This window comes from Bradyrhizobium sp. KZN70725 (assembly GCF_055264925.1).
In genome coordinates, this window is sequence record NZ_JBUYWT010000063.1 from 1 (window position 1) to 41,417 (window position 41,417).

The 41,417-nt window shown below is 57.2% G+C and carries 34 protein-coding genes and 2 pseudogenes; 28 read left to right on the forward strand and 8 right to left on the reverse strand.

What is annotated here, in order from left to right:
* Positions 1 to 360: 360 nt before the first annotated feature.
* Both ACZBJS_RS35790 and ACZBJS_RS35795 read right to left on the reverse strand, forming a co-directional pair.
* A complete protein-coding gene (locus tag ACZBJS_RS35790) occupies positions 361 to 999 on the reverse strand; it encodes a hypothetical protein (RefSeq protein WP_463439856.1) in 639 nt (212 codons plus the stop codon).
* A gap of 547 nt (positions 1,000 to 1,546) precedes the next feature.
* Positions 1,547 to 1,822 carry a DNA -binding domain-containing protein gene (locus tag ACZBJS_RS35795; protein ID WP_463439857.1) on the reverse strand — a complete coding sequence of 92 codons (276 nt, stop codon included), beginning with the start codon at positions 1,820 to 1,822 and terminating at the stop codon, positions 1,547 to 1,549.
* Between the two features lie 753 nt (positions 1,823 to 2,575).
* On the opposite strand from ACZBJS_RS35795, the gene ACZBJS_RS35800 reads away from it, so the two are divergent.
* Both ACZBJS_RS35800 and ACZBJS_RS35805 read left to right on the forward strand, forming a co-directional pair.
* Positions 2,576 to 3,193, forward strand: a complete 618-nt coding sequence (locus ACZBJS_RS35800; protein ID WP_463439858.1) for a hypothetical protein — start codon at positions 2,576 to 2,578, stop codon at positions 3,191 to 3,193.
* The gene (locus tag ACZBJS_RS35805) at positions 3,190 to 3,489 is read left to right on the forward strand and encodes a hypothetical protein (RefSeq protein WP_463439859.1); all 300 of its coding nucleotides are present in this window, start codon (positions 3,190 to 3,192) and stop codon (positions 3,487 to 3,489) included. Before ACZBJS_RS35800 ends, ACZBJS_RS35805 begins: the two co-directional genes overlap by 4 nt.
* A gap of 395 nt (positions 3,490 to 3,884) precedes the next feature.
* On the opposite strand, the gene ACZBJS_RS35810 is transcribed toward ACZBJS_RS35805, so the two are convergent.
* Positions 3,885 to 4,127: a ParB/Srx family N-terminal domain-containing protein gene (locus ACZBJS_RS35810; protein WP_463439860.1), complete on the reverse strand. Its 243-nt coding sequence runs from the start codon at positions 4,125 to 4,127 to the stop codon at positions 3,885 to 3,887.
* A 640-nt stretch (positions 4,128 to 4,767) separates the two neighbouring features.
* Positions 4,768 to 5,565, reverse strand: coding sequence for an IclR family transcriptional regulator (locus ACZBJS_RS35815; protein ID WP_463439861.1), 798 nt, complete (start codon positions 5,563 to 5,565; stop codon positions 4,768 to 4,770).
* A gap of 207 nt (positions 5,566 to 5,772) precedes the next feature.
* Here ACZBJS_RS35815 and ACZBJS_RS35820 point away from each other — a divergent pair, with 207 nt between their 5' ends.
* From ACZBJS_RS35820 to ACZBJS_RS35850, 7 genes are all read left to right on the forward strand, one after another.
* A complete protein-coding gene (locus ACZBJS_RS35820; RefSeq protein WP_463439862.1) occupies positions 5,773 to 6,933 on the forward strand; it encodes an aminotransferase class V-fold PLP-dependent enzyme in 1,161 nt (386 codons plus the stop codon).
* A gap of 210 nt (positions 6,934 to 7,143) precedes the next feature.
* Positions 7,144 to 7,935: an amino acid ABC transporter permease gene (locus tag ACZBJS_RS35825; protein ID WP_229158568.1), complete on the forward strand. Its 792-nt coding sequence runs from the start codon at positions 7,144 to 7,146 to the stop codon at positions 7,933 to 7,935.
* Positions 7,932 to 8,627, forward strand: a complete 696-nt coding sequence (locus ACZBJS_RS35830; protein ID WP_463439863.1) for an amino acid ABC transporter permease — start codon at positions 7,932 to 7,934, stop codon at positions 8,625 to 8,627. Before ACZBJS_RS35825 ends, ACZBJS_RS35830 begins: the two co-directional genes overlap by 4 nt.
* 54 nt (positions 8,628 to 8,681) lie before the next feature.
* Positions 8,682 to 9,449: an amino acid ABC transporter ATP-binding protein gene (locus tag ACZBJS_RS35835; RefSeq protein ID WP_463439864.1), complete on the forward strand. Its 768-nt coding sequence runs from the start codon at positions 8,682 to 8,684 to the stop codon at positions 9,447 to 9,449.
* A 214-nt stretch (positions 9,450 to 9,663) separates the two neighbouring features.
* A complete protein-coding gene (locus tag ACZBJS_RS35840) occupies positions 9,664 to 9,936 on the forward strand; it encodes a lyase family protein (protein WP_463439886.1) in 273 nt (90 codons plus the stop codon).
* A 493-nt stretch (positions 9,937 to 10,429) separates the two neighbouring features.
* Positions 10,430 to 11,323 (forward strand): amino acid ABC transporter substrate-binding protein, encoded by an 894-nt coding sequence (locus tag ACZBJS_RS35845; protein ID WP_463439865.1) that lies wholly within the window; start codon positions 10,430 to 10,432, stop codon positions 11,321 to 11,323.
* Positions 11,324 to 11,453: 130 nt separating this feature from the next.
* The gene (locus ACZBJS_RS35850; protein ID WP_463439866.1) at positions 11,454 to 12,848 is read left to right on the forward strand and encodes an amidohydrolase family protein; all 1,395 of its coding nucleotides are present in this window, start codon (positions 11,454 to 11,456) and stop codon (positions 12,846 to 12,848) included.
* Between the two features lie 276 nt (positions 12,849 to 13,124).
* Here ACZBJS_RS35850 and ACZBJS_RS35855 read toward each other — a convergent pair.
* Positions 13,125 to 14,104, reverse strand: a pseudogene (locus ACZBJS_RS35855) (IS1 family transposase).
* A 454-nt stretch (positions 14,105 to 14,558) separates the two neighbouring features.
* Between ACZBJS_RS35855 and ACZBJS_RS35860 the strand changes: the two are divergent.
* From ACZBJS_RS35860 to ACZBJS_RS35885, 6 genes and pseudogenes are all read left to right on the forward strand, one after another.
* Positions 14,559 to 14,807, forward strand: a complete 249-nt coding sequence (locus ACZBJS_RS35860; RefSeq protein WP_463439867.1) for a hypothetical protein — start codon at positions 14,559 to 14,561, stop codon at positions 14,805 to 14,807.
* A 16-nt stretch (positions 14,808 to 14,823) separates the two neighbouring features.
* Positions 14,824 to 15,765, forward strand: coding sequence for a ribokinase (locus tag ACZBJS_RS35865; RefSeq protein ID WP_463439868.1), 942 nt, complete (start codon positions 14,824 to 14,826; stop codon positions 15,763 to 15,765).
* On the forward strand, positions 15,762 to 16,532 hold the full coding sequence (locus ACZBJS_RS35870) for an SDR family NAD(P)-dependent oxidoreductase (RefSeq protein WP_463439869.1): 771 nt from the start codon (positions 15,762 to 15,764) through the stop codon (positions 16,530 to 16,532). Before ACZBJS_RS35865 ends, ACZBJS_RS35870 begins: the two co-directional genes overlap by 4 nt.
* Positions 16,525 to 17,352 carry an HAD-IIA family hydrolase gene (locus ACZBJS_RS35875; protein WP_463439870.1) on the forward strand — a complete coding sequence of 276 codons (828 nt, stop codon included), beginning with the start codon at positions 16,525 to 16,527 and terminating at the stop codon, positions 17,350 to 17,352. The genes ACZBJS_RS35870 and ACZBJS_RS35875 overlap by 8 nt, the downstream gene beginning before the upstream one ends.
* Before the next feature lie 44 nt (positions 17,353 to 17,396).
* Positions 17,397 to 18,455: pseudogene (locus tag ACZBJS_RS35880) on the forward strand (ABC transporter ATP-binding protein).
* 55 nt (positions 18,456 to 18,510) lie between these two features.
* The gene (locus tag ACZBJS_RS35885; RefSeq protein ID WP_463439871.1) at positions 18,511 to 20,265 is read left to right on the forward strand and encodes a phosphoenolpyruvate hydrolase family protein; all 1,755 of its coding nucleotides are present in this window, start codon (positions 18,511 to 18,513) and stop codon (positions 20,263 to 20,265) included.
* 120 nt (positions 20,266 to 20,385) lie between these two features.
* Here the strand turns inward: ACZBJS_RS35885 and nodU are convergent, their stop codons facing one another.
* Positions 20,386 to 22,164 (reverse strand): nodulation protein NodU, encoded by a 1,779-nt coding sequence (gene nodU, locus ACZBJS_RS35890; RefSeq protein WP_463439872.1) that lies wholly within the window; start codon positions 22,162 to 22,164, stop codon positions 20,386 to 20,388.
* 1,491 nt (positions 22,165 to 23,655) lie between these two features.
* Here nodU and ACZBJS_RS35895 point away from each other — a divergent pair.
* The 6 genes from ACZBJS_RS35895 to ACZBJS_RS35920 all read left to right on the forward strand — a co-directional run bounded on the left by ACZBJS_RS35895 (position 23,656) and on the right by ACZBJS_RS35920 (position 31,113).
* Entirely contained in the window at positions 23,656 to 24,033 is a 378-nt protein-coding gene (locus tag ACZBJS_RS35895) for a nuclear transport factor 2 family protein (protein ID WP_463439873.1), read from the forward strand.
* A 600-nt stretch (positions 24,034 to 24,633) separates the two neighbouring features.
* On the forward strand, positions 24,634 to 26,148 hold the full coding sequence (locus tag ACZBJS_RS35900) for an amidase (protein ID WP_463439874.1): 1,515 nt from the start codon (positions 24,634 to 24,636) through the stop codon (positions 26,146 to 26,148).
* A gap of 213 nt (positions 26,149 to 26,361) precedes the next feature.
* Complete coding sequence (locus ACZBJS_RS35905; protein WP_463439875.1) at positions 26,362 to 27,537, forward strand: sugar ABC transporter substrate-binding protein; 1,176 nt, start codon at positions 26,362 to 26,364, stop codon at positions 27,535 to 27,537.
* 66 nt (positions 27,538 to 27,603) lie between these two features.
* A complete protein-coding gene (locus tag ACZBJS_RS35910; protein WP_463439876.1) occupies positions 27,604 to 28,566 on the forward strand; it encodes an ABC transporter permease in 963 nt (320 codons plus the stop codon).
* Positions 28,563 to 30,104: a sugar ABC transporter ATP-binding protein gene (locus ACZBJS_RS35915; protein ID WP_463439877.1), complete on the forward strand. Its 1,542-nt coding sequence runs from the start codon at positions 28,563 to 28,565 to the stop codon at positions 30,102 to 30,104. The genes ACZBJS_RS35910 and ACZBJS_RS35915 overlap by 4 nt, the downstream gene beginning before the upstream one ends.
* 40 nt (positions 30,105 to 30,144) lie before the next feature.
* On the forward strand, positions 30,145 to 31,113 hold the full coding sequence (locus tag ACZBJS_RS35920; protein ID WP_463439878.1) for an ABC transporter permease: 969 nt from the start codon (positions 30,145 to 30,147) through the stop codon (positions 31,111 to 31,113).
* 1,416 nt (positions 31,114 to 32,529) lie between these two features.
* Here ACZBJS_RS35920 and ACZBJS_RS35925 read toward each other — a convergent pair.
* Positions 32,530 to 33,084 (reverse strand): hypothetical protein, encoded by a 555-nt coding sequence (locus tag ACZBJS_RS35925; protein ID WP_463439879.1) that lies wholly within the window; start codon positions 33,082 to 33,084, stop codon positions 32,530 to 32,532.
* Positions 33,085 to 33,250: 166 nt separating this feature from the next.
* Between ACZBJS_RS35925 and ACZBJS_RS35930 the strand changes: the two genes are divergently transcribed.
* The 5 genes from ACZBJS_RS35930 (at position 33,251) to pyk (ending at position 39,477) form a co-directional block, all read left to right on the forward strand.
* Positions 33,251 to 34,501, forward strand: a complete 1,251-nt coding sequence (locus ACZBJS_RS35930) for a Tm-1-like ATP-binding domain-containing protein (RefSeq protein ID WP_463439880.1) — start codon at positions 33,251 to 33,253, stop codon at positions 34,499 to 34,501.
* Positions 34,488 to 35,318, forward strand: a complete 831-nt coding sequence (locus ACZBJS_RS35935; RefSeq protein WP_463439881.1) for a phosphoenolpyruvate hydrolase family protein — start codon at positions 34,488 to 34,490, stop codon at positions 35,316 to 35,318. Before ACZBJS_RS35930 ends, ACZBJS_RS35935 begins: the two co-directional genes overlap by 14 nt.
* A gap of 30 nt (positions 35,319 to 35,348) precedes the next feature.
* A complete protein-coding gene (locus ACZBJS_RS35940; RefSeq protein WP_463439882.1) occupies positions 35,349 to 37,127 on the forward strand; it encodes an FAD-dependent oxidoreductase in 1,779 nt (592 codons plus the stop codon).
* A 351-nt stretch (positions 37,128 to 37,478) separates the two neighbouring features.
* Positions 37,479 to 37,955, forward strand: coding sequence for an Lrp/AsnC family transcriptional regulator (locus ACZBJS_RS35945; RefSeq protein ID WP_229169873.1), 477 nt, complete (start codon positions 37,479 to 37,481; stop codon positions 37,953 to 37,955).
* A gap of 109 nt (positions 37,956 to 38,064) precedes the next feature.
* The gene (gene pyk, locus ACZBJS_RS35950) at positions 38,065 to 39,477 is read left to right on the forward strand and encodes a pyruvate kinase (protein WP_463439887.1); all 1,413 of its coding nucleotides are present in this window, start codon (positions 38,065 to 38,067) and stop codon (positions 39,475 to 39,477) included.
* Positions 39,478 to 39,739: 262 nt separating this feature from the next.
* On the opposite strand, the gene ACZBJS_RS35955 is transcribed toward pyk, so the two are convergent.
* A complete protein-coding gene (locus ACZBJS_RS35955) occupies positions 39,740 to 40,441 on the reverse strand; it encodes a hypothetical protein (RefSeq protein ID WP_463439883.1) in 702 nt (233 codons plus the stop codon).
* A 23-nt stretch (positions 40,442 to 40,464) separates the two neighbouring features.
* Between ACZBJS_RS35955 and ACZBJS_RS35960 the strand changes: the two genes are divergently transcribed.
* A complete protein-coding gene (locus ACZBJS_RS35960; RefSeq protein WP_463439884.1) occupies positions 40,465 to 40,920 on the forward strand; it encodes a hypothetical protein in 456 nt (151 codons plus the stop codon).
* 49 nt (positions 40,921 to 40,969) lie between these two features.
* On the forward strand, positions 40,970 to 41,317 hold the full coding sequence (locus ACZBJS_RS35965; protein ID WP_463439885.1) for a hypothetical protein: 348 nt from the start codon (positions 40,970 to 40,972) through the stop codon (positions 41,315 to 41,317).
* Positions 41,318 to 41,417 lie beyond the last annotated feature (100 nt).

A 41,417-nucleotide genomic window follows, 5' to 3' on the forward strand; every position in this document is an offset into this window, starting at 1 on the left:
CGTCGCGCAATGCATAGCGTCGCATCGGCCGGCCCCTCCAAAAGCCGACCACCCATGAATCACTTATCCCCTGATTTGGGAATCCCTCAACTGAAGACAGGCTCTAGCGCATGATCGAATACGGTAAGATATCTCTTCAGCTTTTCCATTCTGGATACGAAGTGGTGACCCGCTAAAGCCTTGAGGTCGGTCTGAGAGAACCGAAACGGTGGCAAAGCCGTCCCAACAGCCAAAATTCTGGACATCAGTGCCTCTTATCGCTCGACATGGATTCACACCAAACAAGGACGCCCGCGACATCCTGCCGTTAGTGCACGCGGACCAAGCCGACGTTGATGTTCTGCCCAACGCGGGCAGTTCCTACTGAGCCGCTCGTTGGAAAGCCTGCGATTCCGGTTGTGCAAAAGCCAACGATCGGAGGGCCCATGAGCACGCAGTCGTACTCAGCGCTGACGGCCAAGTGGGCAGAAAAGAAGACTTTATGTCCACGCCTGCTGCACCGCCCTGTTGGCCGTCGCTGCCGTTGACGGGCGGCAGCGGAGCCGCAAGGTCGCAGGTCTGATATTTATTGATGACGACCGCAGTGGCGCCTTTTGCGTCCAGGAGGACATCATTCCAGGCGTCACCGAGCGGATCCTTAACGGGGCTGCGGGTAACAATTTTGCATTCATCCTGAAGGCCCGGCAGAATGAGTTTAGCGTTAGAGCCCTTGGGACTGGCGCAGTTGCCGTTCATCGCGATTCCAAACAACGAGTTGGCGATCTGCCAGCGGAAGCCGATTTCGCCGCCGAGCGGACTTCCTGTTGCACCAGGACACGTCAGGGCAGGAGGTTGCGCACGGACCACATCTCTGGCGTTGACAAATTCCCAGCATCGACAGCCATCGCCGCGATTGCGACCGACATCAGAACCGCTTCGCTCGCAGAGCCGCGCGGCCAGACCGGCGACAGCTGCGACCAGCAAGACGATGGCTATCGTGCCCAGGAGCAGCCGTTTCATTCTTCTCGACCCAATCCGAGGTCAACGTTCTAGAGAGGTTCACAGACGCGGATGCATGCCATGTGGCTGTCTTCTTGATCAATTGATAAGGTTGGTAGGTGACTGGAAATAATGTGTCCGCCTCTGCGAATGAATGGCTCGTCTTCTTATGTGCGGACTCATATGAGTTCGTCGCGGCAAGCCGTGTTGCCATCGTCGATAGGCCTGGCAGGCGTCGGATACAGTGACGGGATTTCGCGTAGCTGACATGTCGGACGAAATCGGCTCGGGTCGTCGCCAAGTATTTTGGCGATGCCAGCACGAGCCGTGAGCCTGTCAGGAACCAGTTATCCGCAACGCCGCCGAAACAGGTGCCTGGTGCAGGCCGCAAGGGTTCACAGTGCCGCAAGGGCTCACAGTAAAGGCATTCCTATCCGTGTGAGGGCGCACCCAGGGACGGTGATTGCTGTTCTTATTGGAGCTCAATTGATTGAGTTCGGCTCTTTAAAGGCCGACATTGCGGTTCAGCCGGCTTGACGCGTCATGGGTTGCTAGGTGATCCACTCGTCTAGTCGCGAGCGTCACTGCGAAGCAGCCGATAACCGTCATCTGCTATCCACTTTGCCCGAGCGAGATGGCTGTCAAAAGCGCGACGCGCCCGATCCCAGTCGTGAGCAGGGTCAACGTGAAGAACAACGCGCGCTACCTCGCGCCAATCTGCACCCTCAGCTTCAGCGTCAAGCAGCCGCCAGTATGTGGCCAAATGCTCCTCGTCATAGACGGTCAGGCTCGCACCCGATGGTGCAATGTCATCGACGGTCAAATCGAGCAGCGGTTCCTGCACTGAAAGGTCTCCCGGGCAGCTTTAGGGGCAACGAAGGGGATCGTCGCGAGCTTGGTGCGAAGTCGCAGTATCCTCCGATTGTGGAATAGTTTTGGTGATGCATAAGGCACATCAGGTGATGCGCTTTACGCAACGACATCTGAAACGCTTCACTGTTACACCCCTATTGTCACTGCACTGAATGGCCGGCTTGGCATGTCATCGATCATGAGCTTGTGGATACATGTGATGGTTCTCGAGGCTGGGGAAAACAACGAAAAGCGGAGTGAAACTCGCGGGCTAGGTATGGCGCCGTGTCGGCGCCGACCTGGCAGAAATGATCGTCGCAGCATTGCCGAGAACGGCATGCGGTCAATTTGGCTCAAGTTGATGGAAGTACTGGTGGGCGATCGCAAGGCCAACCCGATACTTGCGGGCAGTGCCGAGAGGTTCGCGAGCGCGTGAGCTATCAAATTCGTCGCTTACAAGCCGGAGGAAGATCAGCACGCTTGTACGCTGCGAGCGGGATTACGGTGACGAGACGGCCACCGGGCAGTGAAGAGGGGTATCTCCGGTCCACCGCTTGTAAGGGTTACGATGAGGACCTTGCCATCCGACGGCGCTCAGGGTTGAGCCGCAGGTTTTCAGGCAGAACCATCGTAGGGGCTTGAATCGTGCGTCGCGTCATATTGTACAGTCCCAGCTCGTTGTTTGCGGCCGGACTTGGAATGGCTCCATGCGACAAGAACGCTGCGGATAGGAGCACGACTTACCATGCATAACCGGACTATCAGTTCGTCGAATATCGAATCGCTGGCGCGTGCGGGGGAGATTGATGAAATCGAGCACTCAGTAAACAGCGCCGCGCAACCTGATACGGATACCCCGAGGTTTGTGAACATGCTTGCAGCCATTCAGTCGACGCCGAATCTGAACGCTAGTTCGTCTGCGGCGGCAGCACCGTCGTACTTCCTCGCTCACCGACCTCCTGTCATCGAGATCACAAGGTCTCAATTCAAGCAAAAAATAAAGGATTTTCATAGCGATGAAATCAAGCATATCGCCGCGAACTCACAAGAGTACTCGCCTTTCGTATCCTCAAAAGCTGCGCGCACAGCAAGTCTGGCTGAGGGTTCCGGTACGGCGAGAAGACATACCCACGACGCCAAATATTTCAGCTATGAGTTAGGCAACGGAAGCGTTGGGCTTCTAAGAACAGAAGCCGGATTTCGCATGAATGAGGTATTCGAAGGCGAAAGGTGGCGGGAACTGTTTCCTGGACGAACTGAATCACATCCACCACAGCTCTTCGGCTTAGTCATCCGCTTGTCGAGAACGCGGGGGATATTCTGCTGGAATATCAACTTCGGCTCGATGGCGAGCGACCATTGATCAATTCCACTCCGGTCAGTCTGGAAGCGCAATCCCGCCTCGCGGCGATGGGTTTTGTTGAGGTGGATGAAGCCAACATGGTGCTTGATCCTGCCCAGCGTCCCGATAAGTGGACTAGGAATGCTGACGGTAAATGGCAGCGTGCAAATAAACCTGAACTGTACCTTTCTAAAGCACGGGACACCAAGGATGGCGATGACGAGAGTGTTGCAAGTATCTCGACCGAGTCGTGCGACGATGACGTCGAAGTGGATGAACTCACTCGCGCGCTCGACAGAATCCTTGCCCAACAATAACAGTTCGCCCGATGTTCCGGCAGCAACCATTCTGCCTTTCTAGGTGGCATGTCATAGACCCGTGCCTGAGGGTAATTGGCTTCTTGCGATCTTTGAGGAAAGAAAGCCGGCCAAGCCTATGGGCGCGGCCGTTAATGTCCTCACGCGCAGGCCCAACTCGCGATCGGACGGTTCCTATGAACTGCTCAACGGCGCGGTCTGGCGGCACTGGAGCTTCCGCAACGGCAGTCCGCCCGCAGTCGCCATCGGCGCCGGATCCTCGCGAGGGACGCGTGTTGATCGGGCAGGCCGCCTCGTGTTCTATTCACGCGACGCATCGCGCCAAGCCTTTTCGCGCGGAGGCTGACGCGATGATGAAGTAAAGCGTGCGTTCATCAGGCTGGCAGCGAACTGCGTCAGTCTTTGCGCTTGGCTCGGAGCAACACCGCCTGCCTGCGCCTTTCACCGATGTTTACGGGATAACAGCCGGTCGGTTTGCTCCCGTCGATCTCCGGCCCCACCACAAGGTTCTGCAGCAGGCCGTGGGCGGCGATGCTGGCCGCGAGCGTCTCAATATCGGCCTCGGTGTGCGGCATCTTCCGCACGTTCTTCGGCGATTTCTTGAGCTTATTGAGCAGGCACCAGCAATTCAGCGCCAATCTTCGGCATATCGAAGCGGGAGCGCGCTCGACGTTGGTGAGTAGCCGGGGCGGAGCAAAGGCGACTCAACGAAAAACGAGATTGGCGTTGGAGCCTCTAAGAAGATCAGATCCGCGGCGTTGACCATGTCCCAGCATCGATGCGCTGAGCCGCCGGCGCCATTTGATGCCGACGTAGAAGCCGGTCCAATCAAGGAACGGAACGAAAACCACGCCGATCGCAGTCGATAGTTACCTAGCGACAACATCGATATTGACGCGGCTATGGACAGGCCTGAGTGCAGGGATCGGGACCTGACCATGTCGGAAAATCGCCAAAGCTAACACAAAAACACAGCGAACCCCCGACTATCGGCTGGCACGAAGAATGCAGGTTCTTGGGCGTGCCTGGAGGACCTCCCTCTCTCAGGCATGGCTACCATCGCAAGTTGAGGCTGTGGCTGGCCACTGAGGTTAGCGGCGCGTGACATGAGGAAAGGACGGCGTCTGCTCTGCCGATACCGACGGGCGCGTCGTCACGTCGCCGCTAACTTTCAGTGCTGAGGACAGCGTAGTCGCGGTCCCCTTAGGATCGAGCCCGCCAGAGAGAACAGGTAGATCCGGGCCGACCAGAAGCGGCGAAGCCGAGGGATCCTTTAACTCAAGTATCCACAAGCGTTTCATCCTCGCTGTCGGTTTGAAGAATGGTTTGCGATAGGAGCACGGCCGCTCTTTGGAGTGGGGGAATGAACCGGTCAAGCTCGGCGAAGCTGACTCGCGCCGCGGGCACCGAGACGCCAAGACAGGCTATCAGCTCCCGGTCCGGAGAAACGATAGGGACCGCACAGCCGACCACGCCTTTCACGTATTCCTCATTGGTCTTGGCCCATCCATGATGGCGCGTCTCCTCGAGAATCTTCAGAAGCGTCTCGCAATCCACGATGGTGTTATCAGTGTACTGGGTCAGAGCGAGTGAGCGACATAACTTTTCGCGCGGCCTCTTGGGCAGTCGGCTCATGTAGATCTTTCCCGTCGAGGTGCAGTGAAGTGGAGCCGCCTCGCCGGGATTGAATTGAAGCCCCTGTGGTTGGGACACGCGTACGCTGTCAACGTAAGTGACGAGATTGTCGCGCACGACGCCGATCTCGCACTGTTCGCCGATCTCGCCAGCAACCGCGCGCAGCACCGCATGGCGCCGCGCCGTGCGAAAAGCCGCGCCGATGACTCTGGCGGACAGCATCACCAACTGATTGCCTACCACGTAGCGCTTCGATCCAAGCGCTTTCTGAAGAAGGCCGCGTTCTTCCAGATTTCCGACAAGTCGATGCGCCGTCGGAACGGGTAACGAAAGGGCGCTCGCGATCTCAACGACCGAGACGGCCTTTGTCTGGTGAGCGACATGGCCAACAATCGCGAATGCTCGGTCGAGGGGCCCGGCAGTATTTTTTTGGTCGGCCATCGCAATCTCCCTAGTCGAAGAAAATTATCATTTTTCGGAACTATTGCTACTGAAATATGAAAAACGACCTGGATCAGGCTCCGGTTCGCTCATATCGTTAGCGCCGTCGGCCGTTGATCGGTTTTTGTGCACTGCACAGGCTCGGTATGGCGATCAAGCCCAGCAAATTTGGCAATACGGGCCGAAGCGTTTTGAAGGGGAGTGGGAATGTCTGGCCACTACGACGTGGAAGCTGTGCGCAAGGAGTTCCCTGCAGCCGAAAGGATGGTCTACCTCGACTCCGGTTTTCAGGCGCCGCTCGCGCGTCCCGTAATGGCCGCCATCGAAACCTTTCTTCGTGAAGGCTTGGAGAGCGCCGGGCCGAAAGGCGTGTGGCTCGACCGGGTTGAGCAAACGCGTGCCAAAGTAGCCCGTTTCCTTGGGGTGTCAGCCGACGAAATTGCCTTCACCAAGAACACATCGGAAAGCATGAACATCGCGGCGAACGCGTTGCCTCTGCGAGCCGGCGATAGCGTTTTGATGATCCATGGCGATCATCCAAACAACACCTATGCTTTCCTCAATTTGAAGAAGAAGGGGGTCCGGATCGACTTCCTTCCCATGACGAATGTCGTAAACGCCGAGGCTTTTCTTCCCTACATCGACGATACGACCCGCGCGATTTCGCTGTCGCACGTGACCTTCCACGCAGGACATCGCTTCGATATCGAGAGTATCGGCGCTCTTTGCGCGGATAAGAAGCTCTACTTCGTTGTCGACGTCATGCAGGCAATCGGGGTCGTTCCGATCGATGTGAAGGCCATCCAGGCAACCTTCGTGGGCTGTGGAAGTCACAAGGGATTGCTCGTCCCTCAAGGTCTCGGATTGCTCTATTGGGACCAAACTCTGAAGGAGCTGGAGCCCCCCTATCTTGCCGCTGCCAGTTTGGCGGAAATTCCTGACGACCTTATCGCTCGTCCCGATCGTTTGGCGTCGTCTCCCACCGCGCGACGCTTCGAGTTAGGCAACTTCAACCTTCCTGCAATTCATGCGCTCGGAGCCTCGCTCGACATGATCGAGCAGATCGGGGTGAAGAACATTCAGAATCATTGCTTCGATTTAGGTGATCATCTGCTCGCCCAGCTGGACGATCTCGGCGTCAGTCTCATCGGTCCGCGTCAGCGGCAACATCGATCGCCTCACATCTACGTCATCGGTCTTCCTGCGACAGAATGGCTCAGCTACTTCGAAGAGAATGGCGTGCGTGTTTCCCCAGAGCGTGACGGCATCCGTATATCGTTCGGCATGTTCAACACGATCGACGATGTGGATCGCTTAGTGCATCTTATCCGCGGACGGCTGTCAAAAAAGTCATTCAAGGCTGCGTAGGATTAGGCATGGGGGCAGTTCGAGAAAAAGCGCTCGAGGCGGACGGCCTGATCGAGCCAAAGCGAAGATCATGGCTTTGCGCTTGCCGACACGCTGAAGGAGAAGATCGTGCATTCAGCTGACGCGGTCGATTAGTACCGGCACAACGTGCACGATGAGCGACCATGCCGAGCGTGGTCGCCGTGCGCACCCGCAATCGTGAGGTTTGCGATGTTCACAGTTCTCCTTGAAAAGACCGTGGATGGCCAGCGTTACATCGACTGGCTCGTTTCGGGTCTCGGTTGGACGTTGGCGCTTGCCTTCTTCGGCTGGTGGATTGCATTCGCAATCGGAGTCGTCGTCGGCATAGGTCGAACTGTGCAGAATCCCTTCTTCCGGGCCCTAGCTCGATTGTACGTTGAGATCTTCCGAAACATCCCCGTTCTCGTGCAGATGTTTCTCTGGTACTTCGTCCTGCCCGAGCTTCTTCCAACGACCATGGGCGACTGGATAAAGCAAATACCTCCGCCTTGGGGAACTTTCTTTCCGGCCCTGTGGTGCCTGGGCCTCTACACCGCCGCGCGCATCGCAGAACAGGTTCGCGCAGGCATCGAAGCCTTGCCCAGGGGACAGGACGAAGCCGCTGCCGCACTCGGCCTGAGCGGTTATCTAACTTATCGCCATATCATCTTGCCGCAGGCACTTCGCCTGATCGTGCCAAGCCTGACAAGCGAGGTGATGGGCATCTACAAGAATACATCCGTCGCTCTAACCATCGGTGTGATGGAGCTGACCGCGCAGGCGCGCCAAATCAGCGATGCGACGTTCCAAACCTTCGCGGCATTCGGTGCAGCCACGCTCATCTATCTCGCTTTGGCTTTGATCGCCTACCAGACGATGATGCTTATCGACAAAGCCGTGCGCATACCCGGTACCGCACCCGGTAGGGAGGCCGGCGGGTCAGATTTTGACGCTGTGAAGCTGGAAAGCCCCGTCCCTAACGGTATGGAGGTCGTGAAATGAACAGTCTCGATTTCTCGATTGTCGTACAGGCGTGGCCCTATCTGTGGTCAGGATTGCTGTTCTCGCTTTCCTTGACGGCAGCCGCCTTCTTGGTTGGAATGTTTCTTGGAACGCTCTTCGCCCTCGTGCAGCACTTTGAGCTCCGCATTCTGAGCCAGCTCGTCCGTAGCTATGTCGCCCTGATGCGATCGATTCCGCTCATTCTGGTCCTGTTTTGGTTCTTCTTCTTGGTGCCCATCGTTCTGGGGCACCTGTCAGGCAACGGTCGCCCGGTTCCAGTCGGTGCCACCTACACAGCGTTCATCACCTTCGGCCTGTTTGAAGCTGCCTACTATTCGGAGATCATCCGTGTCGGATTGCGCGCCGTGAACAAAGGACAATTCGAGGCGTGCCAGGCTCTCGCCCTGTCGACGTTCGATATGTATCGTCATGTCGTCCTTCCGCAGGTGTTTCGGGTCGCAAGCCCCATCATACTGAGCCAGACCATTATCCTGTTTCAGGATACGTCCCTTGTTTACGTTCTATCGCTCACTGATCTCCTTGGTGCGGCTTCCAAGCTTGCACAGCTCAATGGTCGTCTGGTCGAGATGTATCTCGCAGTGGCTGTTGTTTATCTCATCATAGGCTGCGCCGCGTCCCAATTCGTCGCCTCGCTCCGCAGGAAGTACGCGATCGCGGGCGCCCGCCGATAATCAGGCATAATCCGATGGCCCGTCATTCCCTGGGGTTACAACCTGGAGATCAGCATGCAGCAAGAATGCACAGTTAGCCCAGCTGACCCGTTCCCGATGGTTGTCGTCGAGCACCTCGTCAAGCGGTTCGGCAGCTTCAATGCCCTGAGCGACGTCAACCTCAAAGTCGCAAAAGGAGAAAAGATTGTACTCTGCGGACCATCGGGTTCCGGGAAATCGACTCTCATCCGCTGCATCAATCATATCGAAAAGCACGATTCCGGACGTATAGTCGTCGATGGGATCGAACTGACAGACCGGATTTGCGACATCAACAACGTTCGCTCTGAAGTCGGCATGGTCTTTCAGAGCTTTAACCTGTTTCCGCATCTGTCGGTGCTCGAAAATTGCATGCTGGCTCCGATGAAGGTCAGGGGCCTTGCTGAGTCCGAGGCGCATCAGCGGTCGATGGCGCTGTTGAGGAAAGTCCGGATCCATGACCAGGCCAACAAATATCCCGCTCAATTGTCGGGCGGGCAGCAGCAACGTGTCGCGATAGCCCGTGCCCTGTGCATGCAGCCCAAGATCATGCTCTTCGACGAGCCGACCTCTGCCCTCGATCCGGAAATGGTCAAGGAGGTGCTCGAAACCATAGTTGAACTCGCGCAGGATGGGATGACGATGGTCTGCGTCACGCACGAAATGGGTTTTGCGCGCGAAGTTGCGGATCGAGTGGTCTTCATGGATCGCGGCTCAATCGTGGAAGAGGGCGATCCAAGCACATTCTTTCGCGCGCCGAATACGGAACGCGCGAAGGCGTTCCTCAATCAGATCATTCACTGAGATCGCGGCCCACGCGGGTTTCCCTGAAATGCCATGACAGACATGAGAGTTTGATATGACCAACGCATCGCCAGCAGAGCGTATCGAAAGCGATTCGCTTGGCCCGGCGACGATCCCGCTGAAAGCCTACTATGGTCCGCAGACCGCGCGCGGGATCGCAAATTTCTCGATCTGAGGTATTCCGATTAGTCACTTTCCCATCTTCATAAAGGCGCTGGCATTCGTAAAGATGGCCGCAGCCAGGGCAAATGCGCGCCTCGGGGATATTGAGAAGGATAAGGCCGATGTAATCTGCGCGGTTTGCGGCGAAATTGCGCGAGGAGTGTTGCGGAGAGAATTTCCGCTGGACGTCTTCCAGAGAGGGGCGAGAACGTCGACCAACATGAACATGAACGAGGTGAGTGCAAATCGCGCCGCCTCGGACCGGTATCCCATTCGGCTCGGCCTCGACCGTCCCCTAGCCTTGGGTCGGCGCCCCTTGCTCTAAAAAACCACAAGCTTTGTGCTGCGGAAAGACGCTCTGATGCCCGGCGATGGAGTAGATTGCGAACCATGAAAAACTTCGGGCAACCAAAATATAGAAAATGCGTATGCCCGATTTCGTGTTTTCCGATCGAGCTTGATTGCCGATGGACGGGAGCGCCTCACACTAGCGGGAAAGGTGCCTCTCATCGGGTTCATGCCGTTGCTTTCGATAAATTCTCATATTTCGAAATCCAAATACTCGTAAACTGACATTTTTGTGGTGCCAAATGGCTCCTGAAGCCTATCATTTAGCCATGGCTGAACGCTGCCCGGTTCATGTGCGGTGCGGAATGAGCGGATCGTACGCTGCCCAGCTTCGGGAACTAGGCCTCTTCCGCGCGTCGGAAGCGGTCATCTTAGCGACGCCAGATCGCGCACGGATCGCCTGGGAGCGCCCGCGCTGCCCAAGATCAAAAGCGCAAAAAGCGCGCTTCATCTGAATCAGAGGAATTCCTATGGCTAAAATGTTTGCACTGCTTTCAGCGATCGCGATCACCGCAACTGCGATTTCCACGGCGCACGCGGGTCCAACGCTTGACAACATTAGATCGAAAAAGGTGATCACCATTGGTTATCGCGAGGCCTCGATTCCCTTTTCCTATCTCGGCGCTGATCAGAAGCCCGTTGGTTTTTCCCTCGACCTGTGTGCGCACGTTGTCGATCGTCTGAAACTTGATCTCGGCGCTCCGGACATTCAGACAAAGCTTACGCCCGTCAACTCGTCCAACCGGATTCCACTTATCCAGAATGGCACGATCGACATCGAGTGCGGCGGCACTGCCAGCAGTAAGCAGCGTCTAGAACAGGTCTCATTCAGTGTTGCAACCTTCGCCAGTCAAACGGCTTGGCTCGCAAAGGCGTCGAGCGGGCTCAAGACGCCGAAAGACCTGAAAGGGAAGACCGTTGTCGTAACGCAAGGTTCCGATGCTCTCGGCATTGCCAAGGGAATTTCGCAGCAGGACGATCTCAACCTGACAATCGCGCAAGCCAAAGACCATGCGGAATCATTGCTGCTACTCACGACCGGTCGTGTGGCGGCGTGGGTGGAAGCTGACATTCTCTTGGCCGGCATGAAGGCGGATTATGCGAAACCGGCCGACCTCATCTTTCTAAATGCTAACTATGGTACCATTTATTATTATGGCCTGATGTTCTCGAAGGATGATCACGACTTCAAAAAGTTAGTCGACGACGTTCTCTCCAAACTCATGGCTTCCGGCGAGTTCACCAAAATCTACGACAAATGGTTCGTGGCTGCGATTCCGCCGAAAAACATCAATCTGAACTTCCCAATGACCGATGCGCTCAAGGAGCGCGTCGCTCACCCCAGTGATGTGGTCAATTACTGAGCTTGACCGCGGCGAGCCGAAGCCGCCGCGGCGACAGGACATCAACGCCAGACCTATCAGCATGGTCCAATGCTGGCCGTGCTTGCGAATGCAGACGCAAGCAAGTGTCGTCACCTAAAGGGAGCGCGAAATGACAAGCGGAGCAGTGGACTGGAAGTCGATGACAGACGTAGATCGACAAATCGCGCAATGGGTCGAGCAGACGCCATTTGTGGACACCCATGAACACCTGATCGAGGAAAGCCAGCGCCTTTCCGGAGCAATCCATCCACGGACATTGCCATGCAACGACTGGGCCTATCTATTCAGATCCTATGCTGCCGAGGACCTGGTGGTTGCGGGCCTGCCAGCGACCGACCTACAGGCGTTTCTCGGGCCGGACCTTACGAGCCAGGACAAATATCGGCTGATCGCGCCTTATTGGGAACGCATCCGCCACACCGGCTACGCCCAGGCTCTGCGCCATACGTTTCGTGGTGTTTACGGTGAAGAGGACCTGACTGCCGAAAGCCTGCCCCGCATCGCCGAAAAATACCATCAAACCGTACAGCCGGGTTTTTACGCACGGATTCTGCAGCTGGCAAACATCAAAGGCTGTCACGTCAATTCGCTTCAGCGCATCTTTATGGAAACCGAGCAGCCAGGGTTGCTCGACCACGACATAAGCATCCTTCAATTGTGCCGGTGTAGTGCAGCTGACTTTGCGTGGGTGGAGGTCGAGACGGGAAGATGCCCGACCACTCTCGATGAATGGCTCGGGGTCATAGACTTTTATTTCGCGACTTACGGAGCCAAGGCCGTGGCTGTAAAATCGCAAATCGCCTATTCTCGCGCTCTCGATTTTGAGCCGGTCACCAAGGCGCATGCCGCAAGACTATTCCCGCACCATGCCGACAGGGTAGGCGCATTGCACGCCCTCGGTCCTGAGGATCTTAAGGCGCTGCAAGACTATCTATTCCGCTATTGCGTCGGCAAGGCTGGCGAGTACGGCTTGCCGGTCAAACTGCACACCGGCGTTTTGGCGGGCCACGGCGTGATGCAACTCGCGCGTACTCGCAGCAATGCAGCAGATGTGTGCCGTCTGCTGCAGGATTTTCCCGAAACCCGATTCGTCCTCATGCATATTGGCTACCCATACGAGCACGAGTTTATTGCGTTGGCCAAACATTATCCTAACGCAGCGATCGACATGTGCTGGGCATGGATCATCAATCCGGTGGCGGGCGTTCGCTTCTTGAAGGAGTTTTTGATGGCGGTTCCGTCCAACAAGATATTCACCTTCGGCGGCGACTATGTCTCTGTCGAGCCAATTTATGGTCATGCGTGCGTAGCGCGCCGTGGAATCGCACAAGCTCTCTCGCAATTGGTGGCCGAAGGCTGGATCGCGCTCGAGGGCACCCGTGACTTGATCGACCGGATCATGCGCGGCAACGCGCTTCAGTTCTTTCAGAAAGCGCATCGGGTGGATACGACGCCAGCCGGAGTGTCGAGCAGTCCCTCGATGAGTAGTCAGCTCCAAAGCTGACCCGAAAGAGTTCCATTGGTTAATCATGGCCAGAGTTGGCAGCCGATCGCAACGAGACGTTGCGGTGGCACAGATTGCACATGCCATCGAGTTCGATTGGGCGTAAGGTCTCGTACTAACGCCGGAGTTGTCTCATGGGAAGCGAACTCCTTAAAAGTGTCTGTATCGTCCTATTCGGACTGAGCCCCTTCCTCATCATCGGCATAGCGATGTTCGCGCCGTAAACGATTCAACAAATAGGCCGTCTCAGTTGGCGGCCCTGTTTGATCCTACTCTCTAGACTAGCAACCAGCCTTGCGACTTCTTCCGCACGCATTCCAGAGCCTCGTGCTCGCTCTGGAATCCGAAGATGCTATCGACCACGCGCGACGTCACAGGACGCTGACAGAATGCCCTTGCCGATGGCGGACTGACGGACCACTGATATTCCGGCTTGAAGTTCGCTAGCTCCCACCGCTCTAGCATCACAACTAAGTCTTCCATCTCCCAGAGCTTGTCGGTCACGCCAGTGGCCATCGCGGGCGTAACCTTGACCGTCTGATGGCTGCGCACGAAGTTGTCGTACATCGTGTGCAGCGCAATCGCGGCGGCATGGTTCTCGACCTTTTCAGAAGGCGTCCGTCGATCGCGTGAACCGGCGCATGGCGTGGTTGCTGCGCTCGGCGTAAGATGTGCTGAAATGCTTCGGATCAGGGTTGCCAATCTTCGTCTTATCCGCGCCAAGGCACTCGGCCGGCCTGTAGCGGACTTCCGCCTGCGGATCAGAGCCGCAAATCTTGATAAGCATCGCATGGTCAACCTGGTCCGCGAATGCCGCCTCAACGGCATACAAGTACGGCCTGTAAGCATCGCTGGTAAGCTGGACGCGATTGGCTAGGCCCCTCCAGATCGTGGACGAACGTCAGAGCGGCGTCCGGATCACGAGCGCCAAGCAACCAGCTCACAATCAGCTTGGTTTCGGCGCAGATCGCCGTTCATGTCCACTTGTCGCCAACGGCCCGGGGAGCGGCAACAGCCTTCTTGGTGCGCGGCCTTGGCTAAACGAAGTTCCAGATTTCATCCATCTGGACGGGCTTTCACGGCATGTTCCCGAGGGTCTTGTCCTGATAAGCCGCGCAGGCGTGGCCTCTATCTACCAACAACATTGCAACCGCGTTCTTGCTATCCACCCGTCAAATGTGTGATAGCGCGAATGATTATCCTTTGCACAGTAGACGAAGAATTCGGGCACTGGCCTGTCTGGTTAGCCTGTTCATACTGACCATTATGCGTAGCAAAAAGACATTGTTATGCGTCCCAGCAAGCTGCCTGACGATGCGGACCGCCTTTACGTACACGACGTGGCCGTGTGCCCTCGCCCGCGGGTGGTTTAGTGGCCGCCTTATCTCGCGACGCTCAAGCGACTCGCGCGCTCGGGGGCTGTTCTCGCGTTGGTCGCCGCGAAATATCATACCGAGGTCGAATGGTCTCACCATGTCTCGACGGCCAGATTCGGCAAGCGACGTGTTTCACGGAATGCGACCGTGATGCCGGTCGTCTAGTTGGGGCGATCGTCACTGGGCGTGAACTTGGATCTTACCCAATGTTACCCAACGCTCGTTTGAAAAGCCGCTCAGGGCGAAAAAATGACGGATTAGCATCCCTGTGCCCCGGCCTTGGACGAGGAGGGGCGCGTGGGTTTGTGGGCCAACGAGCCCAGAGGAGGGGATGATGACAAGGAAGCTCGCCGCCTTTCGCGGTTATTACATGGGGCTTGCCCGTAACGTTCTCATCTGCGTCGCGCCTTTGGCTGGAACGGTCATAGGATTCGCCCAAGTCAAGGCGGACGAGATCAACTGGCGTCAGTTTGAAGGCGCGTCGATTGTCTGGGCCTATGACATTCATCCGTATGCCGACGCGGTGGCAGCCCAGTTGCCGGAATTCGAGAAGCTGACGGGCTTCACCTCGAACGCGGCCTAACCTTCGGTGCGGTAAAATGAATGCCAGGCCATTGATGTTCTTTGGAACGACGAATCTCGATCTGTGCTTCAATGTCGAGCGGCTTCCAACGCCGGGTGAAAGCCTGATGGGTGCGTTGACCCGTCATGCCGGAGGAAAGGGCGCCAACCAAGCCGTCGCGGCCGCCCGGCTCGGCCTAAAACCACACTTCTACACGCATCTCGGTGATGATGATGCCGGTCAGTCGCTTTTAAAATCGCTTATGGAAGCCGGCGTTCGCACGGAGGCAATTACGGTCTGTGCAGGCGAAGTCTCGGGCTTGGCCGTGGTTATGGTCGCTGACGACGGCTCCAATATGATCGTCATAGACCCAGGCGCCAATTCGAAGGTGGGGCCTGACATGATCGAGAGCGCAACCAAATTCATAGAGCGCGATGCAATCGTCGTCGCAGAAATGGGTATGCCGATCGCCGCACTCAACCGACTGTTCGAGATGAAGCGTGAGAAAGGCTTCGAGCTTATTTTCAATCCGGCCCCGGTGAGGCCAGGTCTTCCATCGACTGCATGGAGAAACGTTGATTTCGTCACGCCGAACCAGACGGAAGCCTTCGAGTTGACCGGCATTGAGGTGTGCGACTTCGAGAGTGCTGCACGCGCGGCGCAAAAGCTGCTTGATCTCGGTCCGGGCGCCGCGCTGATCACCCTCGGAGCACAGGGAGCTTACTATGCCGACGGTACAGGCTCCTTTTCTCTGCGAGCCTTTCCGGTCAAGGTGGTCGATACCACGGCCGCGGGAGATGCCTTCAACGGAGCATTCGCAGCATCGCTCGCTCAACGGCTGCCTCTTAAGGAAGCAGTCAGAAAGGCGCTAGCCGTTGCAGCCTTGTGCGTAACACGGCGCGGCGCTCAAAGCTCAATGCCGACGGCTCAGGCAGTTGATGAGTTTCTTCAGTCTCAAACGATCTTGGAGTTGGAATGACCGAACAGTTCTCAGTTTCTGACCGAACGGTGCTCGTCACCGGCGCAGGCGGCGGTATTGGCTCCGCCATTGCCAATGCGTTTCGCCAGGGAGGCGCGAACGTCGTTGCCACCGATGCTAATTTAGAGAACCTCAGAGACACTCTGCCAAGGCTGCCCTATGGTAACGGCATACTTCCCATGGCTATGGACGTCGCGCGCGAGGAAGACATCGGGCGGGTCCTGGAAGACATTGCCAAACACTTTGGTCGGCTGGACGTGCTGGTCAATAATGCAGGCATTAAATCCGCTCAGGCGCTGCTCGGTGGAAACTCCGAGAAAATTGAACGTACGATCCAGATCAACTCGGTCGCCGTCCTGCGCTGTTCAAAGCTGGTCATTGAGCGCTTCATGAGAAGCAGGGGCGGCCGCATTGTCAATGTCGGCTCCTCGTTGTCCTCGCAAGGTGCAGTGTTCAACTACCAGGCTGGCGGAAGCGACTATTGTCTTTCGAAGGCAATCGTTCACGACGTGACCAAACTGCTTGCCTACGAATGTGCGCCCCTTAGCATCAATGTGAACGCGATCGCGCCCGGCATTATTGATACTCCCATGCACGGTCGCCCGCGGGAGGAGACCGAAGCGCGCCACAGCGGCCGCATTCCGTTGGGACGTGTTGGAGTGCCCGACGATATCGCAGGGCTTGCGGTGTTCCTTGCCAGTCCTGCAGCTTCCTACATGACAGGGCAGATCGTTCATGTGAACGGCGGGATGCTGATGAATGGTTAGCCCAAGCTCTCACCTCAATTGGCCGCCTATCGCAGGGGTCATTTCGGACCTCGATGGCGTCCTCTATCGTGGAGATGCCGCAATCGTCGATGCCATAGAAGCGTTTGGGCGATGGCAAGCGGCCGGACTGCCGTTCTGCTTCGTGACAAACAACTCGACCCACACGCCGGAGGACGTCGTCCACAAGCTGGAAGCGTTTGGGCTTGCGATAGGACCGAACGAAGTGGTTACCAGCGCGATTGCGGCTGCAGAGCTCGCGCGGACGAATTACCCGGACGCGAAACGGGTATATGTTATCGGCGCGGCCTCGCTCTCGAACGCGGTCGCCGCGGTCGGGCTGGACGTTACTGACCGAGAGCCCGAGATCGTCGTAATGGGTCTCGATCGTCACATCACACATGTGAAGCTGCGGATTGCTGTTGAGGCGATCTTGAACGGGGCCGCCTTTATCGGAACCAACCCTGATCTCCTCTTGCCGACCGCCAATGGATTCGAGCCGGGGGCAGGAGCAATGATCACCGCGGTGGCCGCAGCCACCCGGACCAAGCCCCTGATCGTTGGGAAGCCTGAACCGCACATGATCGAAACTGCGCTTTCCCGCCTCGGGACGGTGCGCAGCGCCACACTGATGATCGGCGACCAGATTGCGACGGATATTCAGGCCGGTAAGGGAGCTGGTCTTCCGACTGTGCTGGTCACGACCGGCGTTCCGCCCCGAGAGGATCCCGCACTCGCGCGACCAGATTTCATCGTATCGAGCCTGGCAGAGATTGAGGTCCCGACGGCGCTGGTTGGAACGCCGCGACAGAGGAGGGCGTAATGGCCGCTGTTCGTCTCGAAGGCGTCAGTTAGGCCTACGGGACTATCCAGATCCTGCGGAATATCGACCTGACAATCGACCATGGCGAATTCGTCGTGTTCGTCGGGCCATCCGGGTCCGGCAAGTCGACGCTGCTGCGCATGATTGGGGGCTGGAGCGAATTGGCGGTGGGCGGTTTCTGATCGATAATGAAGCCGCCGACGATGTTGACGCGGCTGATCGTAACCTCGGGATGGTCTTTCAGAGCTATGCTCTCTATCCTCATATGACCGTGCGCGAGAACCTCGCCTTTCCTCTGCGTATGGCGAAACTTGGTAGAGCAGAGATTGACGGCAGGGGTGCGAAATCTGCGTCGCTGCTGCAAATCAATCATCTCTTGGATCGTAAGCCTCGTCAACTCTCCGGCGGGCAGCGGCAGCGCGTTGCAATCGGTCGTGCCATGTGCGCGAGCCCAGGGTGTTTCTGTTCGACGAGCCGTTGTCCAACTGGATACGGAGCTGCGCGTTCAGATGCGGGTTCAGATCACCAAACTTCACAAGCAGCTTGGCAATACGATGATTTATGTGACGCACGATCAAATCGAAGCGATGACCATGCCGAACAAAATCGTCGTGCTCAAGGACGGCATGATCGAGCAGATGGGTAGCCCACATGATCTCTACCACAATCCGGCGTCCCGGTTCGTCGCGGGATTCATCGGTTCGCCCAAGATGAATTTCCTGGGCGGTAAGGTCGAGGCAGCGCATGAATCCAGCATGAACGTTCGGCTGGATTCGGGTGTGGTGATCTCGGTTCCCGTGAAGCCGGACAACTCGCTGGTCGGGCAGCCGATCACGCTTGGCATACGGCCCGATGATTTCTTGCTACCTTCCGAGAGCGACATCGTAATCGATGTCGAGCTCGACCTGATCGAGCGTCTCGGCAGCGTCACCTACATTTGCGGCAGCGCTGGAAAAGAGTCCGTCGTGGCAAAAGCGCCAACCCCCGAGCTGCTCAATAGATCCGGCAACGTTCGCCTTGCGGCCTCCCCGGCGGACTGCCATCTGTTCATGATGAACGGAAAAGCCCTGCGACGGTTGCAAGCGCCTGGAAAATGGAGCTAATTTTATCTGGTGCTGGCCGGCAGCAAACTCGGGTCGTTAGACACGGGCGGGTGAGGTGAAGGGAGACGGTATCAAGCAGTTCTTCCGGAACTCCCGTTCCTTTGTGCTGGGGGCGGGCATCGGATCAGGCATGGCCGCAAGAGCGGCCGAGCGAGCAGGAGCAGATTTCGTCCTCGCGCTCAATGCCGGTCGATTCCGCGCGATGGGCGGCTCTTCGCCCGCTTCAATCCTTCCAATCCGCAATACCAACGATTTCGTGGCCGGCTTCGGTCGGACCGAGATCCTGCCCAGCACGAAATTGCCGGTATTCTTCGGCGCTTGTACCTTTGATCCGCAGCTCGACATTGATCGTTGGCTCGACCGGATCAGCAGATGGGGTTTTGCGGGAGTCACTAACTTTCCTTCCGTCATCCATATTGATGACTACAGGAGATCATTGCTTGAGAAATCCGGCCTGGGTTACGCCCGCGAAATAGAGCTGCTGGTGAAGGCGGCAAAACGTGGCCTGATGACCATCGCCTATACTCGGACCCAGTCCGAAGCAAGGCGCATGGTTGAAGCTGGTACTCAGGCCATCTGCATCAATTTCAATCTCAACCGTGGCGTTGAAAGCGCATCTGACCCATCGATTAGCCTGTCGGAGCTTGCCGCGCGCACGAGCGCAGTCGCGCGTGTGGCTCAATCCGTCGACCGAAACGTGATCTGCCTGCTTGGCGGCGGGCCGATAACGAAGCCAGACGAACTCTTGGATATCTGCGGCGAGACGGGCGTCAAGGGTTTCATCGGCGGGTCCTCGCTCGATCGGGTTCCGCTGGAGATGTCTGTCCTTGAGATCACCTCGGGATTTAAGAGCCTTCACTTGTTGCGGGAGAAGGTCGACCTTCTCGAGCGCCAGCTCCAGTTGAGCGGCTTCAGGCACGGTATCATCGCGCAGTCCTCAATCATGAAACGCGTTCTTGAGACCGCAAAGCGTCTGGCCTCCCATTCAAGTCCGGTGCTCGTTTGGGGCGAGCCCGGGTCGGGCAAACGAAGGATAGCCAGCCTGGTCCATGCCTTCAGCGATCGCAAGCACGCGAACGCAGCGCTGTTTCAATGCCGACCCGGTCCGCCCATCGATACGGTCGGAGCGCTTTTCGGGGCCGAGCGCGACCAGAACAGAAGGCGCCAACTGTCGCTGCTGGAAAGTGCAAGCGATACGACTGTATTGCTGCTGCATCTCGATCAGCTTTCGCGTGATGGGCAGGAACGGCTCGCCGATTACCTCGAGACCGGCAGTTTCGCGCCCTTGAACGGCGCATCCATTGTGCGCTCCAGTGCTCGCATCGTCGCAACTGCCACGGTTGCTCGCGGGGCCGCCCTCCAAACGGTGCTGTGTCCCCGCCTGCTCGGCTTGTTTGCTGGGCTCGACATCAAGCTGCCCGCCTTGCCAGACCGATTGGAGGATCTTCCACAGCTGGTTCAGCATTTCACGGTCGAGGCAAAGGGAGACTCGAACGCCCAAACGCTCGCGCTCGAAAACTCGGCATTTTTGGCGCTTGCTGGCCATGATTGGCCCGGCAACCTCAGGGAATTGCGCCAGATCGTGAACCAGCTGGTGACGCTTCCGGATGCGCATATCAGCGCGGGCATCCTGAGGCCACTGTTGAACACGCCCGCGCCGACTAAGCCGAAAAATGCATTCTCCGAGCGGGAGTGGATCATCGAAGGCTTGAAGCGAAACAGACTTCATCGCGGAAAGACCGCAAGTTCTCTCGGGCTTTCTCGAAAAACCCTCTACAACAAGATCAAGAAGCTGCGGATCTTAGAGTAGCAGTCCAGCCGTTTAGCTTGCTCAGCCAAGTGTCTCGAAGCGGTCCCCTCCAGAACCGTGAATACTAGTCATGACGTCTGGGGCCCCAACGCCCCAACCAACCAGATGCTCTTTCTTTGGCTAGGCCGATTGCTGCCGTGGAGCTGCGCTGATCTCGGCTGAAACACCGCCGGCAACATCGCTGGCTTGGGGAGTTTTCCTCCATAACATCCCATCGCACCATACGTGTTCCACGCGGCCCCACTTGCAGGCCGCGGCAAGATGCGGGAAAAAACCACGCCCATGGCTATTGGCGCTCGTATTGCAAAGCAGCGGAATGCCCGTGAGCGCTTCGTATTCGACCAGAAGCTCGGCGACTTTGTGTTGAGAGGTCCTGCTGATCGTCTGCAGTCGCGCAGATCCGTCGAGATGGACAACGGCGGGGATCTTGTCCCGCCATTCTGGTCGAGTCTGATGATCGAAAAGCATGTAAGGATCCGGTGTTCCTGGGCTGAAAATCTCCGGCGCGCGATCTTCCAGGCAGATCGGCGCCACTGGTCGGAAGTGCTCGCGATGCTTGATGTCATTGAGATAGTCCTTCATTCCCGGCGATGTTGCGGCTGCAAGAATGCTTCTGCTACCCAGTGCCCGCGGCCCAAGCTCGGCGCGGCCGGCCAGAAAAATCACAGGCTTGTCGCTGGCGAGAATAGTCGCCAGTTCATGCATATTACAGGGCGAAGCATCCCATTCAGGCGGCACATCACTACCTTGCAGCGCCGGACCACTGTAGACCGACCACTGCAACGGCACGAGGCCCTTGTCCGCTACCATTGCACAACAGGCTGCACCGATCGCGGAGCCGCTGTCATTTGGAAATGGCGGTACCCAAACAGCATCGAACAGTCCTGCCGAACGTAGTGTGCTGTTCCATTTGATATTGAGGCCGCAGCCGCCTGCTATGCACAAATTGCGAGCGGAAAAACCGGACTGCCGTTGCAAAGCATTCGCCATTTTGTGCACGAGCAGGCGCTCGAGGAAACAATGAAAGGATGCGAGCACATCCTCGGCCGCCTTGGCCTTCAAGAGCGGCGCGCTTGCGTCGAAAAAGTCGTGAATGGTCGTAAGCTCAAACTCCATGCTCCCGAGATCGGTACGGTAACTCCCGCGCTTGGTGTCAGCTTCAAAGTGCTCTTTGTAGAGCTCCTGAAAGACCGTGATGATGTTTTCGTCGACGGCACCGAGGGCGATATAGGCCATCAGCTTGCCGGCGACACCTAGATCGAGCTTGCCGGCGCCGCCTGGATCCACCTTGCCGGGTTCACCCAGGTCCCAATTGGCACGATTAGCCCGCTTGTATGGCCCAAAATGAAGGCCCGCAGCGGCATAGATGTGCCCAAACAGCGGGAATAAACTGTCGATGAACCGGGCGCCCCCGCGTTCTACATGATAGAGTCGTGGGTAGGTGCCCCCATCCCACACGAGGCAGAAAGCAGGCTGTCCGGCTTTGGCAAACGGGCTGGTGCAGTATGCGGCCGCCACGTGGCTAGCCACGTGAGGATAGCTCTTATAGGGGAAATCCCTGCCGTCGAGCCTAAGGCCAAAGCCATCGCGAGATGTGAGGAGGGCCTCGGGATGAGGTTCAACATAGGACGCCCCCTTGAGCGTGATAGGAGCCGCTCCGCTGCGGAGCTTGTATTGAGCTTCCACTTGCCCCAGCCAGCCGTCGACGACGAACTGATCAACGTCCTGCACATCCAGACCGTGCTCTGCCAAAGCCATGACGACTGCATCGAGATTGTCTATCGTTTGATAGCGCGGATTGTTGCTCCGCTTCTCCTGCTCGATACAAAAGACGAGCCGACCGTCCTCGATCAGCGCGACCGCTCCGTCATGCGTCAGCTTGATACCGCAGATGCGCATAATGCCTCCACTTTGATGCCGGCAATTCGGTGAGTTAAAGGTCAAATCTGGAGTTCGAGAACATGCGATTGAGCAATCGTCGTTGTCCCAACTCATTCTCGGGCCGCTCGGGCTAGACCGCGATCACCATTGGTCGCGGTCGCATGCCCACGGCCGATTCCGTCGTCAGAGATCCGATTGCTGATCGAGCGCGAGCGTGGTGCACGATCGCGCCGATCGAAATCGGGGGCCCCGACTAATGTCGCGTTCGTGACCGGGCAGTGCGCTTGGATCGAGGTCGCCATTCTGCGCTGTAATGCGACCTTGAGCTTCGTGATCGCGGGTCAATGTGTAGCATGCGCGTCAACGTTCTTGTTCTTTGTCAGCACGGAGGCACTGTCTTGCTTCATCAGATCGGCGCATTCTGGCAGCATTTCCTATTCTCGCATGGCCCTTCACAGGACCGGACCCGTTGGTCGTTTCAAAGAGCGTGCCAACAGCCAGTGCTGCTTTTCTTAGCTTATTCCTATCCAGCGCGTGTCGCGTAGAGAACGGGATGTCTTGAGACCGACAGTGACGTTGCAGACGCTCCGGTTACTTCAGTGGCGCGCCGCAATTGTTGACAGCGCGAGGCAGCTTTGTTTGATGCGATGGAGACCTCGTTGGACTCGAGATCTGCGGCTCGGCGGACTCTCCGGCCAATCGCCTCCGCATTTTGACGCCAGACAGCTGGTTGGAAAGGGACGATGACGATTCAAGAGAAATGCGTTTGCGCGAATCTCCGACAGGCGACGGCGGAGCGAGAGGGGGCGCAACTCGACTTTAGAAACGGCAACTGCCCGGAGTTACGTTAGCGCGTCGCGCGGGCGCGCGCCGTGCAAGTTCGAACCCCGCAAATACCTCCGCGCCGGAGCCGCCTTGGTCGTCCCATGCTTGACGGCAGCCGCTTAAGAGGGGGCCGCGAGGCCCCGCCTGCAGCCAACTTGATTGAACTGAGCATCTCTGCGCCTAGTCTCCACACGGCGCGCCCCTGTTGCATTTCTCTTTTCCCGCGGTCCCGACAATCTGGCTTGAGACAATCGTAGCCGGGCAAAATAAAAACCACACCGGTTATCGGATCTTGATAACGTATGCAACGACCGAGCTATTCAATTGGCTTTGCTGGGCCGATTGATTCACGGACGGGTTCAGAATGCCGCGCGACGCGCAGTAGCATCTCGCTGCGGCTTTGTGCGCTATTCCTGGTCGAAACTATCCTTGCGCCTTTGTCGGACATTGCGATGCGAAGGCGGTTTTGGCCTTGAACACGCATTGTCGCTTGATGGCGTCGAGGGCCCCCGCTGTTTCTTGACAGAGCATGCAATATTGTCAGCCTCCACTCCCGCCGCTAAACCGCTGCGTTCTCCTCAGCATCGGTGAGCAAGTCAGGTCAGGCGCTTGATTGCGTGCAGCCGGTCTTGCGGTCATCGAGAACTGCGTTCCGACCATCAATTTCTCAGATCGAGGTCAGTAGTGAACAGCGACTCATTGACGACAGATATCCGCGAGTTCCTGGAGCTCTGGCAGCGAACCTTCAACAGCCATACGCTGGATTGTCTGGTTGCGTTGTACACAGATGATGCGATGCTGCAGGGTACATCGAGTGCAAGGCTCTATATCGGGACCAAAGAGATAGCCACTTACTTTCGTGGCGGCGCCAGTGTGAAAATGGGTGTCTGGCGCTCTGTCGCGTTGGCGCACGACGTTGTCCTGGTCGCGGGTAGCTATGCCTTTTCACAGACATCGAAAGGCCATCAGCAATCAACGCCGGCGCGGTTCTCCTTTGTATTGCGTCGTCAGGGCGACACATGGAAGATCGTGCATCATCACTCATCTGCCAATCCCACTTGAAGGCCGAACCGAGCTACGCGGCGTCGCGCAGTTCGGGAATTGAGTAACGAACTCAAGCGGAAATCAGCATTCGGCCGTGCAATTGCAGGTGCAGGATCCCAAGGGTGTCGTTTGCTCAGGGGCTTTCACGAACTTCCTAAGTTGTAGGCTACTCCTCTTTAAGACGAGAGGGGCCATACGATGGGGCCACACGCGTTCTTCGGCTCTTCATTTTGTTATGTGCTCTGACGCGTAGCGGACGGACTTGCCTGCCGCCTGGCGCGCGCCCCTTTGCTCTTCTTTTTTGATTAATGCGTTCGCGTCGGCAGCGGCGAAAGCGGCACGCACGGCTTTTGCCGCGCCAGTTATGGCGTCGCATCTACGATTCGGCATGGCATTTCCTCTTCGTCCATCGGCGCCCCCAGCCCGGCGCCGAACAAGAACTTCAGACGGCATGAGGGTGAAAAATTCTCCTCTGCCTCGCCACTTTCTTGGCACGATTACCCAAATTTACCCACTGAGGGCAGCCGACGTCAGGCCCGGCCAACCTACAGTCGACTAGGCTTGCCAAATTGAGCCCATCGCAGAGTGGGTCTGCCCTTGAAATGACAGGAGCGCCCAATGTCAATTGTCCCGCCCACGCCCGCGCAGTTGCGAGATGTCGCCTCACAATGCGGTCTTTCACTTACCGATGAGGATATCGTCTCCTTCCGCGGACTTATCAACGAATCCCTCGAGGCCTACAGGTACATCGAAGCCGTCCCGGATGAGTTGCCTCCAGTCAAATATCCACGCACCCCGGGGTATCAACCACCGCCGGAAGAAAATCTGCACAACGCATGGTACCGCAAGGCGAGGGTCGAGGGAGCACCGAGCGGAAAACTCAAGGGCAAGACTGTCGCTCTGAAAGATAACGTCATGTTGGCTGGGGTGCCAATGATGAACGGCTCGGCGACGCTCGAAGGATTTGTTCCGGACATCGATGCAACCATTGTCACTCGAATGCTCGATGCGGGCGCCGAAATCGCAGGTAAAGTGCATTGCGAATGCTTTTGTACATCCGGTGGAAGCCATACTGGTGCGCTCGGACCGGTGCATAATCCTCATAGGATGGGTTACTCTGCGGGCGGTTCGTCTTCGGGATCGGCCGTTGTCGTGGCGCTTGGCGAAGCCGATATGGCGATCGGCGGCGACCAAGGCGGCTCAATACGGATGCCGTCGTCGTTTTGCGGCATCTACGGCATGAAGCCCACCTGGGGTCTTGTCCCCTATACCGGCATCATGCCCAATGAGCTGACGCTCGACCACACTGGCCCTATGACCGCAACGGTCGCCGACAACGCCCTGCTATTGGAAGTAATCGCCGGAGACGACGGATACGATCCACGCATCAAAGCGCCGAAAGTCGAACAATATACGAAGGCGCTCGGTCAAAGCGTCAGCGGATTGAAGATCGGCGTTCTGAAGGAGGGTTTTGAGCAGCCGGGGGCGGAAGCCGATGTCAATAAAGTGGTTCGTGAAGCGGCCAAGCGCTTCAAGGATCTCGGGGCCTCGGTGGAGACGGTGTCTGTACCAATGCACCTGCAAGGCGCGGCAATCTGGACGCCGATCGGCACCGAGGGCGCTACACAGACCATGATGTTCGGTGACGGCTTCGGTACCAGCCGATCAGATCTCTTCTCACTGTCACTCATGGACTTCCATCGAGGTTGGCGACAGAAGGCGAACTTCCTGTCAGAGCAGGCCAAGTTATTCCTGTTGCTCGGCACCTACGTGAACAACACGTACGGGCCCCGCTTCTACGGCAAGGCCGTCAACGTCTCTCGTCGCCTGAACGCAGCTTACGACAGGGTCCTTAAGGACTACGATCTCCTTCTTCTGCCGACGACACCCATGACGGCGACGCAACTTCCTCCCCATGATGCCAGCCGCAAGGATTATATCACTCGCGCGACGGAGATGTTCACCAACACCGCTCCGTTCAACATCACGCATCATCCGGCGATGTCGCTGCCGTGCGGAATGGTGGATGGCCTGCCGGTCGGCCTTATGCTTGTTGGCCGCCACTTCGACGAGACTACTATCTACAAGGTGGCGCACGCGTTCGAGCGGATCGGAGACTGGAAGAAGATGTGACCAGGGCAATGTCGTCGACGACAACAGGCCATCGTGATGTCCGCGGCACGTTGTGGAGCTCTGCGCGTCGCCGCCATGGCCCGTTCCGACGTTGGGCATACACGCTATGAGCGTCGAATTCGTCGCTCGCCGATACGTTTATGGCTTGGCTAGCAGACGGATTGAAAGAAAGGCCAATCATCTACAGCAAACTAATACGAGGAGGGTGCATCAATGCGGAAAATATCGACTTACTTTCTTGCGACCGTCGCATTTCTGGGAGCTGCCGGCAACGCGATCGCCGAGGACGTTCTATCCGAAGTGTCGACATTAGAAAATGAGTATTTCAACAACTGGTCGCAAGGTGCCGAACAGGCTGCAAAAGCCTTGGGTCTGAACTATCGCATCCTTTCGGGCAAAGGTGATGCCGCAAAGCAAATCGAAATCTATGAGGCCCAATTCGGCGCTGGTGTCAGGATCACGTTCGGCGAGAATCTCGTTGCGGCGAACATAAAGCCCATCGTCGAGATGGCCAAGAAGGTCGGTGCGGTGCATGTTGCTGTTTGGGAGTCGTTGCCTGGCTTCCATCCTTTGGACGCGGGGTTAGATAACTACGCTTTTGCGACGTTTTTCTCGCCCGATGACGTCGAAAACAGCTACCGAATCGCAAAGTTGCTTTTTGACAAGATCGGCGGAAAAGGCAACGTCGCGCACATTACTGGTTTTCCAGGGGTTGATGCGGACATCTCCAGAACTGCGGGCTTCGATAAAGCTCTAGCCGAATACCCCAATATCAAGCTCATCGCCCGCCAGCCTGGAAAATGGAATCAGGTTGACGCTCGCAAAGTCATGGAAGACCTGTTGGTGGCGCACTCCAAGATCGACGCTGTCTTCGGGCAAAACGACTCGATTGCACTGGGCGCGATGCAAGCCGTCGAAGACGCTGGTATGCACATTCCGATCGTCGGCCTGGATGGCAATCGAGAAACCCTCAAGCTGGTAAAGGAAGGCCGCATTCTTGCGACAATGGGCTTCACCCCGCAGTGGCAAGCGGGTTTTGCGCTGGTGCGCGCATACGATGTTGCTAAAGGGTTTAAGCCGAGCCCATGCGAGCGCATGATGTATACGGGAGCCACGTTGATAACCGCTCAAAATGTAGACAAATATCAAGCATTTCTCGCCGGCGAGAAGCTTCCGTTTGATTGGAGAAAGATGTCGCGGGTTCTTCATCCCAACGATTGGGATGCTCAAAACTACGTATGGCCGATCGATGTCAAAACGTATTGGGGAGCTCGTACGCCGGCCGGATATAAGTTTCCGAAGGCCTATCAAGATGCCGTCGACGAAGGTTGCGTCGCTCATCTCAAGGCGGAGTATAACGATCACTATCACCAGCGTATCCCCGAGTGACGCCGTGGATGCCTCTCTCAATCGAGAGGGGCATCATGTTTCCCTCGCCTTTGATGGATCGCAAAAATGCTACAAGCGTCGCGGGCCGGCTGCAATGATGGCGAGTTATGGCGGCGGGCCATAACCATCTTCGTCTTCATGATTGCGATTGTAGCGTTTGGTCTCGTGGCTCCATCGTTCGGAACGCTCGCAAACATCAGGGCTATTGAATTATCGAGTTCTGTCCTTTTGATCGCATCCATCGGCGCGACCTTTGTGATCCTGATGGGCTCGATCGACCTATCCATCGGAGCGGTTGCTAGCTTTTGCGGTATGCTGGTTGCCCGCCTATCACCAGACCTGGGTTTATGGTCGGTTCCCATCGCATGCGCGGTCGGCTTGGTGTTTGGTGCGATCAATGGGCTGGTCTATGTCTACCTCAGAATTCCCTCGATTCTGGTAACGCTTGGATCCGCAACAACCATTTCAGGAGCGGTGCTCTTCATTTCAGATGGCCGCTCATTATCCGTATCAGACCCAGCCGTAATCGATATGGCCCAGGGCGCACTGGCGAATGTGGTCCCCAATGCGGTGCTGATTTCGGCGGTGATCTATGGGGCTGCGGTCCTCGTAGGTGATCGCACGCGTTTTGGGCGAATGACCCTCGCGATCGGTAGCGACGAGCAAATTGCGGCCCTCATGGGAGTGAGGGTCAATGCGATCAAAGTCCAGGCGTTCGCATTGTCGGGCCTTCTTGCCGGTCTTGCCGGAGTCCTGTTGGCGGCGCGTCTAGGATCCGCCACAGTCACAATGGGCAGTTATATGACCCTCGACACGATCACCGCGGCGGTCGTTGGCGGAACTGCGATTACAGGTGGCTCTGGCAACGTGCGCCTGACAATCATCGGGGTTCTTTTCATAACGACCTTTTCAGACGGCATGAACATTCTCGCCTTGCCGCCCTATCTGCAAACAATCATCCAAGGAACCGTCATTCTGCTCGCCGTTCTTCTGAACACCGGACGCGCGAGCGCGGAGGACGTGAAATGAATGGTGTGTCCGCGCCGATCTACTCAATGCGTAACGCCTCCAAGCGCTTCAATGGCATTGCCGTGGTCGAAGGCATCGATCTCGATGTGTTTCCCAACGAGATTGTTGGTATTGCCGGCGAAAATGGGGCGGGTAAATCAACCACACTCAAAATGATTGCGGGCATCCATGCACCGAACGCTGGAAGTATGAGACTATTTGGTAAGAGCTTCAGGCCCCTAAGCTATACCCATGCTGTTGAGGCCGGAATTTCGATGGTCTTCCAGGAACAGGCTCTTATTCCAAGCCTGGCTGTCTACGAAAATATATTCCTCTCGTTAGAACCCTACTTTACCGGTTGGCTCGGCATCGTCGACAGAGGTGCGATGATAGCCGTGAGCGAAAGACATCTCAAAAATCTCGGTCTTGGCTACATCGATCCGCGCCGCCGCACGGGTGATTACGCTTTCCATGATCGGCAGATGATCGAGATTGCCAAGGCTTTCGCGTTGGCCGAGCATTTCCATATCGATCATCCAATCATCCTGCTCGACGAACCGACTGCGGCAATCGGCGAGCGAGAGATCAAGATTCTCTTTGAATCAATTCGTCGATACCGTCGTCGTGCGTCATTCGTGCTTATCACCCACCGTCTTGCGGAATATGTGGAGCTATGCGACCGCATTTACGTGTTCAAGGATGGGCGAAATGTCGGCGAGTTCGCAGGAGAAGAGATCTCCGAACAAAGCCTTCATCGGGCGATGGTTGGACGAATACGAGACGACGAATACTTCATGGAAAAGCGCCAGCTAAGCCTGGGCGGCGCGCCAATCGAGATTTCAGCTCATGGTCTAAGCGGCCAAAACGTCAAGAATGTCAGTTTTGAGATTCGCAAAGGCGAGATCCTTGGACTTGGAGGTCTCGTCGGATGCGGCAAAGAGGCTGTTGCCAGGGCCGTCGTCGGTTTTGAGCCTTTCCCCCTAAACGGCACCGTGGAATTGGGCGGCGAAGTCTTGCCGCTTCGCGGACGTGGAAAAGCGGCGATCAAGCGTGGGGTGGGGTTCGTACCCAAGGAACGCAAGAGCGAAGGCATCGTGCCTTACATGTCGGTTCAGGCAAATATGTCGTTGGCCTCGCTTCCGCTCGTCTCGAGCCTCTCTGGGTTCCTTTCCCGCTCCCGAGAGAGGCGCCTGGCCGAAAAGTACATCAATCGCTTGCGTGTGAGATGCAAAGGCCCAGCACAGCTTTGCCAGTTTCTTTCCGGCGGTAATCAACAGAAGGTGGTGATAGCCAAATGGCTGGCCCGAAAGATTCAAGTGCTTGTCCTCGACAATCCCACGCGGGGGGTCGACGTCGGCGCCAAGCAAGAGATCTACAGCGTCCTGAGGGACTTGGCTGAGGAGGGGGTAGCTATTCTTCTGGTTACAGACGATCTGCCCGAGCTGATTGGAATGTCAAACCGGATCCTCGTGATGCGAGAGGGAGAACTTCAGTTCGAGTGCAGCGCGCCTGCCGACAATAAGCCAACGGAGCAGGAACTTGTCCAACACATGGTATGAGCCGCAAACGGCTGGGTCGAGATCAGTTGCAGAAGGGAAAGTGCAGATCGCCCAGTTTTATGACCGTCGCCGTGTTATCATAAATGCGCTCGGGCCACTGTTGCTGCTGATGGCAATGGTCACGGTATTCGCGCTGATCAACCCGCGCTTTCTAAGTTGGATAAATCTTTTCAACCTGATGCGGCAGTCCTCGATCCTGCTGATCGTCTCAACAGGCATTACATTTGTAATTCTTATGGGAGCGCTCGATCTTTCCGTCGGAGCCATTGTGACGCTCGTGGCCATTTCATCTGCGGTTCTGATCCGTGACTTCGATGTCGGTGCAACGGGGGTAGCCTTCGCTGCAGCAGGCATGGGAGCGCTTTGTGGTCTTGTAAATGCGACGCTCGTTCTTCGTCTCCGGCTTCCGTCCTTCGTCGCCACATTGGGCTCAATGACTATTCTTGGCGGCGTTTCGACGTGGATCAGCGGGGGTGGCAATGTGTTTTTCCAAAGCCCGAACCTCACATGGATTGCTTCCGGCTCCATGATCGGCCGTATTCCGAACTCCGGAGTTTGGGCGCTTCTCATTTTTGCCGTGGCTTCTTTTGTCGGTGCGAGAAGCCACTTCGGAAGAGCGCTGTTTGCGATCGGGGGTGGCGGTCTAACCGCGCGACTTTCGGGCATTGACGTCCTTCGCACCAAAGCGATCGCTTTTGTTGTCTGCGGAATGCTTTGCGGAGTTGCGGGCTTGCTGCTCGTCGCGCGAACATCAACCGGAACTTCGCGTATGGGTGATGATCTTTTGCTTCAGGCGATCGCCGCGGTCGTCATGGGCGGAACTGCGCTATCTGGAGGGGCGGGGGGAGTCCATCGCACCCTGACTGGTGTTCTGGTGATCGCCGTACTGCAAAATGGTCTCAATATCGCGGGCGTGCATACATACCTGCAAATCATGGTGACGGGGCTCATCGTCGTTCTGTCTGTTACAATAACTCTGGATCGATCTCGGCTAGCCTTTATTAAATAGTGGAGCATTGTCTGGGGCGATACTGAACGGACAGCCGCCTGCGTCTGACCCGCTTGGTATAGACGCGCGCGGTGCCGAAAAAGGTATCGGCCTGGATTGCGCGCGTTGTTGGTAAGAAGATCCGGACAGCCGATAATGCCCGTCGACGCCCTGGCGGCGGCGGAATCGAATGGCGCGTCGAGAGCTCTGTTTCTAGATGCGTCAGTCGAATGCCTGTCCAACTTGCTGCCGGCTCGGTGTCATCTTAAATGCGGCCCTATGAGAGGAGCTTGCCTACACGATGCATCGCCGTGAGCATGCGAGTGCGCGATTGACGTCGGAAGCGACTCAGATGTCGGGCCCCTTGAGAGTTCTCTTCGAGACATCGCCGGTTGCTGTTGGAGCGCGGGTTTGTCGCGAGATCCCTCCTTGGATTCGGAAAAGCTAGCCGGCCTCGTGGCGGCGAAGTGCCCGCTACTCTCTGACGGCCGCGCGGGACCGGAGTGCCGGCGAGCATTGTCATTCTCCCCGTGCGGCTCCGCAAGCTCGCGCTTCCAGGACGCGGCTAGGTACCTGTCGCGTCAGACCTGGATGAGAGTTGCGTTTTATACGATCGGTTACCCAACGTTACCCAGATGCTGGTCGCGCGGCAGTGAACGCTCGGGCTATCGTCTTAATAATAGCAATCGGCAACCAACAATCCGCTCTGACCTCTTGGGGTCTGATCTCTTGGGCGTGATTTCTTGGGTGTGATCTCTTGGGTCCGCTGGCAGACCGGTTCGTCTGCTTTCTCCCGAGACTTGAGCCGCTGCCGGAGAAATCCGGCAGCGGTGTTTTTTGACCGGCACCGTGCCACCATTTTTGCAGCAGTGATGGCGAGGTAATTGCCGGCAAGATCGACGGCCCACGGCAAGGATAGTCACCCTGAAAAATGCGCTTTACACGACCGCAGTTAGCGAAAAGGGCGAGCGACGAACAGTCAATGACCCAATGTGTTCACAGTGAGCGGCGCCGGACGGCATGTGACAAATGTATCCGTCCCTCCCGAGCCTTGAAACACGCTGGCGAGATCGTCGTTTGGAAAGCGCACTGTCTTGATGCCGAATGCGCGACCCCGTCGCAAAGCCTAGGGCATGATCCGGAAAAGTGGAAACCGGTTTTCGGAGAAATCATGCTCAAACAAAGAGATGAGACTATGATGCGATTGCGTGGAAACGCATCATGGTCCAGCGCTCCGATCTCGAGCCATCTGTGCTCCCGGCGCGTAGCAGGCGTCTTGAGCCCCCTATTGATCGCGTCCGCACCGGCTAAGCCGGACAATGCGTTTCCTCAGCAAGTATGAATCTTGCGGAAGGTGGCCGGTCCTAATGGGCTTCTAAAAAAATCCTCTGCGAAAAATGAAAAAGCTTGCGGATCATAGAGTAGCGATCCGGCTCGTCACGTTGCTGAAGTTTGCCGTTTCGGTGCGCTTCCATCCAAAAGCGCGAACATCGGTAATGTCGATCCATGCAGGCCAAGGCTTACCAGCTCCATCTCCTCGCTCATCGTCCGTGTAAGAGCCTCCGCCGGTAGATGGATGAGCCCCTCCAGATGGGCACCAAGTCGCTTCTCCGCCGCGGTAATTTCAGAATCGCTGGCGATGGCGAACAACGCCTTGAATCCAAGGCTCGTGAACCATTCCATCCGCCGAAGTTCGAGCTCCTGTCCGGCATCAATAGGTACGCCCGCCGCCGACCGCTCGATCAAAGATGCGGGCGGGAAATTTGTAACCCCGGCGATGCCGGCATCTTTCAACGATTCGGCAATGTCCTCCCAGCACGCGAAGGGGTCGATCGTCAATATCGCCGCATAAACATGAGGCGCGGACGTTGCTTTGTTGAGGCTTCGTAGGTCTCGCAAAAGACACTCGTTCCAGTCGAGGATCGGCAAGGTCGCCATGACCAGCAGGGAGCCATTTGGAAGGCTACGCAAAGACGGGGCGTAGACCTGCAATTGTGGCCCTTTAGCTATGGCCGACATGTGTATGGCAAGTTTGCCAGTAGCTCTCGCCCTCATCGCTTCTACCCAATCTTACCCATTTGGTCGCCTTACCGATCTTATACGCGGGTAAAGCCGGGTCTAGACCGTCTGTTGTAAGGAATGGTCTGGGAGGAAGATCGTGTCGCACCATTGCACGGACGACCGAAGGTCGGGCCGGGATGGTAAGCTTTCTGGACAGCCGACGGGATTCATCACGGACGCTGTTGCGATCGTTGCCACGCTGGATACCAAGGGCCGCGAGGCGTCTTACCTTGCGGACCTCATCGAGGCGTGCGGTCGCAAGACCGTCCTCATTGACGTCGGCACGAAGAGAGATGACGGCGACAAGCAGGCCGATACGAAGGCCCCCGCCGAACTGCTGAAGCAGATCGCGGAAAGCACGCGCGCCAAGGTTGGCGATCTTCTCGGATCGGCAACGATCAGCGCGATTATCGGAGTTGCGGGCGGCAAGGGAAGCGCGGTTTTCGCCGAGGTTGTCTCTGAGCTGCCTTATGGCTTTCCGAAGCTTCTCGTAAGCAGCGCGAGGCCGGCGCTACTCGCTGAATTGGCCACTCACAATGACATCATCCTTTATCCGACGCTGGTCGATCTCTTCGGCATCAACGTGTTTACCACAAGGGTACTCGAGAATGCCGGACGGGCCGTCGCGGCCATGCGCTATGCACCCACCAAGCCTGGACGAGACAAGAAGATAGTCGCGATCACCGCCTTCGGCGTGACAACGCCTGCGGTAAATCAGTGCGCAGCGCGGCTTGCCGATGGTGGGCTAGACGCGATCGTCTTTCCAGCGAACGGGGCGGGCGGCCGCAAAATGGAGCAGCTGATCGCGGCTGGTGAATTCGACGCCGTCATTGATTTGACCACCACAGAGCTCGCAGACGAAATCGTCGGAGGCACCGCGAGCGCCGGCCCGGATCGACTGAAAGCAGCGTCGAAGCAAGGGATACCGCAAGTGATTGCGCCCGGCGCGGTCGATATGGTCAATTTTGGCCTGCAATCGAGCGTTCCTGATCGGTTTCGTGGACGCCGATTTCATGCCCATACGCCCTACACGACGCTCATGCGCACAACTGCGTCTGAGAATGCGAGCATTGGCCGCCTCACGGCTGAACGGCTCTCGCGAGCAAAAGGGCCTGCAATTGTCCTTTGGCCCGCGAAAGGGGTGTCCGATTACGACCGCCAAGGCGGCATCTTCCACGATCCCGAGGCCGACAAGGCTTGGCATACTGCGGTCAAGGAACGTCTCCCTGCGCACGTGATGGTACGCGACCTGAACTGTCACATCAACGATGGTGAGTTCGCCGAGGCTGCCGCAGCCTGGATCCTGGAACAACTCACGCAAGGAGATTCATCCAATGCGGATGTTTGAGCGAGGTGAAATTCTTTCCAGGATTGAAGGACAGGTGGCGGAGCGAAAAGCGATTCTCGCAGCAGGAAGTAGCTGCGGTCTGGTCGCCAAATGCGCCGTTCTTGGAGGTGCCGACATGCTGGTGGTCTACTCGACCGGCCTGTCGCGTCTGATGGGACTTCCGACGAGCCGGATTGGCGATTCCAACGCACGCACGTTGGAGCTCGCGGCGGAAATTCGTAACGTGGTGTCGTCCGTGCCGGTGGTCGGCGGCATCGAGGCTTGGGATCCTCTCCGGCTCGACCTCGACGCCCTCTTGGACAAATTCTGGGCCGCTGGGTTTTCCGGCGTCATCAACTATCCGACGATCTCCACGATGGGTGACAACTGGCGTGAGCGCCGCGGCCGCGTCGGGCTCGGCTTTGAACGTGAGGTCGAACTGATCGCTTGCGCGCGCAAAAAGAATATCTTCTCGCTCGCCTATGTCGCAAGCCCGCAAGACGCCAAGGCGATGGCAAGTGCAGGCGCCGACTGCATCGTCCCCCATGTCGGCGCAACGCGGGGCGGGCTCGTCGGTCACGAGGACGGGCAATCCATAAAGGATGCGATTCGACGCATCAACGAGATCAACGCGGCGGCGCGAAGCGTCCGGCCGGACGTGCTCTCGCTCTGCCATGGTGGGGCAATTGCCGAACCTGAAGATACGATCGAGGTCTATCGGGTGACCCAGTGTGTCGGCTTTGTTGGTGCATCGTCGATCGAGAGAATTCCAATTGAGCGCGCGGTGAAAGCAGCGGTGGCGGAGTTCAAAGCTGCTCCACTTCCGCAAACTCATTGACGTTCACTGCAACACGTGCAGCGAGGCCGCATGAACACGCAAGATAATCGTGCTAAACCTGACCCGATCGCTTTCGTCTCCAAAGAGGCGGCTAGACCGGGGCAGGACCGGGAAACAGATGTCCTGGTGATCGGCAGCGGTGCCGCGGGCTTGTCAGCTGCGCTGTTTGCGGCAAAAGCCGGCCTTCGCGTAATAGTATGCGAGAAATCTCCGCGACTTGGCGGTACGACAGCCCTGTCGAATGGCATGATCTGGGTTCCTCGTTCTGCTCAGGCGCGTGCGGCAAACATCGATGATTCCATCGCCAAGGCCAGCACCTATCTGCAGCATGAACTTGGCCAATACTACCGCGCTGAGTTCATCGACGCCTTTCTTCAGGACGGTCCGCCGGCGCTGGCAGCGCTCGAGAATGGGACGGACGTCAAGTTCACGCTGGCCTCCACGCCCGATTATCACTCGAGCCAAATTGGCGGCGTTGACAGGGGCCGGGCTCTGAGCCCTGCACCTTATGACGGGCGGCTTCTAGGCAAGGACTTTGATCTGATTGGCGACCCCATTCGGGTTCTGCTCGGGGGCATGATGATCTCATCAAGTGAGGTCAGAAGCTTCCTCAACCCGTTCCAATCCGTTGCCTCGTTCAAGCACGTCCTAACTCGCCTGAGCCGCTATGCACGGGATCGGCTGAGTTTCAGGCGTGGTACTGAGCTCAGCGGAGGAAATGCCTTGATCGCGCGGCTGCTCGTGAGCTTGCGCAAGTATGATGTAGAGATTTGGCCATCTTCTCCAGCCCTCGAACTGAGCAAGGACGGCGGGCGCGTCACGGGTGCCGTTGTCAAGCGGCTCAATCGGGACACTCGCGTGCGCGCCTCGCGTGGTGTTATTCTCGCATCGGGTGGCTTCGCCGGGAACGCGCAGTTGAGGGCCGGCCTCAGTGGGGCACACCAGCATGACCTTACGTTGGCCCACGCCGACGTCAAGGGCGACGGCATCGGACTTGCAACCGCGCTCGGTGCCGCCATCGACAAAAATGTCGCATCCGCCGGTTTCTGGACCCCGGTGTCGATCTTGAAACGCGCGGGCGGCTCGCAGGTCGTCCCGTACGGCTGGCTCGATCGCGGCCGTCCTGGGGTCATCGCAGTTGGCCCCAATGCCAGACGTTTCGTCAACGAATCGAATTCGTACCACGATATTTGCCTGGCAATGTTTGAAAACGGATATCCAGCGGATAACCGGTTCTACTTCATCTGCGATCGCCAGTTCGTACGATTGAGAGGCATGGGACACTTGCTGCCATGGCCCTGGACACTGAGCATCCGAAAATATGTCCGCCTCGGCTACATCAAGGCAGGCCGAACAATTTCCGAGCTCGCAAAGCAGCTGGGACTGGATCCCGTTGTGCTGCAAAAGACGATCGAAGAACACAACGCGCATGCCGCCCAAGGACGGGATCCCTTCTTTAAGCGCGGGGAATCGGCTTTCAACCGCACGCTCGGCGATCCGACGATGGGAGCAAATCCAAACCTTGGACCAATCAAGAACGGACCGTTCATCGCGTTGCCGATCGTTCCGGCAACGCTTGGCACGGCGAGCGGATTGGCGACCGACAGTTACGGAAACGTTCTTGATGCACAAGGCAACGCAATAAGGGGTCTTTACGCCTGCGGCAACGACATGACTTCGCCGATGCGCGGAATCTATCCCGGCGCAGGCATAACAATCGGTCCCGCCATCGTGTTCGCATATCGCACTGTCAACGCAATGGTGCTGTCCACTGATCAGGAGCAAAAAGCAGTCGCCTCCGGAGCGTGACTGTCCACGCACCGGCTTGGCAGGGATCATGTGTTCGGAGCCGACCGCGCGGATTGACGGGATGGGAGGTCGGACCGCTTCCCATCACAAGCTCTTGGCTGAGGTGGGTACCGGCCCGCCAGATTCACAAGATAGCGGCCGGGTTCGAGCGTACTGAGCCGCGGGGAAAGCGACGCCGCAGCTCTTCGATGTCTTGCAAGGAGCAGAGCTCAGATAGGTGTTCCAGGGCATATGACAGAAATTGATCGTCCAACAGGTCGGCTGCGCGGTGACGAACCGAAGATGTCGGGACGAGCTGCGCAGTCGTCTGCTTTCCCGGGCCGATCGCAATCCGCTGGCCGCGAGGCAGTGATGCAACTCGATAAGATCGATTTTCGTCTGCTTGATGTTGTTCAGCGAGACAATCGTCTCTCTAGTGAACAACTTGGAGAGAAGGTCGGTCTATCTGCATCCGGAGTTCAGCGTCGACTGAAGCGCCTTCGAGCCAAGGGTATAATAGAAGCCGACGTTTCCATCATTTCTGCAAAGGCAATTGGGCGGAATGTGACGGCGGTGGTCCTCATTTCTTTGGAGCGCGCTCGAGCCGATACCGTTGATCGCTTAAAGCGCCAGATACGCAAGATGCCTGAAGTGATGAGCGCATTCTATGTTACGGGTCTGGCCGACGTCGTCTTGCTGGTTACTGTAAACGATATGGAAGATTACGAGCGGTTTACCCGGCTTCTTGCTAATGAGAGTTCGGACATAAAGCGCATTGAAACAATGGTTGTTGTGGACCGGTTCAAAGCAGGATTCACTTTGCCAATAGCATCTATCGCATGGTGCTGAACGACGAAGGGGACGCTGGCTTGCTTAACTGCTATCGCACGGGGCACTTAAACCTCGGACGTTGGACTTCGTCGCTAGGTTGATCGCATTCTTTCACATGGGGGATACGTTGCGTCGCTCGCGTCACGCCAAGATCGTGGCAACCCTCGGTCCGGCGAGTGCCGGACTTGAGAAGATACGTGCTCTCTACCTTTCTGGGGTAGATATTTTTCGGCTAAACTTCAGTCACGGAACCCACGAAGACCATGCCAAGGCCTATGGGTGTATCCGTGGACTCGAGCGGGAATTCGGCCGGCCGATAGGCATCCTGCAGGATCTTCAAGGTCCAAAGCTCCGCATCGGCTCCCTTGAAGAAGGCAGGCTGGTTTTGTGTGCTGGTGAAACGGTACGCTTTGTGACCGAGGGTACGAAAGGGAAGAAGCAATCGATACCCTTGCCCCACCCGGAGATTTTCGCAGCCGTTCATCCCGGACAAGAGCTTCTCATTGACGATGGGCGGGTGCGCTTGAACGTCACCGAGCCAGGACACGGAGAAATCGTTGCGCAGGTGGTTGTCGGAGGCGCGATCTCGGACCACAAGGGGGTCAACGTACCCGGGGCGATGCTCAACTTATCTCCGCTCACCAAGAAAGATCGGGCCGACCTCGCGTTCGGCATTAATCTTGGGGTTGACTGGGTCGCCTTGTCCTTTGTTCAGAAACCGTCCGACTTGATAGAGGCGCGCGCCCTGATCGGAGAGGCCGCAGGTCTGATTGCGAAAATCGAGACGCCGATGGCGCTCGATCGCATTGACGATATCATTGGCTTGTCCGACGGCGTTATGGTGGCGCGCGGTGATCTTGGCGTCGAAATCCCGCCTGAGGAGGTGCCTGGCCGGCAGAAGGAGCTCGTGCGCGCCAGTCGGCTTGCCGGAAAGTCCGTCATCGTCGCAACGCAAATGTTGGATTCCATGGTGGCTGGGCCAACGCCGACGCGCGCGGAAACGTCAGATGTCGCGACTGCCATCTATGATGGAGCTGATGCGGTGATGCTGTCAGCCGAATCGGCAAGCGGGGCCTACCCGGTCGAAGCGGTTGCCATGATGGATCGCATCATCAAAAGCACGGAACGGCATCACCTCTATCGGTCTCTTATTCAGGCTTCTCGACCTGACGTGGAGGATACCCCCGCCCACGCTGTCGCGGCCGGAGGCGCAGATCTTGCTGCTACGGTTGGCGCCAAAGTCATCATCGGCTTTACGGCCGGCGGGACGACGGCCGTTCGGATTTCGCGCAGCCGGCCGCCCGTGCCGATCCTCGCCCTTACCCCGGATGAGAGGGTGGCTCGGCGCTTGTGCTTGCCGTGGGGCGTGCACAGTGCCGTGTCCAGCGATCCTTCCGGCTATGAGGAGATGACGCAGATCGCCACAGCGGCCGCGCACCATGAGGGCTTTGTTAGATCTGGTGACCTGGCTGTCGTCGTCTCCGGGGTGCCGTTTGGACTTACAGGCGCGACAAACAATGTTCGCCTTGTCGCATGTTAAGATAATGTCCTTCGCATCGAGCTGCGGGACGCGATTCAGATCGCCATATGGTCCATGCTTGGAGTTCAGGTGTGACCAGCAGCCGATATTGCAAGAGTCCGAGGGCAGCATCAGCCGTCCAAGCTGAATACGAGGGTTCGATTCCTTTCACCCGCTCCAGTTCTTCCCGAATTTTCCCAGAAATTACGTAACCGCCAGAGATACATAGACTTTTCAGGCTGCGTTTGATACGCTACGTCCAACAAAACGTCCAACATTTCGTTCAACACGATTTTCCGAGATGCCTGATTTTCTCACACGGCGTCACGGTACATGGCAGTTCGTTCGTCGCGTACCGGTTGAGTTTGCAGCGCTTGATCCCCGTCGAGTGATCAAGCATTCGACGCGCATTCGAATCGCAGATGATCGTGCAGGACGCCGTGCAGCGCGCGCCGCGGAACAGCTCAACGAACAGCTTGAGATATTCTGGAAGGGCCTCGCGGACGGGCACAGGAAGGAGCACCTCCACAGCTATGAAACCGCGCGGCGTCGGGCGCGTTCGCTTGGCTTCGACTACATCGAGAATGGACAGTTCCTTCAGGCCGCTCCGGAAGCGCGCCTTGAACGACTCGAAGCCCTCGTCACCGCCGGCCTTGCCAACGACAACGGCGCCCGCGCAGCCCTGCTCGGAACCGAGAAAAAACTGGCCTTCATGCTCTCGGACCTGTTCACCGAGTACGAGGCCATGACAAAGGACGAGGTAAGGGACCTCTCGCCCGATCAGCTTCGTATATGGCGCAACGGACGAAAGAGAGCCGTCGAACGTTTTGTCGAGATCGCCACCGACAAGCCGGTGAATGAAATCACCCCGGACGATGGCATCAATTACTGCGAATGGTGGCGCCGCCGTGTGATCGAGGGTGAGGCCGAGCCCAAGACCGCCAACAAGGATATCGGCCAGCTCAGTCGCAAAGGAAGTCAGCACGCGTCGTCGGCTCGGTATTCTCGATGTTTTCAGCGGTCATGCTGTCGTGCTCTGACGAGGTGCCGCCGGCCGAGCCTCTGCTACCATTCATTCGAGATGACGATATCCGGTTGGAGATCGAGGACCGTATCAAGGCGTCCTGGATCGATTTTGGTGCGCAAGAATGGATGGGCGCAACGGTTCTTGCAGGAGCAGCCCTGGAGGCCTTGCTGTTATGGGCGTTAAAGAGCCGCAACACTGTTAAGGCGCCTGCTAAACCGCTCGATCAGCTTCATCTCGACGATCTTATCCGATATGCCGTCGAGAACGACGTCATCAGCGAGGGGACAAAAAACCAAGCCAAGTTCGCCAAGGATGCTCGAAACTTGGTGCATCCTGGCAGAGCGTTGCGATCCGGTGAGGCGTGCAACAAAACAACCTCGCTTACCGCCCTTGCTGCAGTCTACCGTGTGATCGACGATCTAAAGGACTCGGCCTAATGGCGCCGCGATCCCTGCTCTGAACCTTTTCCGTGTCCATGGAGGCACAATGCAGCCAAACGAAGTCGTCCAAACGCTCGAGCATCACAAAGGAGAGCTTGATGCAATCTTGTCACGCTTTAAAAAGACCCGTGATGGAATTCATATCGGGGACGGAGATGATGCTCGCTTTAGAGGGATCGTTCTGGAACTAAGAGACATTTTTGACGATATGTTCGTTGAGGGTTCCAAGCATTCGCGGCCATTGCTTGCATTCTATCAAGAGAGCATTTCGAACTTCTTCGGCTCACGATCATATCGTGGGGTCGAGTGCGTCAGAGACGTCGTCGGGGCAGCAACCTCCCGGGTAAAGCGCAATCCGTTTGCGCTGAAGGCAAGCGTAGCTGGTCGTTCGTGAAGAACTGGCGCCGGCGCCCGGCTTAAGCGGTGTTTCGAGCCGGGACGGTCTCGAAGAAGGCTCGGATGATGACACGCAAGAGCTCTGCGAGCCATCGCAG

Excerpts from the sequence above, each read along its gene's own strand:
- ACZBJS_RS35915 (WP_463439877.1), top strand. The coding sequence starts at position 28,563 with ATGAATGGTGTGTCCGCGCCGATCTACTCAATGCGTAACGCCTCCAAG.
- nodU (WP_463439872.1), bottom strand. The coding sequence starts at position 22,164 with ATGCGCATCTGCGGTATCAAGCTGACGCATGACGGAGCGGTCGCGCTG.
- ACZBJS_RS35860 (WP_463439867.1), top strand. The coding sequence starts at position 14,559 with ATGACAAGGAAGCTCGCCGCCTTTCGCGGTTATTACATGGGGCTTGCC.
- ACZBJS_RS35800 (WP_463439858.1), top strand. The coding sequence starts at position 2,576 with ATGCATAACCGGACTATCAGTTCGTCGAATATCGAATCGCTGGCGCGT.
- ACZBJS_RS35935 (WP_463439881.1), top strand. The coding sequence starts at position 34,488 with ATGCGGATGTTTGAGCGAGGTGAAATTCTTTCCAGGATTGAAGGACAG.
- ACZBJS_RS35790 (WP_463439856.1), bottom strand. The coding sequence starts at position 999 with ATGAAACGGCTGCTCCTGGGCACGATAGCCATCGTCTTGCTGGTCGCA.
- ACZBJS_RS35850 (WP_463439866.1), top strand. The coding sequence starts at position 11,454 with ATGACAAGCGGAGCAGTGGACTGGAAGTCGATGACAGACGTAGATCGA.
- ACZBJS_RS35940 (WP_463439882.1), top strand. The coding sequence starts at position 35,349 with ATGAACACGCAAGATAATCGTGCTAAACCTGACCCGATCGCTTTCGTC.
- ACZBJS_RS35825 (WP_229158568.1), top strand. The coding sequence starts at position 7,144 with ATGTTCACAGTTCTCCTTGAAAAGACCGTGGATGGCCAGCGTTACATC.
- ACZBJS_RS35900 (WP_463439874.1), top strand. The coding sequence starts at position 24,634 with ATGTCAATTGTCCCGCCCACGCCCGCGCAGTTGCGAGATGTCGCCTCA.
- ACZBJS_RS35835 (WP_463439864.1), top strand. The coding sequence starts at position 8,682 with ATGCAGCAAGAATGCACAGTTAGCCCAGCTGACCCGTTCCCGATGGTT.
- ACZBJS_RS35820 (WP_463439862.1), top strand. The coding sequence starts at position 5,773 with ATGTCTGGCCACTACGACGTGGAAGCTGTGCGCAAGGAGTTCCCTGCA.
- ACZBJS_RS35905 (WP_463439875.1), top strand. The coding sequence starts at position 26,362 with ATGCGGAAAATATCGACTTACTTTCTTGCGACCGTCGCATTTCTGGGA.
- ACZBJS_RS35965 (WP_463439885.1), top strand. The coding sequence starts at position 40,970 with ATGCAGCCAAACGAAGTCGTCCAAACGCTCGAGCATCACAAAGGAGAG.
- ACZBJS_RS35945 (WP_229169873.1), top strand. The coding sequence starts at position 37,479 with ATGCAACTCGATAAGATCGATTTTCGTCTGCTTGATGTTGTTCAGCGA.
- ACZBJS_RS35865 (WP_463439868.1), top strand. The coding sequence starts at position 14,824 with ATGAATGCCAGGCCATTGATGTTCTTTGGAACGACGAATCTCGATCTG.
- ACZBJS_RS35830 (WP_463439863.1), top strand. The coding sequence starts at position 7,932 with ATGAACAGTCTCGATTTCTCGATTGTCGTACAGGCGTGGCCCTATCTG.
- ACZBJS_RS35875 (WP_463439870.1), top strand. The coding sequence starts at position 16,525 with ATGGTTAGCCCAAGCTCTCACCTCAATTGGCCGCCTATCGCAGGGGTC.
- ACZBJS_RS35910 (WP_463439876.1), top strand. The coding sequence starts at position 27,604 with ATGCTACAAGCGTCGCGGGCCGGCTGCAATGATGGCGAGTTATGGCGG.
- ACZBJS_RS35845 (WP_463439865.1), top strand. The coding sequence starts at position 10,430 with ATGGCTAAAATGTTTGCACTGCTTTCAGCGATCGCGATCACCGCAACT.
- ACZBJS_RS35960 (WP_463439884.1), top strand. The coding sequence starts at position 40,465 with ATGTTTTCAGCGGTCATGCTGTCGTGCTCTGACGAGGTGCCGCCGGCC.
- ACZBJS_RS35815 (WP_463439861.1), bottom strand. The coding sequence starts at position 5,565 with ATGGCCGACCAAAAAAATACTGCCGGGCCCCTCGACCGAGCATTCGCG.
- ACZBJS_RS35870 (WP_463439869.1), top strand. The coding sequence starts at position 15,762 with ATGACCGAACAGTTCTCAGTTTCTGACCGAACGGTGCTCGTCACCGGC.